Origin of the sequence: Collinsella sp. 4_8_47FAA (assembly GCF_000763055.1) — a bacterium.
Taxonomy (GTDB): domain Bacteria; phylum Actinomycetota; class Coriobacteriia; order Coriobacteriales; family Coriobacteriaceae; genus Collinsella.
In genome coordinates this window covers 337460-395130 of sequence record NZ_KN214135.1, presented here as the reverse complement: position 1 = coordinate 395130, position 57671 = coordinate 337460, and the positions used below count along the sequence as shown (strand labels likewise).

The 57671-nt window shown below is 60.3% G+C and carries 50 protein-coding genes, 7 tRNA genes and 1 riboswitch (1 of these 58 cut by a window edge); of the genes, 48 read left to right on the top strand and 9 right to left on the bottom strand.

The window, feature by feature from the left end; genetic code table 11:
* The 12 genes from groES to HMPREF9463_RS05060 all read left to right on the top strand — a co-directional run.
* Positions 1–247: the 3' portion of a co-chaperone GroES gene (gene groES, locus HMPREF9463_RS05110; protein ID WP_022094351.1), read on the top strand. Its footprint begins 47 nt before the window's first position; the window shows 247 of its 294 coding nt (coding positions 48–294); the start codon falls outside the window, past its left edge; the stop codon is at positions 245–247.
* Positions 248–343: 96 nt separating this feature from the next.
* Positions 344–1981, top strand: coding sequence for a chaperonin GroEL (gene groL / locus HMPREF9463_RS05105; protein WP_022094352.1), 1638 nt, complete (start codon positions 344–346; stop codon positions 1979–1981).
* Between the two features lie 371 nt (positions 1982–2352).
* Positions 2353–2545: riboswitch (FMN riboswitch) on the top strand.
* 5 nt (positions 2546–2550) lie between these two features.
* Entirely contained in the window at positions 2551–3141 is a 591-nt protein-coding gene (locus tag HMPREF9463_RS05100; RefSeq protein WP_035137573.1) for an ECF transporter S component, read from the top strand.
* Positions 3138–5042: an energy-coupling factor transporter ATPase gene (locus HMPREF9463_RS05095; RefSeq protein WP_035137572.1), complete on the top strand. Its 1905-nt coding sequence runs from the start codon at positions 3138–3140 to the stop codon at positions 5040–5042. Before HMPREF9463_RS05100 ends, HMPREF9463_RS05095 begins: the two co-directional genes overlap by 4 nt.
* The gene (locus HMPREF9463_RS05090) at positions 5042–5842 is read left to right on the top strand and encodes an energy-coupling factor transporter transmembrane component T family protein (protein ID WP_035137570.1); all 801 of its coding nucleotides are present in this window, start codon (positions 5042–5044) and stop codon (positions 5840–5842) included. Before HMPREF9463_RS05095 ends, HMPREF9463_RS05090 begins: the two co-directional genes overlap by 1 nt.
* A 30-nt stretch (positions 5843–5872) precedes the next feature.
* On the top strand, positions 5873–6319 hold the full coding sequence (locus HMPREF9463_RS05085; protein WP_035137569.1) for a pyridoxamine 5'-phosphate oxidase family protein: 447 nt from the start codon (positions 5873–5875) through the stop codon (positions 6317–6319).
* 54 nt (positions 6320–6373) lie between these two features.
* Positions 6374–6592, top strand: a complete 219-nt coding sequence (locus tag HMPREF9463_RS11340) for a pyridoxamine 5'-phosphate oxidase family protein (protein WP_232219756.1) — start codon at positions 6374–6376, stop codon at positions 6590–6592.
* A 6-nt stretch (positions 6593–6598) separates the two neighbouring features.
* Positions 6599–6784 (top strand): hypothetical protein, encoded by a 186-nt coding sequence (locus tag HMPREF9463_RS11335; RefSeq protein ID WP_232219755.1) that lies wholly within the window; start codon positions 6599–6601, stop codon positions 6782–6784.
* Positions 6785–7049: 265 nt separating this feature from the next.
* On the top strand, positions 7050–8120 hold the full coding sequence (argC, locus tag HMPREF9463_RS05075; RefSeq protein ID WP_035137568.1) for an N-acetyl-gamma-glutamyl-phosphate reductase: 1071 nt from the start codon (positions 7050–7052) through the stop codon (positions 8118–8120).
* 135 nt (positions 8121–8255) lie between these two features.
* Positions 8256–9524, top strand: a complete 1269-nt coding sequence (argJ, locus tag HMPREF9463_RS05070) for a bifunctional glutamate N-acetyltransferase/amino-acid acetyltransferase ArgJ (protein ID WP_035137566.1) — start codon at positions 8256–8258, stop codon at positions 9522–9524.
* Positions 9525–9605: 81 nt separating this feature from the next.
* Positions 9606–10586, top strand: a complete 981-nt coding sequence (gene argB / locus HMPREF9463_RS05065) for an acetylglutamate kinase (RefSeq protein WP_035137564.1) — start codon at positions 9606–9608, stop codon at positions 10584–10586.
* A 68-nt stretch (positions 10587–10654) separates the two neighbouring features.
* Positions 10655–11938, top strand: coding sequence for an aminotransferase class III-fold pyridoxal phosphate-dependent enzyme (locus tag HMPREF9463_RS05060; RefSeq protein ID WP_035137563.1), 1284 nt, complete (start codon positions 10655–10657; stop codon positions 11936–11938).
* Between the two features lie 139 nt (positions 11939–12077).
* Here HMPREF9463_RS05060 and HMPREF9463_RS05055 read toward each other — a convergent pair.
* The 3 genes from HMPREF9463_RS05055 to HMPREF9463_RS05045 all read right to left on the bottom strand — a co-directional run bounded on the left by HMPREF9463_RS05055 (position 12078) and on the right by HMPREF9463_RS05045 (position 16319).
* Positions 12078–12153, bottom strand: a tRNA-Val gene (locus HMPREF9463_RS05055).
* Between the two features lie 57 nt (positions 12154–12210).
* Positions 12211–14079 (bottom strand): asparagine synthase (glutamine-hydrolyzing), encoded by a 1869-nt coding sequence (gene asnB / locus HMPREF9463_RS05050; RefSeq protein WP_035137562.1) that lies wholly within the window; start codon positions 14077–14079, stop codon positions 12211–12213.
* A gap of 191 nt (positions 14080–14270) precedes the next feature.
* Positions 14271–16319 (bottom strand): ABC transporter permease subunit, encoded by a 2049-nt coding sequence (locus HMPREF9463_RS05045; protein WP_035137560.1) that lies wholly within the window; start codon positions 16317–16319, stop codon positions 14271–14273.
* Positions 16320–16636: 317 nt separating this feature from the next.
* On the opposite strand from HMPREF9463_RS05045, the gene HMPREF9463_RS05040 reads away from it, so the two are divergent.
* The 18 genes from HMPREF9463_RS05040 (at position 16637) to HMPREF9463_RS04955 (ending at position 39150) form a co-directional block, all read left to right on the top strand.
* Entirely contained in the window at positions 16637–18121 is a 1485-nt protein-coding gene (locus HMPREF9463_RS05040) for a Mur ligase family protein (RefSeq protein ID WP_232219754.1), read from the top strand.
* Positions 18122–18154: 33 nt separating this feature from the next.
* Positions 18155–19066, top strand: coding sequence for an HAD family hydrolase (locus HMPREF9463_RS05035; protein WP_035137558.1), 912 nt, complete (start codon positions 18155–18157; stop codon positions 19064–19066).
* A 51-nt stretch (positions 19067–19117) separates the two neighbouring features.
* Positions 19118–20002, top strand: coding sequence for a glutamate racemase (murI, locus tag HMPREF9463_RS05030; protein ID WP_035137557.1), 885 nt, complete (start codon positions 19118–19120; stop codon positions 20000–20002).
* Between the two features lie 55 nt (positions 20003–20057).
* The gene (rph, locus tag HMPREF9463_RS05025) at positions 20058–20783 is read left to right on the top strand and encodes a ribonuclease PH (RefSeq protein WP_035137556.1); all 726 of its coding nucleotides are present in this window, start codon (positions 20058–20060) and stop codon (positions 20781–20783) included.
* Between the two features lie 143 nt (positions 20784–20926).
* Positions 20927–21568, top strand: a complete 642-nt coding sequence (gene rdgB, locus HMPREF9463_RS05020) for an RdgB/HAM1 family non-canonical purine NTP pyrophosphatase (protein ID WP_035137555.1) — start codon at positions 20927–20929, stop codon at positions 21566–21568.
* A 3-nt stretch (positions 21569–21571) separates the two neighbouring features.
* Positions 21572–22018: a D-aminoacyl-tRNA deacylase gene (dtd, locus tag HMPREF9463_RS05015; protein ID WP_035137554.1), complete on the top strand. Its 447-nt coding sequence runs from the start codon at positions 21572–21574 to the stop codon at positions 22016–22018.
* A 130-nt stretch (positions 22019–22148) separates the two neighbouring features.
* Complete coding sequence (locus HMPREF9463_RS05010; protein WP_006234957.1) at positions 22149–22445, top strand: Veg family protein; 297 nt, start codon at positions 22149–22151, stop codon at positions 22443–22445.
* A gap of 2 nt (positions 22446–22447) precedes the next feature.
* A complete protein-coding gene (gene ispE, locus HMPREF9463_RS05005) occupies positions 22448–23344 on the top strand; it encodes a 4-(cytidine 5'-diphospho)-2-C-methyl-D-erythritol kinase (protein WP_052044085.1) in 897 nt (298 codons plus the stop codon).
* Positions 23345–23393: 49 nt separating this feature from the next.
* A tRNA-Pro gene (locus HMPREF9463_RS05000) sits at positions 23394–23470 on the top strand.
* Positions 23471–23582: 112 nt separating this feature from the next.
* Positions 23583–23858 carry a twin-arginine translocase TatA/TatE family subunit gene (tatA, locus tag HMPREF9463_RS04995; RefSeq protein ID WP_022094895.1) on the top strand — a complete coding sequence of 92 codons (276 nt, stop codon included), beginning with the start codon at positions 23583–23585 and terminating at the stop codon, positions 23856–23858.
* Positions 23859–23964: 106 nt separating this feature from the next.
* Positions 23965–24435 carry a transcription elongation factor GreA gene (greA, locus tag HMPREF9463_RS04990; RefSeq protein ID WP_006234960.1) on the top strand — a complete coding sequence of 157 codons (471 nt, stop codon included), beginning with the start codon at positions 23965–23967 and terminating at the stop codon, positions 24433–24435.
* Between the two features lie 79 nt (positions 24436–24514).
* Entirely contained in the window at positions 24515–26479 is a 1965-nt protein-coding gene (gene lysS, locus HMPREF9463_RS04985; RefSeq protein ID WP_035137552.1) for a lysine--tRNA ligase, read from the top strand.
* A gap of 335 nt (positions 26480–26814) precedes the next feature.
* A complete protein-coding gene (locus HMPREF9463_RS04980) occupies positions 26815–28383 on the top strand; it encodes a threonine/serine exporter family protein (protein ID WP_198019925.1) in 1569 nt (522 codons plus the stop codon).
* 317 nt (positions 28384–28700) lie between these two features.
* The gene (locus HMPREF9463_RS04975; protein WP_022094319.1) at positions 28701–29249 is read left to right on the top strand and encodes a hypothetical protein; all 549 of its coding nucleotides are present in this window, start codon (positions 28701–28703) and stop codon (positions 29247–29249) included.
* A 281-nt stretch (positions 29250–29530) separates the two neighbouring features.
* Positions 29531–33970, top strand: coding sequence for an acyl-CoA dehydratase activase (locus HMPREF9463_RS04970; protein ID WP_035137551.1), 4440 nt, complete (start codon positions 29531–29533; stop codon positions 33968–33970).
* On the top strand, positions 33954–34643 hold the full coding sequence (locus HMPREF9463_RS10430; protein WP_052044084.1) for a TetR/AcrR family transcriptional regulator: 690 nt from the start codon (positions 33954–33956) through the stop codon (positions 34641–34643). The genes HMPREF9463_RS04970 and HMPREF9463_RS10430 overlap by 17 nt, the downstream gene beginning before the upstream one ends.
* Positions 34644–34835: 192 nt before the next feature.
* Positions 34836–37478, top strand: a complete 2643-nt coding sequence (locus HMPREF9463_RS04960) for an ATP-dependent Clp protease ATP-binding subunit (protein WP_035137550.1) — start codon at positions 34836–34838, stop codon at positions 37476–37478.
* A 214-nt stretch (positions 37479–37692) separates the two neighbouring features.
* On the top strand, positions 37693–39150 hold the full coding sequence (locus HMPREF9463_RS04955; protein ID WP_035137549.1) for an aminoacyl-histidine dipeptidase: 1458 nt from the start codon (positions 37693–37695) through the stop codon (positions 39148–39150).
* 127 nt (positions 39151–39277) lie between these two features.
* Here the strand turns inward: HMPREF9463_RS04955 and HMPREF9463_RS04950 are convergent, their stop codons facing one another.
* The 3 genes from HMPREF9463_RS04950 to HMPREF9463_RS04940 all read right to left on the bottom strand — a co-directional run bounded on the left by HMPREF9463_RS04950 (position 39278) and on the right by HMPREF9463_RS04940 (position 41713).
* Positions 39278–40582 (bottom strand): type II toxin-antitoxin system HipA family toxin, encoded by a 1305-nt coding sequence (locus HMPREF9463_RS04950; RefSeq protein WP_035137548.1) that lies wholly within the window; start codon positions 40580–40582, stop codon positions 39278–39280.
* A complete protein-coding gene (locus tag HMPREF9463_RS04945; RefSeq protein WP_035137547.1) occupies positions 40583–41014 on the bottom strand; it encodes a helix-turn-helix domain-containing protein in 432 nt (143 codons plus the stop codon).
* A gap of 120 nt (positions 41015–41134) precedes the next feature.
* On the bottom strand, positions 41135–41713 hold the full coding sequence (locus HMPREF9463_RS04940) for a manganese efflux pump MntP (RefSeq protein WP_035137546.1): 579 nt from the start codon (positions 41711–41713) through the stop codon (positions 41135–41137).
* 374 nt (positions 41714–42087) lie between these two features.
* Between HMPREF9463_RS04940 and disA the strand changes: the two genes are divergently transcribed.
* The 6 genes from disA to HMPREF9463_RS04910 all read left to right on the top strand — a co-directional run bounded on the left by disA (position 42088) and on the right by HMPREF9463_RS04910 (position 47592).
* Positions 42088–43128, top strand: a complete 1041-nt coding sequence (gene disA, locus HMPREF9463_RS04935) for a DNA integrity scanning diadenylate cyclase DisA (RefSeq protein ID WP_369796797.1) — start codon at positions 42088–42090, stop codon at positions 43126–43128.
* Positions 43128–43856, top strand: a complete 729-nt coding sequence (gene ispD, locus HMPREF9463_RS04930; RefSeq protein WP_035137545.1) for a 2-C-methyl-D-erythritol 4-phosphate cytidylyltransferase — start codon at positions 43128–43130, stop codon at positions 43854–43856. The genes disA and ispD overlap by 1 nt, the downstream gene beginning before the upstream one ends.
* Positions 43846–44340, top strand: a complete 495-nt coding sequence (gene ispF / locus HMPREF9463_RS04925; RefSeq protein ID WP_006234975.1) for a 2-C-methyl-D-erythritol 2,4-cyclodiphosphate synthase — start codon at positions 43846–43848, stop codon at positions 44338–44340. The genes ispD and ispF overlap by 11 nt, the downstream gene beginning before the upstream one ends.
* Positions 44341–44343: 3 nt before the next feature.
* Positions 44344–45810, top strand: a complete 1467-nt coding sequence (gene cysS / locus HMPREF9463_RS04920) for a cysteine--tRNA ligase (RefSeq protein WP_035137544.1) — start codon at positions 44344–44346, stop codon at positions 45808–45810.
* Positions 45811–45996: 186 nt separating this feature from the next.
* Positions 45997–46911 (top strand): 23S rRNA (guanosine(2251)-2'-O)-methyltransferase RlmB, encoded by a 915-nt coding sequence (gene rlmB / locus HMPREF9463_RS04915; RefSeq protein WP_035137542.1) that lies wholly within the window; start codon positions 45997–45999, stop codon positions 46909–46911.
* A 3-nt stretch (positions 46912–46914) separates the two neighbouring features.
* Positions 46915–47592, top strand: a complete 678-nt coding sequence (locus HMPREF9463_RS04910) for an NYN domain-containing protein (protein WP_035137541.1) — start codon at positions 46915–46917, stop codon at positions 47590–47592.
* A 27-nt stretch (positions 47593–47619) separates the two neighbouring features.
* Here HMPREF9463_RS04910 and HMPREF9463_RS04905 read toward each other — a convergent pair whose 3' ends face one another.
* On the bottom strand, positions 47620–48960 hold the full coding sequence (locus tag HMPREF9463_RS04905) for a DNA-binding protein (RefSeq protein WP_035137539.1): 1341 nt from the start codon (positions 48958–48960) through the stop codon (positions 47620–47622).
* 224 nt (positions 48961–49184) lie between these two features.
* Between HMPREF9463_RS04905 and HMPREF9463_RS04900 the strand changes: the two genes are divergently transcribed.
* From HMPREF9463_RS04900 to rplA, 11 genes are all read left to right on the top strand, one after another.
* Positions 49185–49259, top strand: a tRNA-Thr gene (locus tag HMPREF9463_RS04900).
* Between the two features lie 813 nt (positions 49260–50072).
* Positions 50073–50154: transfer RNA gene (locus HMPREF9463_RS04895), tRNA-Tyr, on the top strand.
* Positions 50155–50164: 10 nt separating this feature from the next.
* Positions 50165–50240: transfer RNA gene (locus HMPREF9463_RS04890), tRNA-Thr, on the top strand.
* Positions 50241–50243: 3 nt separating this feature from the next.
* Positions 50244–50320, top strand: a tRNA-Met gene (locus HMPREF9463_RS04885).
* A 96-nt stretch (positions 50321–50416) separates the two neighbouring features.
* A complete protein-coding gene (gene tuf, locus HMPREF9463_RS04880) occupies positions 50417–51607 on the top strand; it encodes an elongation factor Tu (RefSeq protein WP_035137538.1) in 1191 nt (396 codons plus the stop codon).
* Positions 51608–51886: 279 nt separating this feature from the next.
* The gene (rpmG, locus tag HMPREF9463_RS04875) at positions 51887–52036 is read left to right on the top strand and encodes a 50S ribosomal protein L33 (protein WP_022093895.1); all 150 of its coding nucleotides are present in this window, start codon (positions 51887–51889) and stop codon (positions 52034–52036) included.
* 13 nt (positions 52037–52049) lie between these two features.
* Positions 52050–52125 (top strand) — tRNA-Trp (locus HMPREF9463_RS04870).
* A gap of 76 nt (positions 52126–52201) precedes the next feature.
* Positions 52202–52540, top strand: a complete 339-nt coding sequence (gene secE / locus HMPREF9463_RS04865; protein ID WP_035137537.1) for a preprotein translocase subunit SecE — start codon at positions 52202–52204, stop codon at positions 52538–52540.
* A gap of 3 nt (positions 52541–52543) precedes the next feature.
* Complete coding sequence (nusG, locus tag HMPREF9463_RS04860; RefSeq protein WP_035137536.1) at positions 52544–53080, top strand: transcription termination/antitermination protein NusG; 537 nt, start codon at positions 52544–52546, stop codon at positions 53078–53080.
* 120 nt (positions 53081–53200) lie between these two features.
* Positions 53201–53629: a 50S ribosomal protein L11 gene (gene rplK / locus HMPREF9463_RS04855; protein WP_022093893.1), complete on the top strand. Its 429-nt coding sequence runs from the start codon at positions 53201–53203 to the stop codon at positions 53627–53629.
* 117 nt (positions 53630–53746) lie between these two features.
* On the top strand, positions 53747–54454 hold the full coding sequence (rplA, locus tag HMPREF9463_RS04850; protein ID WP_022093892.1) for a 50S ribosomal protein L1: 708 nt from the start codon (positions 53747–53749) through the stop codon (positions 54452–54454).
* 125 nt (positions 54455–54579) lie between these two features.
* Here rplA and HMPREF9463_RS04845 read toward each other — a convergent pair whose 3' ends face one another.
* Together HMPREF9463_RS04845 and HMPREF9463_RS04840 are read right to left on the bottom strand one after the other, a co-directional pair.
* Positions 54580–55290, bottom strand: a complete 711-nt coding sequence (locus HMPREF9463_RS04845; protein WP_035137534.1) for a metallophosphoesterase family protein — start codon at positions 55288–55290, stop codon at positions 54580–54582.
* Positions 55287–57203: a BMP family ABC transporter substrate-binding protein gene (locus tag HMPREF9463_RS04840; protein ID WP_052044083.1), complete on the bottom strand. Its 1917-nt coding sequence runs from the start codon at positions 57201–57203 to the stop codon at positions 55287–55289. Before HMPREF9463_RS04840 ends, HMPREF9463_RS04845 begins: the two co-directional genes overlap by 4 nt.
* 123 nt (positions 57204–57326) lie before the next feature.
* Between HMPREF9463_RS04840 and HMPREF9463_RS11115 the strand changes: the two genes are divergently transcribed.
* On the top strand, positions 57327–57671 hold a 345-nt coding region (locus HMPREF9463_RS11115), incomplete at its 3' end, for a helix-turn-helix domain-containing protein (RefSeq protein WP_084591783.1).

The window sequence follows — 57671 nt, the reverse complement described above, 5'->3', positions numbered from 1 at the left end:
CGAGGCCGAGCAGAAGACCGCTTCTGGTCTGTACATCGCCAGCAACGCTCAGGAGAAGCCGCAGCGCGGCACCATCGTTGCCGTGGGCGCCGGCAAGGTCAACGACAAGGGTGAGCGCATCCCCATGGACGTCAAGGTTGGCGACGTTGTCATCTACGGTAAGTTCGGTGGCAACGAGGTCAAGGTCGACGGCGAGAAGTATCTGCTGATGCGCGCCGACGACATCTATGCTGTCGTCGAGGCCTAGTCTCGTCAGAATCTCTGATTCGTCTTTGAACGCGCCCGCCGCATAGGACTCGGAAGCGGCGGCGCGAGTCACATTTCTTTTGGAGGATTACCTACCATGGCAAAGAACATTACGTTCAACACCGATGCCCGCGCTAAGCTTGCCAAGGGCGTCAACACTCTGGCCGACGCCGTTACCGTCACCATGGGCCCCAAGGGTCGCTACGTTGCGCTGCAGCGCACGTTCGGTGCCCCGACCATCACCAACGACGGCGTTTCCGTCGCCAAGGAGATCGAGCTCGAGGATAACATCGAGAACATGGGTGCTCAGCTGGTGAAGGAGGTCGCTACCAAGACCAACGACACCGTGGGTGACGGCACCACCACCGCAACCCTGCTCGCTCAGGCCATCGTCAACGACGGTCTGCGCAACGTCGCCGCTGGCGCTAACCCGCTGGCCATCCGTCGCGGCATCGACAAGGCCGTCAACGCCGCCGTCGCCGAGATGAAGAAGCAGGCCAAGCCGGTCGAGACCAAGGAGCAGATCGCTTCCGTCGGTACCATCTCCGCCGGTGACCCCGAGGTCGGCGAGAAGATCGCCGAGGCCATGGAGGTCGTGGGCAAGGACGGCGTCATCACCGTCGAGGATTCCCAGACGTTCGATATCACCATCGACACCGTCGAGGGCATGCAGTTCGACAAGGGCTATGTCTCCGCTTACTTCGTCACGGACAACGACCGCATGGAGGCCGTGATGAAGGATCCGTACATCCTCATCACCGACCAGAAGATCTCCAGCGTCCAGGACATCATGCCCGTTCTCGAGGCTGTCCAGCGCGCTGGCCGTGGCCTGCTCATCATCGCTGAGGACATCGACGGCGAGGCTCTGCCTACCCTGGTCCTCAACAAGATCCGTGGCGCCCTCAACGTCTGCGCCGTCAAGGCCCCGGGCTACGGCGATCGCCGCAAGCGCATCCTCGAGGACATCGCCGTCCTCACCGGTGGCCAGGCTGCCCTGGACGAGCTGGGCGTGAAGGTTGCTGACATCACCGCCGATATGCTCGGTACCGCTAAGTCCGTCACCATCTCCAAGGACAACACCGTCGTCGTCGGCGGCGCTGGCTCCAAGGAGGCCATCGACGCTCGTATCGCTCAGATCAAGGGTGAGATGGAGAACACCACCTCTGACTTCGACCGTGAGAAGCTCCAGGAGCGCCTGGCCAAGCTCTCCGGTGGCGTTGCTGTCATCAAGGTCGGCGCTGCTACCGAGTCTGAGCTCAAGGAGATCAAGCACCGCGTCGAGGACGCCCTGCAGGCAACCCGCGCTGCTGTCGAGGAGGGCATTGTCGCCGGTGGCGGCGTCGCCTTCATGGACGCTGCTCCTGCGCTCGACGCCGTTGAGCTCGACGACCCCGAGGAGAAGATCGGTGTCGACATCGTCAAGAAGGCTCTGACTGCTCCGGTTGCTACCATCGCCAAGAACGCTGGTTTTGAGGGCGCTGTCGTGGTCGACAAGGTTGCCGAGCTGCCCGCCGGCCAGGGTCTCAACTCTGCCAACGGCGAGTGGGGCGACATGATTGAGATGGGCGTCCTCGACCCCGTCAAGGTCAGCCGCGTCACCCTGCAGAACGCTGCTTCTGTCGCCAGCCTGATCCTCATCACCGAGGCTACCGTCTCCGATGTGCCCAAGAACACTCAGCTTGAGGACGCTATCGCTGCTGCTACCGCTGGTCAGCAGGGCGGCGGTATGTACTAAGGCCGACAAGGTCTAGAACTCCCACCGGGAATCCGGGGGCGTGACGGGGGTTTCTCTCCGGAACGTCCTCGGACATGCAAAGAGGCTCCGCATCGCGCTTCGCGCTGCGGAGCCTCTTTGCGTCCTGCGGAAATGTTCCGGAGAGAAACCCCCGTCACGCCCCCGGATTCCCTGCGTTTGCGGCCTTGAGGTCGGCTCGCGGAGAAGGACGTGGTTGATGGGAATACGTGTCCCCCTCGCTGTTTCGCGTTTCGCGCGAAAGGCGCGCTACTTTGGGATGGGTGGGGAACGTGGTTGTTACGGCAACTGGTCTCCGCCATAAATTACCTTTGGCATACTTGCGCGAAAGCCTGCTGGTGCTACACTTGCAATTGCTGTTTCAGGGCGGGGTGAAATTCCCCACTGGCGGTAAATCGGGCGATGTCAAAGGGACACCGTGGCGCAGGTAAAGTGCCTGCGGCCGAGCCGATGAGTCCGCGACCCGTGTGTGCGTTGGTTCGCATGCCGGCTGAACTGGTGAGATACCAGTACCAACGGTTAGAGTCCGGATGAAAGAGGCAGGTGATCTTATGTCTGAACAGTCGCAGCATATCCATTTTGAGAACACGAATAGGTGGAGCACCAAACAGCTCGTTACCATGGCGTTGATGTGCGCCTTGGGAGCACTGTTTATGTATGTGCAGCTGCCCATCCTCCCCTCGGCGCCGTTTTTGACGTATGACCCGTCGCTGGTGCCGGCGATGGTGTGTGGATTTGCGTATGGCCCTGGTGCCGGCACCGCTGTTGCCGCTATGGCGATCGTTATCCATGCGCTTACCACGGGCGACTGGGTCGGCGCGCTTATGAACTTGGTTGCCACGATGGGCTATATTCTGCCCGCGGCTATCGTCTATCAGAAGATGCATACCTATAAGGGTGCCGTGATTGGCCTGGCGCTCGGCGTCATTGCCGCTACGGTGCTGTCTATGGTCGCAAACCTGACCATCGGCGTTTGGTTCTGGTATGGCTCGGCCGATGTGATTTTGCCACTCATGCTTCCTGCTGTTCTGCCGTTCAACCTTATCAAGACCGTGCTTAACTCGGTATTGACGCTTGCAGTGTACAAGGCGGTCTCTAATCTCATCACGCCCAAGAAGGACCAGGTCAAAGGTCGCGCATGATTGAGTGTCGGGGCGTTTCCTTTAGCTATGACGGTGTTGCACCGGCGCTCGATGGCATCGATCTGAACATCGAGGAGGGGGAGTTTTTCTGCATCCTCGGCGGCAATGGGTCGGGCAAGTCGACGTTTGCCAAGCATTTGAACGCGCTGCTGCAGCCCGATGCGGAAACGGTGTGTGTCAACGGCATGGACGCGTCCGATCCCGAGCTGGTCTACGATATCCGCTCGACTGCGGGCATGGTGTTCCAGAATCCCGACGACCAGCTTGTGGCGACGCTTGTCGAGGACGATGTTGCGTTTGGTCCCGAGAACTTAGGGGTCGAATCGGCCCAGATCGCGCAGCGCGTGCGCGAGGCGCTGAAGGCCGTGGGTCTGGTGGGCTTTGAGCGCCACGAGACCCACGCTCTCTCGGGCGGACAAAAGCAGCGCGTGGCGCTTGCCGGCGTGCTCGCCATGGAGCCGCGCGTGCTCATTTTGGACGAGGCGTCCTCGATGCTCGATCCGCGCGGGCGCAAGGGCCTTATGAAGGCCTGTCACGCGCTGCACGAACGCGGCATGACCATCGTGATGATTACGCACTTTATGGAAGAGGCCGCCGAGGCCGATCGAGTCGCGGTGTTTCGGGCGGGGCGCGTTGCCATGTTGGGCACGCCCGATGAAATCTTGACGCAGGCGGACGAACTCGCGCGGCTGAACCTGGATATGCCGGCATCGTGCTGTCTTGGCAGGGCGCTTCGTGCGAAGGGCGTGCCCGTTCACGCGCAGGTGCGCGAGGCGGATATGGTTGCCGAGGTTGCGCAGGCCTATACCGAGCGAAGTGAGGCGGGCACCGCGGGGCAGTCTTCCGCATCCCAGTCGGAAATCGCTGACGGCGCTGTTCCGGCAGACAATGAGGACAACGCGTCAGAGCCCGTCATCGAGATTTCGCACCTTTCGTATAGCTATTCGCTGAGCGCCCGCGAGCGTCGCCGTTGGCACAAGCGTTCAGCCGCCGAGGGCGCATCGAACAAGCAGACCCTCTGGGGCAACGACCCTAGCAGCCCTTGGGCGTTGCGTGATGTGTCGCTAACGGTGTGTCGTGGCGAGTTCCTGGGCCTTGCGGGCCATACCGGTTCGGGTAAATCGACGCTGGTTCAGCATCTCAACGGTCTGATTCGTCCCCAGGAGGGTTCTGTTTATGCGCTGGGGCTCGACCTGGTAAACAAGAAAGATGCCGCCGCGGTTAAGGCAAAGGTCGGCGTGGTGTTTCAGTATCCAGAGCGTCAGCTGTTTGCCGAGACCGTGGCACAGGACGTGGCATTTGGTCCGCATAACCTTGGCTTGTCACAGGCCGAGGTTGCCCGCCGCGTTGCGTCATCGCTCGCGCGCGTAGGCCTCGACCTGGCCACGGTGGGCGACAAGAGCCCCTTTGAACTTTCGGGCGGGCAGCAACGGCGCGTGGCATTCGCCGGCGTGCTCGCCATGGAGCCCGAAGTCCTGGTGCTCGATGAGCCCATGGCGGGACTCGATCCGGCGGCGCGCAGTGATTTCCTGGGGCTCATCGATCGACTTCACCGCGATGGCCTGACCGTCGTCATGGTCTCACACAGTATGGATGACCTTGCCAATTGCTGCGATCGTATTGTCGTGATGAACGAGGGCACGGTGTTTGCCGAGGGTACGCCCGCTCAGGTTTTTGCGTATGCCGATGAGCTCAAGTCGATCGGCTTGGGTGTTCCCGCTGCCCAGCGCATGGCGCTGGCGCTTGCGAGGGCAGACGTGCCGCTACGCTTGGACGGCCTCTATACGGTTGAGTCGTTGGCCGACGAGTTGGCAGATTTGCTGATCGGTTGCTCAGACGGTTCTTCTAACGTTTCGGACGAGGCCGAATCCAAGACGGTCGCGCGAGAGGAGGGCTGCTAATGGAGGCGTTTTCGTTTGGCAGCTACTATCCCGGCGATAGTACAATCCACCGCCTGGACCCGCGAACCAAGTTGCTCTTGGGCTTTGTGTTTCTGATCACGACGCTCACGGTCAGTAGCTTCCGCGGACTGGTCCCGGTCGCAAGCTTCGTTGTCCTGATCTATGCCGTGTCCCGGGTGCCGCTTCGCCGTGTCCTGTCATCGATGGCGCCGCTGCTGGCGATCGTCGTGGTGGTCGCGGTGCTCAACCTGTTTTCCGACCAGAGCGGGCGCATTCTGTGGCAGCTCGGCTTTTTGCAGATAAGCGAGGGCTCGCTGCATTCCGCCGCCTTTATGGCGTGCCGCCTGACCTTGATGATGGCCGGTATGAGCGCTATCACGCTCACCACACCGACGCTCGACCTCACCGCGGGCTTTGAGCGCCTGCTCGCGCCGTTTGCGTGTGTGGGACTTCCTGCGCACGAGCTCGGCATGATCATGGGTATCGCGCTGCGCTTTATGCCGCAGTTTGCCACCGAGATGAAGCAGACGGCCGATGCGCAGGCGAGCCGCGGTGCGCGCGTGACGGGAGGCCCGCTCGGCGGCGTGCGTATGCTCGGCAGTGTGGCGATTCCGCTGTTCACGGGCGTGTTCCGTCATGCCGAAACGCTGTCTGCCGCCATGGATGCCCGTTGCTATCATGGCGAGCAGGGCCGCACACGTCTGCATGCGCTTGCATTTGGCCGCGGCGACGCGTTGGCGGCGGTGGTGACGGCGTTGCTGCTCATCTGCGTCATTGTCATCAATCTTCAACTTGTTTAGGCGCGATTCGAGCGCAGGAAAGGGGTCCCTATGACCGACAACGACCGCACGGCGCAGCTCGAGCGCGCCTGTTCGTATCTTAGGCGTATTCCGGCGTGGTATCTCGCCACGATCGACGTGACGGACGGACATCAGCCGCGCGTGAGGCCGTTCTCGTTTGCCATGGTTGATGATGGCAAGCTGTGGTTTTGCACCTCGCGTGATAAGGATGTGTGGGCCGAGCTCAGCGCGAACCCCAAGTTTGAGGTTTCGGGTTGGAAACCGGGGGAGTGTTGGATTGTGCTGACCGGCGAGGCCGCGCTCGAGGACGACGCGGTCGTGAGCGACCGGGTGCGCCAAGCCGGCTTTAAGCACATGGTGGGCATCGGTGAAGACCACGAGGGCGCCAACGACGGTCGCCTTGCGTTTTTCTCGGTGCGCAATATCGCCGCCCGCTTCTGTGATATCGACGGCAGCGAAGAGCGCCTGGAGCTTTAACCATAGGGTAGCTAAAACAGCCCCGACCCAAAAAGACTAGTGACAGGGGGACATATGGACGGATTGAATACGGTGTTGGAGTATCTGACGTCGGTGCCGGCATGGTATTTGGCGACGAGCGTTGACGGACAGCCGCATGTGCGTCCGTTTTCGTTTGCGCAAATCCAGGACGGCAAGCTGTGGTTTGTAACGGCGCGCACCAAAGACGTGTGGCAAGAGCTGTTGCAAAATCAACGCTTTGAGGCCACGAGTTGGTGGCCGGGCCATGGCTGACTCATCTTGCGCGGGCATGCGGGTCTGGACGACCAGGCCGCTCCGGATATGCGCGAGGCAGGCTGGAAGCATCTGGAGCGCCTAGGCGAGCACTACGAGGGCGCAGGCGATCCCACGCTCGTCTTCTTTAGCGTGGAGGAACCCGAGGCCTTTATCTGCAACCATGACGAATGGGTGTCGATCGAGCTCTAAACGAGTCGCTCAGCAAGCTTCGACAATTCAAATTCTCGCATGTAGCGGGCCCCACATTGCAACGTCATCGTAAGGTGCATTGGGCAATGTGGGGCCCGTATTCATTTGTCAATTCCTTCGAGTGAATGTGTCGGGACTGTTTCAATGCATGAATATGTAAAAGATTTGCGTATATATGCATCTTTTGGTGCTAAAGTTTCAACCCACTTCATAACGACGGCTGCGGGATGCGCATTGGTGCATAACTGCAGACAAGGAGTCTGATATGTCATTAAAGGTTGGAATCGTCGGTGCGGCTGGATATGCCGGTGCCGAGCTCATTCGCCTCGTCCTCGGTCATCCCGAGTTTGAACTTGCTGTCATTACGTCCAACGCCGATGCCGGCCAGCCGTTGTCTGCGGTGTATCCGAGTTTCGCCGGCGTAAGCGATCTTGTCTTCACGACGCATGACGCCCCCGAGCTCAAGAACTGCGATGCGGTCTTTTTGGCCGTGCCGCACACGGCTGCCATGGCACAGGTGCCCGCCCTGCTTGCCGCGGGAGTCTCCTGCATTGACCTCTCGGCCGACTATCGCCTGAGCGATCCGGCCACCTTTGAGGCCTGGTATGCCGCCGAGCACACGAGCCCCGAGCTGCTCAAGACCCGCGCTTTTGGCCTGCCCGAGCTGTTCTGCCAGGACTTGGAGACCGCTGCATCCGACCACGCCGACGGCAAGCCCGTACTGGTTGCCTGCGCCGGTTGCTATCCCACCGCAACGAGCCTTGCTGCCGCGCCTGCCGTGCGTGCGGGCTGGGTGGCCGAGAGCGGCCCCGTGGTCGTTGACGCTATCAGCGGCGTGACAGGTGCCGGTAAGTCCTGTAACGCCCGCACCCATTTTTGCAGCGCAGACGAAAACCTGGAGGCCTATGGCGTGGGCAAGCATCGTCACACGCCCGAAATCGAACAGATCTTGGGCCTAACCGATCGCGTCGTCTTTACCCCGCATCTGGCACCGCTCAAGCGCGGCCTGCTCTCTACGGTGACGCTGCCGCTCGCGCCGCAGGCTCTCGACACACTGACCCTTGAGGACGTTGTCGACCATTACAAGCAGTTCTACGCCGGTCGAACCTTCGTGCGCGTACTCGATGCCGGCCAGCAGCCCAAGACGGCTTCGGTCGTCGGCACCAACGCCGCCCAAATCGGCCTCGCGCTCAACAAGCGTGCGGGCGTTCTGGTGGCTACGGGCGCCATCGACAATCTGTGCAAGGGTGCAGCAGGCCAGGCGGTCCAGTGCGCCAACATCGTCTTTGGTTTTGACGAACGACGAGGCTTGCCCACAGTGGCGTGCCCGGTGTAGCACATTCGATTGTTAGCGATTTGGTAGTCGGGCATCGAGTGGGGCGCCACTCTTAAGCTGGTCTCATGATTGTGGCTGGCATGGCGCACCAACCGATGCCCGCTTTTTTATTTGATATAAGGAGTCGTAGGGACGATGAATACAGAGCAGTTCGATATCAAAATTCGTGCCGTAGAGGGCGGCGTAACGGCGGCAGCCGGCTTTAAGGCGGCGGGCATCCATGCCGGATTCCGCAAGAATCCCGAGCGCCTGGATTACGCGCTCGTCGTGCCCGATAAACCCTGTCCCGGGGCCGGCGTGTTTACGACTAACCGCTTTTGTGCGGCGCCCGTGCAGGTGAGCCGTGCCAACCTGGGCGGTGCCGATAAGGGCTATGGCATCATCGCCGGCGTTTCGGTCAACTCTGGCAATGCCAACGCCGCCACGGGCGAGACCGGTCTTGCCTGCGCGCGCGAGACCTGCAACATCGCCTCGCAGGTCATCGGCTGCGAGCCCCAGCAGATTTTGGTCGCCTCCACGGGCGTAATTGGTCAGATTCTGCCGATCGACACGTTTGAGACGGCGATTCCGGCAGCTTATGAGGCGCTCTCCGCACACGGTGGCGCCGATGCCGCTCGCGCTATCATGACGACCGACACACACTCCAAGGAGTATGCCGTGTGTTACCGCAGCGAGGCCGCGGGGCACGCAGGCAATGCCTATACGGTGGGCGGTATGTGCAAGGGCTCGGGTATGATCATGCCCAACATGGCCACCATGATCGCGGTCATCACTACCGATGCCCCCGTCGAGCCGGCGGCGCTCCACGCCCTGTTGCTCTCCACCGTCAAGCAGACCTTCAACAAGGTAACGGTCGACTCCGACACCTCGACCAACGACACCTGCATCATGCTTGCCTCCGGCGCCGCAGCCGCGGATGCCGAGCCTATTGTCGAGGGCTCTGACGCCTTCGGCGAGCTGGCCTTTGCCGTGCATGAGGTGTGCGAGAGCCTGGCGCGCAACATCGCCGCAGATGGCGAGGGCGCATCCAAGCTCGTGACGGTTAACGTCACCGGTGCCGCGAACGACGAGGAGGCCGATATCGCCGCCCGTGCTGTCGCCAACTCGCCGCTCGTCAAGACCTGCATCGCCGGCCACGACTGCAACTGGGGCCGCGTTGCCATGGCGCTCGGCAAGTGCGGCGTGCAATTTAACCAAGAAGATGTGTCCATCGATATGATGGGTATGCCCGTCTGCCGCGACGGCCTGACCGTTCCCTTTGACGAGGACGAGGCGCTGCGTCGCTTTGAGGCGCCCGAGATTGTGATCTCGGCAGACCTGGGCGCAGGGGACGCGGCGACCACCGTGTGGACTTGCGACCTCACGCACGAGTACATCTCCATTAACGGTGATTACCGTTCCTAGACTCCCGATGCGCCGCGCGTCCCGTTGCAATCGCGGGCAACGAGGTGCGGCGCGATAGCTACACGAAAGACGAGGCAGACTATGAAGTTCGCACGCGATTGCCGCTCGAGCGAATCCAACGAAGTTACCGCGCAGCTGCTGTTCGAGGCGTTGCCGTGGATTAAGAACCTGACCGGTAAGACAGTCGTTATCAAGTACGGCGGTGCCGCCATGGTCGACGAGCAGTTGCGTCGTGACGTGATGAGCGACATCGTCCTGCTCAAGATTATCGGCATGCGCCCTGTTATCGTGCACGGTGGCGGCAAGGCCATCAACGAGGCGCTCAGCCACTACGACATCCCCGTCGAGTTTAAGAACGGCCAGCGCGTGACTACGCCTGCCACCATGGATATCGTGCGCGAGGTACTGGGCGGCAAGGTTAATCAAGAGCTGGTTGCTGCCATCAATCATCATGGCAACTTGGCTGTGGGCGTGTCAGGCAGTGACGCCGGTACGCTCATCGCCGAGCCGCTTGACCCCAAGCTCGGTCGCGTGGGCAAAGTGACGCACGTCAACACCGACTATATCGAGCGCTTGCTCGATAGCGAGTACATCCCTGTTATCGCCACGGTCGCGGCGGGGGAGGACGGCGGCTTCTTCAACATCAACGCCGATACCGCCGCCGGTGCTGTTGCTGCAGCGCTCCATGCGCACAAGGCGATATTCCTTACCGACGTCGACGGCCTATACAAGGACTTTAGCGACAAGGATTCGCTCATCTCCAACCTGACGCTGGACGAGGTTAACGAGATGCTCTACGGCGGCGAGGTCGACAAGGGCATGATTCCCAAGTTGCGAGCGGCTGTCGACGCCCTGACTGCCGGCGTGTTCCGTGCTCACATCATCAACGGCACCACACCGCACTCGCTGCTTCTGGAGCTGCTGACCGATGCCGGTGTCGGTACCGTGATCCACTCCACCGAGACGGCCTACGAGTTCGATACGCACCCGCATCCGCTTTCGACCTTTGCGGCGCGCCTGACCGAGAACCTCGACGAGGTCGAGAAGCTTCAAACGGTCTAGTCGGTTTTAAATCGCCACGCCATTACGCTTACAGTTTGCGCTTCCTGGCGCTTAACGAAAGGTATCCCATGTCACTTGCAGCTCAACAATCACTCGAATCCCATTATGTTATGCACACCTTTGGTCGCTCTCCGGTCGAATTTGTCGAGGGTCACGGTATGAAGCTCATCGGTGACGATGGCCGTGAGTATCTCGATTTTCTTGCAGGTATTGGCGTATGCAGCCTAGGCCACGGCAATGCGGCAGTGCTGTCGGCGCTCGAGACGCAGACCAAAAAGCTCTTGCATGTCTCCAACTATTTCTACATCGAGCAGCGTGGCCAGGTCGCGGCGCTGCTGTCCAAGCTTGCCAACGACGATGTAGATGGTGCGTGCGTGCTGGCCGATGCCATTGCCGCCGGCGATGAGACCACGGCCGCTGCGCTCGGCGCTCCGGCTGCGGGCGAGCAGGTGTGGGAGACGTTCTTTGCCAATTCTGGTGCCGAAGCCAACGAGGGCTCGATGAAGCTCGCACGTCTGTACGCCAAGCGTGCTGGTAACGGCGGCAACACCATCGTATGCATGCGCGGCGGCTTCCATGGTCGCACGCTCGAGACCATTGCCGCCACCATGCAGGATTGGCTACAGGATAGCTTCCGCCCGCTGCCGGGTGGCTTTTTGGCCTGCACGCCCAACGATGTCGACGAACTGCGTTCGATCTTTAAGCAGCTGGGAAGCGAAGTCTGCGCCGTCATGCTCGAGCCGATCCAGGGCGAGAGTGGTGTGCACCCCATGACTGAGGAGTTTATGACGGCGGCACGCGACTTGGCGCACGAGGTGGGCGCCGTTCTTATCGCGGACGAGGTCCAGTGTGGCATCTTCCGCTCCGGCAAGCCGTTTGCATTCCAGACCTATGGCGTGGAGCCCGACATCATGAGCCTTGCCAAGGGGATCGCCGACGGCGTCCCCATGGGTGCCGTGGTGGCAAAGAAGGAGATCGCCGACGTGTTTAAGCCGGGCGACCACGGCTCGACCTTTGGCGGTAGTTGCTTGGCTGTCGCGGCGTGCGCCGCGACGCTCTCCGCGCTTGTGCGCGGCGACTACGCTGAGCATGCCGCCAAGGTGGGTGCTTATATGGAGCAGGCGCTGGCCAAGCTTCCGCACGTTACCGAGGTACGCGGTCGCGGCTTAATGCTCGGCTGCGATCTGGATGACGCTGCGGGCGATGCGCATGATATTGTTGCCCGCGCGCTGGCCGCCGGCGCCGTGATTAACGCTACTGGTGCCCACACGCTGCGTTTCCTGCCGCCGCTTGTCTGCGAAGAAGCCGACGTGGACAGCCTGATCGAGATTTTGTCGGATGTTTTGGCCTAACACAGCGCGCTTCGCTCCTCGCGTGCTGCGCTGGAAAACGCTTCGCGTTTCCTCAGCTCCGCACCCTTGCGGGTTCGAATCCCTCTGCGATGGGCCCAAAAAGGAAAGGCCCCCATCGCTGGGAGCCTTTTCAATCAAGTGGTGGGCGATGAGGGATTCGAACCCCCAGCCTTGTGCGTGTAAAGCACCTGCGCTAACCGTTGCGCCAATCGCCCGCAGGGATTGAGTATAGCGGAAACCCCGTGCTGTTCACCGCTAATTCATAACGAAACTTACGCGGCGACTTCGGCGCCCTTGTCCTCGTCGATAAAGAAGCGCTTGTACCAGATGAGGAACGTCAGCGTGGTATAGATCTTGCGCTGGTTGAGCGCGCGACCCTCAAAGTGATCGTCAAGCAGTTTCATGAGCGCATCGGTGTCAAAGAAATCGGCAGCCCACGGTGCGGTGAAGTATTCCTTTACGTAGTCGTAGTACTTTTGCTCGCGCAGCCAGAACTTGACCGGTACGGGGAAGCCCACCTTCTTGCGCGTTGCCCACTCGTCGGGCAGCGTGCGGTTGGCAGCGTGACGCAGAACGAGCTTGCAGCCTTCTTCGTTAACACGGTAGTTGGCGGGAATGTGCTCGGCAAACTCCATGACCTTCTTGTCCAGGAACGGGACGCGGAGCTCCAGAGAATGCGCCATGCACATCTTGTCGGCCTTGAGCAGAATGTCGCCCGGCAGCCACATGTTCATATCCAGATACTGTTTCTTGGAAAGCTCGCAGCAGTTGGGAACTTGCTTGTAGTACTCGGCGCACATCTCCGCGGCGTTCTTGCCAGTGTCATAAGCGGGCTTGAGCACCTCGTCGACCTCGGAGGGATCGAACACCTTTGCCTGACCCACATACCAGCGCTCGGGAACCTCGGCGCATTTCGTCAGGAAGTTGTGGCCCTTAAAGTAGGGGAGATGCTGAACGAGCGAGCCCAGGGCGCGACGTACGCCGAGCGGCACGCGCTTCTTAAAGGAGCGCATCTCGGGGGTGTCCTCGTACCACTCGTAGCCGGCAAACAGCTCGTCGGCACCCTCGCCCGAAAGGACGACGGTGACCTCCTCGGAAGCCATCTGCGCCAGATAGTACAGCGGCACGCTGGACAGGTTCGATTGCGGCTCGTCCATGTGATACTGGATATCGGGCAGTGCATCGAAGAACTCGTCGGCGGTAATCATCTTACGCACGTTCTTGATGCCCAGCTTGTCGGAAAGCTCGGCAGCGTAGTTGGTCTCGTTGAAGTTCTTGTAATCAAAGCCGACAGAATACGTGGTGTCGGGCATGAGACAGGCGGCAATGTAGCTGGAGTCCACGCCGCCAGAAAGGAACGAGCCCACCTTAACATCGGCGATTCGGTGCGCAGCGACGCTTTCGTGCACGACCTTGTCGCACTCGTCCACGTACTCCTCGAAGGTCTTGGAGTTGTCGTCGGTGAAGTCACAGCTCCAGTAACGCTTGATGTCCATGGTGTTGGTCGTCAGGTCATACGTAAAACAATGCGCCGGGGCAAGCTTGAACACGCCCTTAAAGAAGGTCTCCTCCGTGGCGGGGAATTGCAGCGTCAGGTAGGGGCGCAGCGCGTCGTGGTTGACAGCCTTCTCAAACTTGGGATGGTCCAGGAAGCTCTTGATCTCGGAGCCAAACAGCAGCGAGCCATCGGATGCCTGGTAGTAATAAAACGGCTTGATACCAAAGATGTCACGAGCGCCAAAGAGCTTGTTCTTGTTCTGGTCGTGGATCACGAACGCGTACATGCCGCGTAGGCGGTTGACCAGGTCCTCGCCCCACTCCTCGTAACCGTGTACCAGGACCTCGGTATCGGCGTTGCAGTGGAAGGCGTAGCCGGCTGCCTCCAGCTCGGCGCGAAGCTCCTGGAAGTTGTAGATCTCTCCGTTGAAGACAATCGTGACCTTGCCGTCGTCGCTCGACATGGGCTGAGCTCCAGCTTCGGAAAGATCGAGAATCGAAAGACGACGGAAGCCAAGGGCAACGTTGTCAACGATATGCTGGCCGCCCATATCGGGACCACGGTGGATGATGCGATTCATCATGGCCGTGAGAACCAGCTCACTCTGTTCATCTGTACCGGTAAAACCGACAAAACCGCACATGCAAGATCCTTTCTGCTGACGGCTCAGGTGTACTGCCGCAAGGATTGCGGCAGCTGATGTCAAATAATCTTTACTATCATGCCAATCTTTTGTTTCGTGATAGGGCATAAGCGCCGAGCGAACCGAAAAAACCACGGCCCGATCTTCAGATGAAGCGGCGGGTCGTGGTTGTGAACGCTATGTATGAGCGGTTAGCGCTTGCTGCGCTCGGCGAGACGGTGCTCCACCTTGGTGACGATGTGGATGAGCGGAATCGTCACGACCAGATAGTAAAGTGCGGCGCAAATGTAGGGCGTAATGTTGCCCGTGGTGGCCGTGAGGTTTTTGGAGAACAGCATGAGCTCCATGACGCCAACGCTCGAAAGCAGCGACGTGTCCTTGTACAGCATAACGAACTCGCTGGTCATAGTCGGTATAACGTAACGTACAGCCTGCGGGACCACGATGCGCGACATAACTTGGGACCAAGTCATGCCAAGCGAGTAGGCAGCTTCCGCTTGACCATGCGGTACGCTCTCGATGCCGGCACGGAAAATCTCGGCAAGATAGGCCGAACAGTTGATGGCGAGCACGCCAACGCCGAGCGGCAGATTGGGCACGTTGAGACCGATCATAGGGAACCCAAAGAACGCAATGTAGATCTGCAGGAAGAGCGGGGTTCCGCGCAGGACGTTGATGTATGTCACGGCGATGCCGCGCAGCATACGACTATGACTGATTTTCATAAAGGCAAACAGCAAGCCGATGGGGATGGCGAGCGGAAAACCGATGGCGGTCACGGCAAGTGCTATGCCCCAGCCCTTAAAGAGCGAGGCGATTGAGGTGACGATAATCTGCGGCTTGCAGAACATGCCCAAAAACGGGTTGGAGTTCCATGCGGCAACCCAAGGCTGGGCATCGAGCCAGGCGACGATTTCTTGCACCATGGTGCTCTCCGAGACGCTGATGGTGGGGCTCTCGGGAAGATCTCGCTTGTCGCCGTCGGTGACATAGCTGCCGGTGACGGCATAGGCACCCGCGTTGCTCGGGAATACGACGTCGGGGACGACAACGCGAATCTGCGAGCCGGCAGCGACGGGATCGGCGAACTTGATGACGAGCTTTGAGCCGTCCAGCGAGCACGATGCCTTGGCACCCGTCTGGTTCAGTCCGTCGAGCAGCGTGACCTTAACATCGGTGCTTTCAAATGACCCGCCTTCGGGCAGCTCAAGCTCAATTTGCGAAACGTCGCCCTCGTCGCTACCCGTTGTCGCTTCCCAGGTCAGGCGGGTTGCGATGCCGCCGAGCACGCCGTTGCCGCCGTCTTCGTTTGACTTGGCGGTCGCCGAGGTGACGGCGAGTGAAGCGCCCGTCGCGTCGTCTGGGCTCGAGGCATCCTCGTTATCGGACCCGCTCGTGGGTGCCATGCCAAACCACTTCTCGTACAGTTTGTCATAGGCGCCGGAGCTCTTGATCTTGGCAAGGGCATCGTTGATGGCCTGTGTCAGCTCGGGGTTGTCTTTAGAGACGGCAATGCCAAACTGCTCGCCCGTCGGAACCTCTTTGATGATCTCCATACCGGTAAAGGAGTTCGAAACCATCCACTGCTCAACGGGAAGATCGCATACGACCGCCTGGCACTGACTACTCATGACGGCGGTGAAGGCTGCCGTCCAGTCGTCAAAGTTGACGGTGGTTGCCTGCGGCAGGTTCTCGATTGCCCACTCCTCGGATGTGGTGCCCGACTGCACGGCAATTTTGACGCCCGGTGCGTTGAGGCTGTCGACCGTGTCGTATCCAGTGTTCTTTGCAACTGCGACGCCCTGGTTGGAGTCGATATAGGGATCGGTGAAGTCGACCTCGTCCTTGCGCTCGTCGGTAATCGTGATGTTGCATGCGCCGACATCGGTCTTTACACCCTGTTTGACCATGGGGATAATGCCGTCGAACTTTTGCGCCGGCAAGTAGTTGAGCTCCAGACCGAGCTCGTCCGCGATCATGCCCATGAGTTCATAGGTAAAGCCCTGGTCTTCGCCGGAATCGTTGACGTATTCAAACGGGGGTGTGGCCAAGTCACTTGCGACGGTGAACTTGCCATTCTCGACGAGTGTGTAGGTGCTCGAGGCGTTCTGGGAGGACGAACAGCCGCTCGCGCCGATGGTGGTGGCAAGGGCCACAACGATCGTCGCGAAGGCGCAGACGATGCGCCGGGTCAACTGGATATGTGCCGAGCGGTGGCGACGTTCGAAGTGTCGTTTCATCTGGAATCCTTTGCTTGGGCATGATGAGTCGGCATTGTGGGTCAATGAGGCGCATCAAGACATTTGGATAAAGAATAGCACCCAGATTTCCTTGTTTTTACACGGGGTGGACACTGTTGTCATTTATTGGCCCACAGCACAGTCCATGCAATTTTTTAGAAGGCTGCAGTGCGCGCAAGGTCAGGTGGCATATTAGGATGGTTGATAATACAGAATGTTTCATCGTTTCTGCCGCGGGACGTCTTTTGCCCTTTAAGGCTGAATTTAGCGAGAGAGGTCTTTGTATGTCGAGTCCGACACAAGAGAAGCTAACTCTGATGCGCTATATAGAGTTGCTCGAGGAAGATGACCTTGTTGTTTCCAGACCGAGCGCTTCGTGCGACCAGCGCATTGAGTTTGCGACTGACGACTCGCGCCAGGTGCGTCCGGGCACGTTGTTTGTCTGCAAGGGCCGCGCGTTTAAGCGCGAGTACCTGCTTTCGGCAATCGCCGATGGCGCCGTGGCCTACGTTTCCGAGGTCGATTACGATGTTGATCTTCCCGCGGTGATTGTGAGTGATATTCGTCGCACGCTCGCCGTGGTGGCAGATGCCTTTTATGGGCACCCGTCGGGTAGGGTGAAGGTCTGCGCCTTTACAGGTACCAAGGGCAAGTCGACCTGTAGCTTTTATCTGCGCGGCATTCTCGCCAACGAGGCCAAGCTTACGGGCTGTCATCGACCCGCTCTTAATACGGGCATTGAGTTCGACGACGGCATCGAGACGGGTCCTTCCAAGCTGACGACTCCCGAATCCTTTCTGCTGCAGTCTCGCATCGCACATGCTGCGGAGGCGGGTGCCCCGTGGCTGGTTATGGAGGCATCGAGCCAGGGCCTCAAATACGAGCGCACGGGCAAGATCGCCTTTGAAGTCGGCGCCTTTACCAATATCGGCGAGGATCACATTTCGCCGATTGAGCATCCGACGCTCGAGGATTACTTTGCCAGCAAGCTCAAAATTTTCTCGCAGAGCCGTTTTGCCGTGGTCAATCTCGATATGGATAAGGTCGATCGTGTGCTCGAGGCGGCATCTCGTTGCGAACGTACGGTGACGTTCTCCCTGACCGACGAGCGTGCCGACGTGCTTGCGCTGGCGATTCGCAATGGTGACTGCGGCGTGGTGGCAACGGTGCGCACGCCCCGCTTTACGCGCGACATTGTGATTCCCACGCCGGTTAAGTTCAATGTGTCCAACGCGCTTGCCGCTATTGCCTGCGCCGAGGCCCTGGGCATTTCCGAAGAGGGTATCGTCCACGGCTTTGAGGGCGTCTTCGTTCCCGGCCGTATGGAGCTCTATCCGTCCGTATCGGGCAAAATCTTGGGTATCGTCGATTTTGCACATAACGGCATGAGCCTCGAGACACTCCTGCGCGACTTGCGCGAGAACTATCCCGAGCGCGAGCTGGCGGTTGTATTTGGCGCTACGGGTGGTAAGGGTGTCGATCGACGCACCACGATGGGCATCGCCGCTGGCAAGTATGCCGACCGAATCGTGATTACCGAGGATGACCCCGGCCCCGAGGATGTCGAGGATATTTGCGCCGAGATCGCGCGCAACGTTCAGGCGCAGGGAAATGATAACTGGCAAATCGTGACTGATCGCGTTGCCGCTATCGAGACTGCCGTGCGTGAGACCGTCCGTCCTGCCGTGGTCATCGTGACCGGTAAGGGCGAGGAAGAGCGTATGCTGCGCAAGAACGGACCCGAGCCTTGTGGGCGCGATGGTTCGATTCTCAAGCGCACCCTTGCGGCGTACGACGCCTAAGACCAGAAGCCCCTTCTACGTAATGGAGTGACCATGTCCCACAATACCCTGCCGACCGTCGCTGAGCTTTCGGGCGAGATGCGCGAGCGTCTTGCCAAGGTTAAGTACGTCTTTACCGACCTGGACGCCACGATGCTCGCACCCGGCTCGTGCGTGCTGCGCGACAACGACGGCAACCCCTCGACCAAGCTCGTCGAGGCTGTCGTGGCACTTGCCCGCGCCGGCATGCAGGTGGTTCCCACCTCGGGCCGCAACCGCACCATGATCCACGAGGATGCGCGCGTGCTCGGCCTCAACTCCTACATCGGCGAGATGGGTGGTCTGGTCATGTACGACCTCAAGGCCAACGATTGGGAGTACCTGACCGGCGATATGCCCTACGACCCCGCCTGCGACCTCACGCCGCATCAGGTGATCGAGCAGACCGGCGTGTGCGAGAAGATTCTCGCCCGCTGGCCGCACAAGATCGAGTACCACAACGACATGTCGACCGGCTACAAATACCGTGAGGTCACCGTCGGCATGCGCGGCGATGTGCCCGACGATGAGGTCCAGGCCATCCTGGACGAGGCCGGCTGCGGTCTGATCTGGGCTTGCAACGGCCATCTGACTCACCTGTCCAAGCCGACGACGCTCGAGCTCGATCGCGTCGAGGACGGTCGCGCATTCAACATCAACCCCGCCGGCCTCAACAAGGGCGTTGCCATTGCGCGCTTCTGCGAGCACCTAGGGATCGAGCGCGAGGAGACGTTGGCGCTCGGCGATTCCGAGTCCGACTTCTACATGGCCGATCACGTGGGCACGTTCTGCCTGGTCGAGAATGGCCTGACGAGCGCCGGCGCGCCCGAGTTCCTGGCTGCTTGCGAGAACGCTTTCGTTACGCGCGGCAAAATTGTCGACGGTTGGGCGGCGACGGCAGAGCTGCTGGTCGCGGCGCGTTCGTAGCGCGGCGTCGCTGCACTTGGACATGTCTTTTCGAGAGAGACTGGTGAGGTAATGTCCGATATCGAGAATCCGGCAGGCGACACGCGCCCGATTGGCGTGTTCGATTCTGGTTTGGGCGGTCTGACGGTTGCGCGCGCGATTGCGACGGCGCTGCCGCACGAGTCCGTCTACTACTTTGGCGACACCAAGCGCTGCCCCTACGGCACCCGCACCGAGGATGAGGTGCGCTCGTTTGCGTTGCAGGCGGGTCGTTGGCTTTCGAAGCACGACGTCAAGATTATGGTCATCGCCTGCAACACGGCGACCGCTGCGGCCTTGCGTCTGGCCCAGCAGGTGCTCGACGTTCCCGTGATCGGTGTGATCGCGCCGGGTGCCCGTGCAGCAATCAACAGCACGCGTACGCGTCGCGTGGGCGTGCTCGCCACCAACCTCACCATTCGCTCGGGCGCCTACACGCGCGCCATTCAGGATCTGGATGCCGGCGTCGATGTATACGGCTGTCCTGCCTCGAGCTTTGTCGAGGTTGTCGAACACGAGCTCGCCTCGGGTGCACATCTGCAGGAACAGTGGCTTGAGAACGAGGACATCTTCGATACGCCTGCCGTGCGTGCGCTGGTGGGTGCCACGGTTGAGCCGCTGCGCGACCACGGTATCGATACCGTGGTGCTTGGCTGTACGCATTTCCCGCTGTTGGTGGGACCTATCCGCCATGCACTGGGGCCTGGGGTGCGCGTCGTGAGTTCCGCCGAGGAGACCACGCGCGAGCTGACCGATATCCTCACGCGCCGCGAGCAGCTGGCGGGCGACGCAGCCGAGCCGCAACATCGTTTTGCAACGACGGCCGATAATATTGCCGAGTTTGCGGTGGCGGGCAGCTTTATCTTTGGTCAGCCGCTCAAGAGCATCGAACATATCGATATCGACGAACTGAAATAGATACAAGGTCACCGACCAAAGGCTCACTTTCATCTTTTGCCGAAAGGATATTTCTATGGAGTATATGCAGGTCAACCGCGCCAACGGTCGCGCCGCCAACGAGTTACGCCCCGTTAAGCTCACCCGTGGCGTCATGAAGCACGCCCACGGCTCGTGTTTGGCCGAGTTCGGCGACACGCGCGTGCTGTGCGCCGCCACTATCGAGGAGGGCGTGCCGGGCTGGCGAAAGGGCGCCAAGGCCGGCTGGGTGACTGCGGAATACGCCATGCTGCCGGCGTCGACCGGCAAGCGCTGCAAGCGCGAGCATGCCAACCGCAAGGGCCGCTCCATGGAGATCGAGCGCCTCATCGGTCGCAGCCTGCGTACCGTCGTCAATATGAAGGCACTCGGCGAGTACACCGTTACCGTCGACTGCGACGTGATTCAGGCAGACGGCGGCACGCGAACGGCGAGCATTACCGGCGCCTGGGTGGCACTGCACGACGCCCTTGCCATGTGGGTCGAGGCGGGCAAGATCGAGCGCATCCCGCTTATCGGCCAGGTGGCTGCCATTTCCATGGGCGTTGTCGACGGCAACACCCTGCTCGACTTGGATTATTCCGAGGACAGCCATGCCGAGGTCGACATGAACCTCGTCGCCACCGACGCCGGTGAGATGATCGAGCTCCAGGGCACCGGCGAGCAGGCGCCCTTCGACCGCAAACGCCTCAACGTCCTGCTCGACCTGGGCGACAAGGGTATCGCCGAGCTCATCGAGCTTCAGCGCCAAGTCATCGCCTAACCTGCCAAAAAGGGACAGGTTTATTTTGGCAGGCTTTATCTGCGGAAACGTCTAGACACAAGACTGCCGTTGATTGAGAGGGGAGAGGCGGAGGCCCTCGTTGCCCTCGGCGCGGCATTGATATAGAGACAAGGAGGCCAGTCATGGCACTTGAGAAGATTGACATCGACACCCTCGACCCGGCGGCGACCATCGTCGTGGCAACCGGCAACGCCCATAAGCTCACCGAGATTGAGGCCATTTTGGGCAAGGTCATGCCCGAGGTACGCTTTGTGGCGCTTGGTCAGCTGGGCGATTTTGAGGACCCCGAGGAAAACGGCACGACGTTTTTGGAGAACGCCATCATCAAGGCGCAGGCTGCGGTCGAGGAGACGGGCCTTATGGCCATCGCCGACGATTCCGGCCTGGTCGTCGACGCGCTGGGCGGCGAGCCGGGCGTGTATAGCGCGCGCTATGCGGGCGTTCACGGCGACGATGCCGCCAACAACGCCAAGCTGCTCGTGAATCTGGATGGCGTGGCCGACGAGGATCGCACCGCGCGCTTTATGAGCGTCGTTGTGCTCATCGACACGGATGGTCTGGTTACCTATGGCGAGGGCGCCTGCGAGGGCGTTATCGCGCACGAGGGCCGCGGCGACCATGGTTTTGGCTATGACCCGCTGTTCCTGCCGGTCGACACGCCGGGCAAGACCATGGCCGAGCTGACGGCTGACGAGAAAAACGCCATCAGCCATCGTTTCCACGCGCTCGAGCATCTGTCCGCCAAACTGACGGGCGAGGAGTAGACCGTGCGTGCGGTGGTGCAGCGCGTGCTCAACGCCGGCGTGACGGTCGACGGCGAGTGCGTGGGCCGCATTGGACGCGGCTACCTGGTGCTGCTGGGCGTGGGCCACGGCGATACGCGTGCCGAGGCCGACAAGCTGTGGGGCAAGCTCCGCGGCCTGCGCATCAACGAGGATGAGAACGGCAAGACCAATTTGGCACTGGCCGATGTCGACGGTGAGGTACTCGTGGTATCGCAGTTCACGCTGTTTGCCGACTGCCGCCACGGCCGCCGTCCGTCGTTTACGGATGCCGGCGCGCCCGATGTCGCCAACGAGCTCTACGAGTACTTCTTGACGCTTGTGCGCGAGGACGTCGAGCAAGTAGCACATGGCATCTTCGGCGCCGATATGAAAGTCGATCTTGTCAACGACGGTCCGTTCACCATCGTCTTGGACACCGATAGTCTGTAAGTAGTCAATTTGGGACCGGGCTTTTTAAGCTACTTGCGTATGGCGGCAGCAGGGTGCTATAGTATTAGAGTTTTGTCTATCTTAGGGGTATTATCCCCTTTTTGAATTGCACCTTCTGGAGGCCCTGTTCATGGAAGAGATGGAAGTCAATCACGTCGACGACATCCACGAGAAGCTGACCGATATGGTGGGCGATCGCGTCAAGGTTAAGGCCAACATGGGCCGCACCCGCGTTGTCGAGCGCATGGGCACCATCAAGAGCGTCCACCCCGCCGTCTTTATCGTCGAGGTTGACGAGCGCCGCGGCCGCAAGTCGCGTCAGTCCTACCAGTATATCGATGTCCTCACCGGTCAGGTCGAGCTGTTCGACCCTGAGAGCGGCGAGCATATCTTTACCCCGCTCGGCAATCAGCTCGAGGAGCACTAACGGTGACCGATCGGTCCCTGACTCTTTCCGCGCCGGCAAAGATTAACCTCTACTTGGGGGTTCATACCGAGCGCGATGACCGCGGCTACCACAGGGTCGATTCCCTGATGGCAGCCGTCGGTCTTTCCGATACCGTGACGGTCACGCCGGCACAGGCGCTGGCCGTTCAGACGGTTCCGGCATCAGATTTTCCCATGCAAAAGAATACGGCGTATCGGGCTGCGGTTGCTATGGCCGAGCATTATGGTCGCGAGGCAAACATCTGCGTGACGATTGAGAAGCGCATTCCATTGTGCGCCGGCTTGGGCGGCCCCTCGACGGATGCGGCCGCGGTCATTGTCGCCTTGGCGGAGCTCTGGGGAATTGATCGCACCGACCCCGCGCTCGACGACATCGCGCGCGGCATTGGTGCTGACGTCCCGTTCTTTTTGCATGCGAGCCCTGCGTTCTACGTAGGTGGAGGAGACGTGCTGGCAACTGAGTACCCCGCGCTGCCCGCAACGCCCGTCGTGTTGGTCAAGCCGCGCGAGGCGAGCGTTTCGACAATTGAGGCCTATCGACGTTTTGACGAGGCCCCGGTGCCTGCGGACAAGCCCGGCGCGATAGCTTCTGCCTTGCGTGCTGGTGATGCCGAGACGGCATATGCACTCATCCATAACAACCTGGGTGTCATTTCCGCACAGATGGAGCCGCAGATTCAAACGGTCCTCGACTGGCTGCGTAAACAGGACGGCACCGTTGCTGTAGATGTGTGCGGATCGGGTGCCTGCTCGTTTGCCATTTGCGACACCGCCGACATGGCCGAAAGGCTTGCCGACGCTGCCCAGCAAAACGGCTGGTGGTCCTGCGCGACTGAGCTTATTCCCAACACGGTTCAAATCGACGCGCCAAAGAAATAAAAATTTCTCTAGCACGCGGCGAAAATCTTTGTTACTATAGTCGAGCTAACGGGTTGTGGCTCAGTTTGGTAGAGCACTGCGTTCGGGACGCAGGGGTCGCTGGTTCAAATCCAGTCAACCCGACCAGAGCATGAGGAGGGACCGCTTCTTGCGGTCCCTTTTTTTAGCTAGTGTTGTGATACCGCGATACCCGCGGTATACTCATTCGAGCTTGTCTCGCTGTATTGTGGAGGTCTACATGTTTGGACTGAGGGCTCCTGAGCTCATCATTATTCTCGTCGTTGTCCTGATTATCTTCGGGCCCAAGAACCTGCCGAAGCTCGGCAAGTCCCTCGGCTCTACCGTCAAGAATATCCGTGAGGGTATGGAGGGCGACGATAAGGCCGAGACCAAGCAGGCCGAGGAGGTCGTGGTCGAGCAGTCCGAGGAGGACAAGGAGATCGCTGAGCTCGAGGCCAAGCTCGCTGCTGCCAAGAAGAAGCAGGCAGAGGACAGCGACGCGGACGCAGAGTAGTCCCATCCCTTTGGGGTGAGCACCTGACCGGCTTGCCCGCAGGCTAGCCGGTCTTTTTCGTTTTGTTGACAGTTGATTGTTTGATCAGAGTTGGGGAGATATCCGTATGGACGCAAGCCAGATCGTACTGACCGCTGAGGGCCGCCAGAAGCTCGTCGAGGAGCTCGCTTGGCGTGAGGGCGATTACGCCAAGGAGATCGTCGAGGACATCAAGGAAGCCCGCGCGTTCGGCGACCTTTCGGAGAACTCCGAGTACGACGCCGCTAAGGACAAGCAGGCCCAGAACGCCGCTCGTATTGCCGAGATCCAGGCCATCCTCGCCAACGCTCAGGTTGCTGCCACCACGGGCGACCTGACCGTCTCCATCGGTTCCACCGTTTCGCTGATTGATCCCAACGGCGAGGTCATGGAAGTCACGCTCGTCGGTACCACCGAGACCAACTCGCTCGAGCACAAGATTTCCAACGAGTCTCCGGTCGGTCACGCCATCATCGGTCACGGCGAGGGCGACTCCGTCGAGGTCGTTACGCCTTCCGGCAAGACTCGCGTCTACACCATCGCCAAGATCGCACGCTAGACCACGGTCCCGCGTAAAGGTATGTTTTCGCTCCCTGGGACCGAATCCTGGGGAGCGTTTTAGTTTGAGGAGCTAACTTATGGCAGAGAACCAGAACGCCGCCGATCAGGCATCGACGCTCAACGACGAGCGCGCCACCCGCCTGGCCAAGCGCGCCGCCCTGTTCGAGGCGGGCCAGAACCCCTATCCCGAGCACTCTGAGCTTGAGGACTACGTCGCCGATATCGAGACTAAGTACGCCGAGCTTGCCGATGGCGAGGACACCGAGGACGTCGTGAAGATCGCCGGCCGCGTGGTCGCCAAGCGCGGCCAGGGCAAGATAATGTTCATCGTCGTGCGCGATGCGACTGCCGAGATTCAGCTGTTCTGCCGCATCAACGACATGGACGAGGCTGCCTGGAATACGCTCAAGGCCCTCGACCTGGGCGACATCCTGGGCGTGACCGGCGTGGTCGTGCGCACCCAGCGCGGCCAGCTTTCCGTTGCCCCTAAGAGCGCGACCCTGCTTTCCAAGGCCGTTCGTCCACTGCCCGAGAAGTTCCACGGTCTTTCCGACAAGGAGACCCGCTATCGCCAGCGCTATGTCGACCTGATCGCCAACGACGACGTTCGCGAGACCTTCCGTAAGCGTTCGCAGATTCTCTCTACCTTCCGTCGCTTTATGGAGTCCGACGGTTACATGGAGGTCGAGACCCCCATCCTGCAGACCATCCAGGGCGGCGCTACCGCCAAGCCGTTCATTACCCACTTCAACGCGCTCGATCAGGAGTGCTACCTGCGTATTGCCACCGAGCTCCATCTCAAGCGCTGCATCGTCGGTGGTTTTGAGCGCGTGTTCGAGATCGGCCGCATCTTCCGTAACGAGGGCATGGACCTTACCCACAACCCCGAGTTCACCACGATGGAGGCCTACCGTGCCTTCTCAGACCTCGAGGGCATGAAGGCGCTCGCCCAGGGTGTCATTAAGGCGGCTAACAAGGCCATCGGCAACCCCGAGGTCATCGAGTACCAGGGCCAGACCATCGACCTTTCTGGTGAGTGGGCCAGCCGTCCCATGACCGACATCGTCTCCGACGTGCTCGGCAAGCAGGTCACCATCGACACGCCGGTCGAGGAGCTTGCTGCCGCCGCGCGCGAGAAGGGCCTGGAGATCAAGCCCGAGTGGACTGCTGGCAAGATCATCGCCGAGATTTACGATGAGCTGGGCGAGGACACCATCGTCAACCCGACGTTCGTGTGCGATTACCCCATCGAGGTCAGCCCGCTTGCCAAGCGCTTTGAGGACGACCCGCGCCTGACGCACCGCTTTGAGCTGGTTATTGCCGGTCACGAGTACGCCAACGCGTTCTCCGAGCTCAACGACCCGGTCGACCAGGCCGAGCGCTTTGCCGCTCAGATGGCCGAGAAGGCCGGCGGTGACGACGAGGCCATGGAGTACGACGAGGACTACGTGCGCGCCCTCGAGTACGGTATGCCTCCCGCGGGCGGCATTGGCATTGGTATCGACCGCGTGGTCATGCTGCTTACCAACCAGGCTTCTATCCGCGACGTGCTGCTGTTCCCGCACATGAAGCCCGAGAAGGGTTTCCAGTCCGGTGCCGCTGCCGCCAAGGCTGCCGAGGCCGGCAACGCCGCGAGCCCGTTCGTTAAGTCGCTTAAGCCCACGCTCGATTACTCCAAGATCGCCGTTGAGCCGCTGTTTGAGGAGTTCGTCGACTTTGATACCTTCTCCAAGAGCGACTTCCGCGCTGTGAAGGTCAAGGCATGCGAGGCCGTCAAGAAGTCCAAGAAGCTGCTGAACTTTACGCTCGACGACGGTACCGGTACCGACCGCACCATCCTCTCCGGTATTCACGCTTATTACGAGCCCGAGGACCTGGTCGGCAAGACCTTGCTCGCCATCACCAACCTGCCTCCGCGCAAGATGATGGGCATCCCCAGCTGCGGCATGCTCATCAGTGCCATCCACGAGGAGGATGGTGAGGAGCGCCTCAACCTGATCCAGCTCGACGCCTCCATCCCCGCCGGCGCAAAGATGTACTAGGGGGTTACGCGGTTCTACGAACCGCGTAACCAGTTGACGCTGCGCGCCGCCCAGGGCGACAATTTGTCATTCAAAAGGCAAGGCATGACCAGAAGGTCTATGCCTTGCCTTTTTCATGCCAACTTGTTCGCCCTGGACGTCGCTCGCTGTCCGTCCTCTACCTGCGGCGTTGACTTGATTGATACTTAGAACATCGATGTAGTCATTAGGGACGCTCTTAAACGACTATCCAACGGCTATTGCGCGCATGGCTCGCATGACAGCCGTCTCTTTTATGTTTCCTTTAGCCGTCGCTGTCTAGGATGGGGGTTAGTCGATAGGAAGGGAGCACCGGGATGGACGACGCGAGCGAGCGCGCAATCGAAGAGGACATGCTCGATCAGTTCAACTACTTTGATGATGAGGACGAGGAGCTGATCGACCGTCGCGAGCCAGCGCCGCTTGATTCCTTTGATCTGGTCGATGAAGAGCCCGACGAGGACGAGGGCGAATCGGCGGAGCCCTCACAGCCTTCGCGCCTTAACTCGCTGCTTTCGAGAGCCCCCATGCACCACGGCGTTCGTGCCGGCGCGCTCCATATGAAAACTGACTGGCACCAGATCGTGACGGCAGGCGATGAGCTTGCCGTCGATGCGCCGCTCACCGATAAATCATCCATCATCTGCCGCACCGGCATGCTTATGCTGGCAAGCGGAACGGGTGCCTGGCGCGTGCGCGATACCATGAATCGTGTTGCCGCCGTACTCGGTGTCACCATCCACGTTGACTTAAGTCTTCTGTCGTTTGAGTGCACCTGCATCGAAGATGGTCACTGCTTTAATGAGGTCGTCAGCTTGCCCACAACGGGCGTCAATACCCATCGCATTTGGATGATGGAGAGTTTCCTCAAGGAAATCGAGACCTATGGTCGTCGCTTCACGGTGCACGAGTATCACGAGATGCTCAAGACCGTTGAGAGTTCAAAACCTGATTACGCGCCTTGGCAACAGGGCCTTGCGGCGGCCTGCGCCTGTGGCGCCTTCGTTTTTTTGCTCGGCGGCGGCCCTATCGAGATGGCCTGCGCGTTCGTGGGCGCGGGTGTCGGCAACTTTGCCCGCTCCCATATTCTCAAGCAAGGCCTTGGTCAGTTCAGCGCGCTGACGACCGGCGTTGCGCTCGCTTGCGTTTCGTATCTGCTGGCATTGCTCGGCCTTGGCCAGGTCATACCGGGGGCAATGTCGCACCAAGAAGGCTATATCGGCGCCATGCTCTTTGTGATTCCCGGCTTTCCACTCATTACGGCAGGCCTCGACATCGCTAAGCTCGACATGCGAAGCGGTATCGAGCGCCTTTCATATGCCGTATCGATTATTGTGATGGCGACCCTCGTAGGTTGGATGGTTGCCGAGTGTGTTGGCCTGGCGCCGGACGACTTTGCCCCACTGGGCCTTTCGCCGCTTGCCCTTACGCTCCTGCGCGTGGTGATGAGCTTCGTTGGCGTATTCGGCTTCTCGGTGATGTTCAACAGCCCGGTAAAGATGGCCGCGGCAGCTGGGTTGATCGGCGCCGTGTCCAATACCCTGCGTCTGACCCTTGTCGATGCGCCGACGATGATTCCCTTCCTGGGCCTCAGCACGGGAATGCCTCCCGAGGCAGCAGCGTTTATCGGCGCGCTGGTATCGGGTCTGCTGGCAAGCTTGGCCGAAGTCAAGCTCACCTACCCGCGTATCGCTCTCACGGTGCCTTCGATTGTCATTATGGTGCCGGGTTTGTATCTGTATCGCTCGATGTATTACATGTGCACCTTCGACACGGTCAATATGCTCGGTTGGTTTGTGCGTGCAGTGCTCATCGTGGCGTTTTTGCCCGTTGGTCTGGGTGTGGCACGTACACTCACCGACCCTCGCTGGCGCCACACCAGCTAATTGGTGCAAAGGGGACAGGTTACTTTGCACCCCCAATGAGTTGCGGTGAAATAGGGACTGAATTGCTGCTTAAAGGGTCAAAACAGTCCGTATTCCACCGCAACTTATGGGGTCGAGGGGGATTATTGGTGCCCTGCATCTCCATAAACTCAACGCTTACGAAGCGCGCGCCGTTCGTGTTAGGGTAGTTCCACCACATAAGTAGTCGCAGACGCACGTACCACGGGCGGGCGAGATGAAGTTCCAACAGCTCCATCTTGCCCGCCCGTTTTTCTTGCGTGGCGCCGCGGTACAACACAGAGAGGAATCTGCCCTTTATGCCTATCAACAAACGAGAGAGCCTGCTGTTCACCTTTATCATGTGCTTTTGCATGGTGCTCTGGATGAGCATCTACAACGTTGCCCTGCAGCACGGGGCCATCAACGGCGAGGTCGTTGCCACTGCGTGGCTCGGCTTCCCCGTTGCCTACATTTTTGCCATGTGCTGCGACTGGTTCGTCGCCAGCCCGCTCGCCAAGGGTTTCGCCTTTAAGTACTTGGTCACGCCGGGCAAGAGCTCGCCACTTGCCATGACGCTCGCCGTCAGCTCCTGCATGGTCGTTCCCATGGTCATCATCATGTCGCTGTACGGTGCCTGTGAGGGTCTGACGCACATGCCCGGCGGCATCCTTGCGAACCTGTATTCCGTGCCCGCGATCTGGATGATCAACATCCCGCATAATTTTGTGATGGCGCTGCCGTGGAACCTTTTGGTAGCCGGTCCGATTTCCCGCTTCGTCTTCCGTCGCGCCTTCCCTGTGGGGACGGTTTTCGAGGAGGAGCATGCCGAGCTCTTGGAGCAGGCTATGGCTCCTGAGTGCGAGTAGCTCGCTTAGGGATCTGCTGAGCGCGGGCGACTTGCTTGGTTGGAGCCCTAAGCGTGGATAGCTCTCTCGGCGACATCGCGGGCGTGAGCGGTGCGCATGACCGGAGGGCCCGTGCTGCTCCGTTGCCCGACGTGCTAGCGCGCAGAACAATCTGTTGGTGCATTCGGCGGCTGCTGAAGCGTTTCGGCAGCCGCTTTTTATACGGAGTTTAAATACAACAGTCTGTTGTATTACGTAGAGTGATATATCTCTAGCGGGAAAAATGCGAGAGACGGAGCATTATGGCGTTGCTAGTAGGACTGGACGTAGGGTCGACGACGACCAAAGTTTACGCGATGCACGAGGATATGACCGAGGCGTGGTGGGGATATCGCCGCCACGGGGCGTGTCAGACAGCGAGCGTGCGCGCCATGCTCGGCGAGCTCGCCGAGCGCTTTCCCCATGAGTCACTGCGCGTTGCGGTGACCGGCTCGGGTGCGCGCGATATCGCGACCGCGCTGGGCGCCTCGTACGTTCAGGAGGTGGTCGCCAACGCGCTCGCGATCAGCAGGTTCTATCCGCAGACGCGCTGCGCCATCGAGCTGGGCGGCCAAGACGCCAAGATGATCTTCTTCCGCACCAACGATAAGGGAGACATCGAGGTTGCCGACATGCGCATGAACGGCTCGTGCGCAGGCGGTACCGGTGCATTTATCGACGAGATGGCAAAGCTCATGGGGGTCGGCACCGAATCGGGCGAGTTCGAGCAGCTCGCAAGCCGGGGAACGACCGTCCACGAGGTCTCGGGCCGCTGCGGCGTGTACGCAAAGACTGATATCCAGCCGCTGCTCAACGAGGGCATTCCTACCACCGACCTGGCGCTTTCGGCGCTTCACGCGGTCGCCCGCCAAACGATCGGCGGTCTGGCCCAGGGTATCGACATCGAGCCGCCGGTAATCTTCGAGGGCGGTACGCTCGCCTACAACCCCACGCTGGTCCGCGTGTTCCGGGAGCAACTGAATCTATCGGACGATCAGGTTATCGTCCCGCGCGATCCGCAGATCATGGTCGCGCGCGGTGCCGCCCTGTCGCTGACCGACATGTTCGCATCGTCCCAACCGATCGACCTTCCCGACGCTTTTGTCCGGCTGGATAAGCTCGAGACGGTCGCGCCCGCAAGCGGGGAGGGACGTCTTGCCCAGCCCTTTTTTGCCACACCTGCCGAGCAGGCGGATTTTATGGCACGCCATGGCAAAGAGACGCCGGCAAAGGGTCCGGATGCGTATGCGCCCGGAGAGACGGTGCGTGTGGCGCTCGGTATCGATTCGGGGAGCACGACGACCAAGTTCGCCCTGGTCGATGAGGCGGGTGAGCTTGTCGATTCGTTCTACGCGTCTAATAACGGCAGACCGCTCGACGTCGCCCAACAGGGTCTTGTCAGCTTGAAGAACCGCTGGGAGACAGCGGGAGTCACGCTTGCGATCGATGCCGTGGGCACCACGGGATACGGCGAGGAGCTTTTCGCGCGCGCGTTCCACGCCGACTACCATACGGTCGAGACGGTCGCGCACGCCCGCGCCGCGTGCGCATGCGTTCCCGATGCGACCTTCGTGCTCGACATCGGCGGACAGGATATGAAGGCCATCTGGCTCAACCACGGCGTGCTGACCGATATCGTCGTCAACGAGGCGTGCTCTGCGGGCTGCGGCTCGTTCCTCGAGGGTTTTGCCAAAAACCTCGGAATAGCCGTTGAGGATATCGCGACCGAGGCATTTTCGTCCAAAGCCCCCGCCGTTCTCGGCAGCCGCTGCACGGTGTTCATGAACAGCAGCGTCGTTTCCGAGCAGCGGCGCGGTAAGGGTCCGGGCGACATCATGGCCGGTCTCTGCCGTTCGATTATCGAGAACGTGTTCACCAAGGTCATTCGCGTTTCAAATCTCAACCGTCTGGGCGACAAAGTCGTCGTCCAGGGCGGCACGTTCCGAAACGACGCGGTGCTGCGCGCATTCGAGCAGTATCTGGGCAAACCCGTCACGCGTGCGCCCCACCCGGGGCTGATGGGCGCTATCGGTATCGCCCTGCTCGCGCGCGAGGAATGCCGCAAGGGCGACGCCGGCACGTCGTTTATCGGGCTCGATGCCGTGGAGCGCTTCGAGCATCGCGAGTTCGGCGGCGTTACCTGCCGTCGGTGCAACAACCGCTGCCAGCGCGCGGTCGTGGCATTTGGCGACGGCTCGCTTTACGTCACGGGCAATCGCTGCCCGCGCGGCGGCGCCATCTCATGGGATGAGCTCGTGCGCGAGGTTCCCGCGGCGGAGGAGCTGCGTCCGCAGGGTGCTTGCGAGGCACAGGCACCCGGCACGGGGCGCGACCGGACCGCGGCTGCCCCCAATCTCTTTGTCGACCGCGAGAAGCTGCTGTTCGAGTCGTACCCCACGGTTCCCGTCAGCGGGGGGCGCGATGTCACGATCGGCATTCCCCGTGTGCTCGAGTTCTGGGACACCATGCCGTTCTGGTCGACGTTCTTCAGCACGCTCGGCTTTAAGGTGCGCGTCTCGGGACGCAGCACCAAGGCGATGTACGAGCGCGGTCTGGCGCACGTCACATCCGACACCGTGTGCTTCCCGGCCAAGCTCGTCCACGGGCACATCCGCAATCTCGTCGACGCCGGCGTCGACCGCATCTTCATGCCCATCATTACGACGGTGCCCACCGAAAACACCGCCTCTACCAGCGAGTGGATGTGCGCCGTCGTAAAGGGATACCCCTACGTGATGCGCAATTCCGATAACCCGGAGGAGCGTTTCGGCGTTCCGTTCGATACGCCGCTGTTCCACTGGTACGACGAGGGCGACCGAAACCGCCAGCTCAAGGCGTGGTGCAAGGAGACCTTCGATATCGATGCCGACCTGGTTGCCAAGGCGACCGAGCAGGCGGACCGCGCGCGGGAGACGTTTGAGAACCAGCTGCAGCTGCGCGGCAGGCAGGTGCTCGAGAACGTGCGCGAGGACGGCGGCTACGCGGTGGTGATCGCTTCGCGCCCGTACCACAACGACCCGCTGGTCAACCACGGGCTGCCCAAGCTCTTCTCTGAGCGCGGCATCCCCGTGCTGACGCCCGATGCGGTGCCGGGGGTCTGCAACGTCGATCTTTCCAACAGCCGCATCGACATCGTGAACAACTACCATGCGCGCATGCTGTCGTGCGCGGTCATCGTCGCATCGACGCCCGAGCTCGAGCTCGTGCAGATGGGCAGCTTCGGCTGCGGCCACGATGCATATCTCACCGACGAGATCGCGCGCATGATGGGCGAGATGGGCTCCAAGGTTCCGATGATGATCAAGCTCGATGAGAGCGACGTCGCCGGTCCCATGGGCATTCGCGTGCGTTCGTTTATCGAGTCGGTCAACCGTCGTCGCGCGGAGGAGCGTGCCGAGGGCGCCCGGGTGCACGCGGTCCATCCGCTCGACGACCCGTATAAGGTCAAGTACACCAAGCGCGACCGGCACGACAAGATCGCGCTGGTCCCCAACACCTCCCATGCGTTCTGCAGGCTCATGACCGCGGCGATGCGCAATCAGGGCGTGCGCGCCGAGGCCCTTGATATCGGGCGCGAGGATGCCATCCGCCTGGGCAAACGCTATGTGCACAACGACATCTGCTTCCCCGCGCAAATCGTGATCGGCGAGGCGCTCGCGGCACTCGAGAGCGGTAAGTACGACCCGCACGACGTCGCCGTGGTGACTGGCAAGTATATCGGCGACTGCCGCCTGACGCACTACATGCCCCTGCTGCGCCGCGCGCTCGACGACGCGGGATACGACTATGTCCCGGTGCTCACCAACGACGACGTCGATGCTCACAATGCGCATCCGGGCTTCAAGCTCGGCCTTGGCCCGAGCATCCAGATCGCCTACGGTCTTCCCATGATCGATGCCCTCGAGGCCATGCTTAGGCGCATCCGTCCCTACGAGCTCGAGAAGGGCGCGGCGGACGCTGCGTTCGACCGCGCGCTCGATGAGGTTATCGAGGGCATGGAGCGCTCCGGGCTGAGAGGCCAGGCGACGGGCTTCAAACGCGCGCTTGCGATCATGGACGCCGTTCCGTACGACCGCTCGAACCCGCATCCGACCGTTCTCATCGTGGGCGAGTACCTGCTCAATTTCCATCTCGGCGCCAACCACGAGATCGAGCGCTACCTCGAGGACAACGGGCTCGAGGTCATCGAGGCGCGCATGACCGACGTGATCCGCAAGACCTATTTCTACAAGCATGCGCAGTCGCGCGAGTTCCACGTCGACCTGTCGCTGCCCGAAAAGGCCTGGTACGCCACGGCGGACAACCTGTTCGAGCTCGCGCACGACCGTTGCGACCGCCTGGGCGCGGCGAGCCCGCTCTACGAGCCGCCGACGCGCATGCCCGAGCTCGTGCGCGCGAGCGATAAGATCCTGCACCATACGTTCGATGCGGGCGAGGGCGTGCTGATTCCGGCGGAGATCCTCGAGCACGCCAAGCGCGGCTGCCGCAACTTCGTGATCCTGCAGCCGTTCGGGTGTCTGCCCAACCATGTCGTGGGGCGCGGGCTCATCCATGCGCTCAAGGAGCAGTATCCCACGGCGCAGTTCCTGCCGCTCGACTACGATCCCGACGTGAGCTTCGCCAACGTGGAGAACCGTCTTCAGATGCTCATCATGAACGCCAAGGCGCAGGGGTGCGGTGAGGCGCATGGCGAGACCGCGTAAGGACGCCGATGCGCCCGATGCACGCACCCGTATCATCGAGGCGTTTTGGGAGCTCATCGAGAACAACAGCATCTTCGAGCTGTCGGTTGGCGAGGTGACCCGCGCCGCCCAGTGCAATCGCGGAACGTTTTACTACTATTTTCACGATTTCGATGAACTCGTCGCCATCGCCATAGCCCAGCTGCTGCAGGATAACGAGCTCATCACCGATGCCCTCTGGCATTTTTCGAGCGAGGGCGACCTTTCGGCGTTCGACCGGCGCGACGTCCGCTGCCTGCTGTGGCGCATCGTCATCACCATGAGGGCGGGTGCCGCCGAGCAGGTTGTGCAGGGCATCCATACGATCATCATCGACCGCGTGAGAGAGATCGTCCACCCCGACGGAGAAGAGCTCAAGGCAGATTCGAGCTTTGCGGTGGGCTTTCTGGTCTCGGGCATCATGGGCTTTGTGATGGCGGTCGGCTTTGCCCGGGAGGGCGGCGAGGAAATAGACCTCGAGCAGCTGGGGGACAGCGCGTGCGCGTACCTGAGGGCGGTCGCCATGCAGACGGTGGAAACGGTCGCGCAAGTCGAGGGCGTCGATACATCCGAGCTGCTCGAACGCGTCTCCAAGGAGGCCGATGCCTATCGCGCATCGCGTGCGACGAGTCCCGACGTGGTGAAAGACGCCTAGGGTTTCTCTTGCGGGGCGCCTGTCGCGCATCGCGCGGTGAGTCCCGCGATGCGGTCATAACCTGCATTCATGTGAGCCGGGTTTATAGATATTCCTCCAGCTGTTAACATAGACAACCTGTGGGTAAAGAGACAAAAGCGCCGCCGACGGGCGGGCGTTTTGATTTCGATGAACTCATGTAAGGAAACGAGCATGTTAGATAGATTTACCGATCGAGCGCGCAAGGTCATGTCGATGGCCAAACAGGAGGCGCTCGATCTGCACTCAAATAAGGTGGGCACCGAGCACCTGCTGCTCGCACTCGCCAAGGAGGACGAGGGCATCGCTGCCGAGGCACTGCGCTCGCTCGATATCTCCTACGATGACATCATGGATACTCTCAAAGAGGTCCAGACCACGGTCCCCGAGCCCAGCGAGGAGACCGAGGCGGCCAAGCTCGCCTTTACGCCGCTCGTCATCAGCGTGATGGAGCGTTCATTCCGCGTGGCGCGCGAGAACAACCAGACCTACGTGTCGACCGAGCACCTGCTCATCGGTATCGTCGAAGAGGGCAACGGCATGGCCATGGACATCCTCATGCGCCTGGGTGTGTCGTCCGCCTCCATCAAAAAGGCTATCGAGAAACTCACCGCCAAGGACCAGGACAAGAAGCGTCCGCTCGCCGGCGCCGGTGCTGGTCGTCCCGGTGCGGGCCTGCCGTTCTTTAGCGGCTCGGATGCCTCTCAGCAAAAGGGGAGCGGCACCGACACGCTCAAGCAGTTCGCCACCAACCTCACTCAAAAGGCGCGCGACGGCGAGCTCGATCCCGTGATTGGCCGCGAAAAGGAAGTCCAGCGCATGATGGAGATCCTTTCGCGCCGCACCAAGAACAACCCGCTTATCCTGGGCGATCCCGGCGTGGGCAAAACGGCCATCGTCGAGGGCCTGGCGCAGCAGATCGCTGCCGGCAACGTGCCCGAGAACCTCATGAACCAGAACATCTGGACGCTCGACCTGCCGGGCCTTGTCGCGGGTGCCAAGTATCGCGGTGAGTTTGAGGAGCGCCTCAAGAACGTGATCCAGGAGGCGACCGAAGCCGACGACGTTATCTTGTTTATCGACGAGATGCACACCATCATCGGTGCCGGCTCTGCCGAGGGCTCCATCGACGCGAGCTCCATGCTCAAGCCCGTTCTCGCACGCGGTGCTTTCCAGATCATCGGTGCCACCACGGCCGAGGAGTTCCGCAAGTACCTCACCAAGGACCCGGCCTTCGAGCGTCGCTTCCAGACCATCGATGTCGAGGAGCCGAGCGTCGAGGACACGGTCAAGATCCTGACCGCGCTCAAGCCGCGCTACGAGGAGCACCACCATGTGCGCTATACGCAGGGTGCTATCGAGGCCGCCGCGAACCTCTCCAACCGCTACATCCAGGATCGCTTCCTGCCCGATAAGGCCATCGACCTCATTGACGAGGCCGGCGCCCGCGCCCGCATCGCCGCCAACCGCGCGCCCGAGCCGGTGCGCGAGGCCGAGCATCGCGTGGAGGAGCTTAAGGCCGCCGCGCAGGAGGCCACCGAGAGCGACGACATGAACAAGGCCGCCGAGATCACCGAGCAGCAAAAGGCTGCCGAGATTGAGCTCGCCGAGGCCAAGGCTGCCTGGACGGCCGAGCTCGACGCCAGCCCGCTCACCATCGATGTCTCCCAGATTGCCGACATCGTGTCCGTGACCTCGGGCGTGCCGGTGTCCTCGCTCACCGAGAGCGAGAGCCGCCGCCTGCTGCAGGCCGAAAGCGTGCTCAAGACGCGCATCATCGGTCAGGACGAGGCCGTCGAGGCCGTTGCCAAGGCCGTGCGCCGCAGCCGCTCGCCGCTCAAGGACCCGCGTCGCCCCGGCGGCAGCTTTATCTTCCTGGGCCCCACCGGCACGGGCAAAACCGAGCTCGCCAAGACGCTCGCCGAGTATCTCTTTGGCAGCAAGGACGCGCTCATTAGCTTCGATATGTCGGAGTTTGGCAGTGAGTTCGAGGTCTCCAAGCTCATCGGTAGCCCCCCGGGCTATGTGGGCCACGACGAGGGCGGCCAGCTCACCAAGGCTGTTCGCCGTCACCCGTACTCGGTCGTGCTGTTCGACGAGATCGAGAAGGCGCACCCCGACATCTTCAATATCCTGCTGCAGGTGCTGGAGGAGGGTCGTCTGACCGATAGCCAGGGCAAGACGGTTGACTTCCGCAACACCGTGATCATCATGACGTCAAACGTGGGCGCCCGCGAGATCGCGCAGGATGCGAGCGTTGGCTTTGGCACCACCGGCGAGCAGGGTCTCACGTCGAGCGAGATCAAGGGCCGCGCGATGGGCGAGCTCAAGCGCCTGTTCCGCCCCGAGTTGCTCAACCGTATCGACGACATTGTGGTGTTCCAGAAGCTCTCGGGCGAGAACCTGACCAAGATCGCGCACCTGCTGGTGGACGACCTGCGCCAGCGCCTGATCGCAAACGGCATGAACATCAAGCTCACCGATGCGGCCTACGACAAGATCGTGGCCGAGGGCACTGACCTCACCAATGGCGCGCGTCCGCTGCGCCGCGCCATCCAAAAGCTCATCGAGGACCCGCTGTCCGAGGAGCTGCTGGCCGGCGAGTGGGGCGAGGGCGATACCGTCCTGTGCGACGTGGCCGATGGCAAGTTCGTCTTTAGCCATGGCACAGGCGAGATTCCAGCGCCGCGTCCGGCAGGTGCGCTCGGGGGCGATACCGCTCCGGCAGCGCCGCACACCGGAAACGCCGCGCCTGTGAGCAGTGGCGTGAGCTCGGGCCCCGGCGGCATGATGCAAGCCGGTTCCGGCGCGCTGTAGGGCGTGGCGACAATTTGATCTGTGCAATCGAGGCGTTCCGGCAAGGGCGCCTCGATTTGTAGAGCTGCGGTAACTGTGACCGTTACGCTATGCGGTCCACCGTTAGCCGATGATGCGAGGGCGCTCGGCGTTTTCGACTGGTTTATGCACGCAAAGTCTGGGAATATACAAGTCGCATGTCTTACTGTCTAACCAGTTGCGCCAAGGAGGCACCATGGACTACAAGATTACCGGCTACGAGCCCGCCCAGCTGTTCCATTTCTTTGAGGAGGTCAGCGCGATCCCCCGCGGGTCTGGCAACGAGAAGGGCATCAGCGATTTTCTGGTCGCGTTTGCCAAGGAGCGCGGCCTCGATGTGTACCAGGACGAGGTCTACAACGTCATCATTCGCAAGCCCGCATCTGCCGGTGCCGAGAATGCCCCGACCGTGATGCTGCAGGGCCACATCGATATGGTGTGCGACAAGTTGGGCTCCGTTGAGCACGACTTTACGACTGATGGTATCGACCTGGTCGTCAAGGACGGCGTCCTCACCGCTAACGGCACCACTCTGGGCGCCGACAACGGTATTGCCGTCGCTCTGATGCTCACTGTTCTCGATGACGATTCGATCATTCACCCCGCCCTCGAGTGCGTGTTCACCACCGACGAGGAGACTGGCCTGGTCGGCGCCGAGACGCTCGACAAGTCCCAGATTAGCGCCCGCACCATGATTAACCTCGACTCCGAGGAAGAGGGCGTTGCCACCGTCAGCTGTGCCGGCGGCGTCGTCGTTACCTACACCTGCCCGATCGTGCGCGAGCACAAGACCGGTAGCACCCTCACGCTCGACATCTCCGGCCTGCTGGGCGGTCACTCCGGCAGCGATATCCACCTGGAGCGCGGCAATGGTAACCTCATCATGGCCCGCATCATCGACCGCCTGATGGTCGCCGGCGAGCCCGCCATCGTTAGCTTTAACGGCGGCACCAAGGACAACGCCATTAACCGTGAGTGCAAGGCTGTTCTGGTCTACGTCGACCACGCTGCCGCCGAGGCCGCGGCCCAGATCGCAAGGGGCATCATCGCCGACGTCACCGCCGAGCTTGAGGTCTTCGACCCCGGCTTTACCTGCACCGTCGAGATTGCCGACGACGCCGAGGTCGAGGCCATGGACCAGAAGTCCGCGCTTGCCCTCATCCGCGCCCTGCGTCTTGCCCCCAACGGTGTGATCCGCCGCAACGTCGCCACCGACGGCTCCGTCGAGGTTTCCTCCAACATCGGTGTGGTTGCCACCTCTGACGACGAGGTCAAGATCATGCTGTCCCCGCGCTCCTCGATCACCTCGCTGCAGAACGAGTTCAAGGACCGTCTGCAGACGCTGGCCGATCTCCTGGGCTTCGACGCCAAGTTTGAGTTTGAGTATCCCGGCTGGAGCTATGCCGAGCATTCGCCGGTCCGCGAAGTCTTTGTCGAGAGCTATCGAGAGCTCTTTGGCTCCGAGCTGCGCATCGAGTCCATTCACGCCGGCCTTGAGTGCGGCCTGTTTGCCGAGGCCCTGCACGGCCTGGACGCCATCGCCGTGGGCCCGACGCTCTCCGATGTCCACACCCCGGACGAGAGCATGGAGCTCGCTTCTGCCGAGCGCTTCTACGAGCTGCTCATCGACGTCCTCAAGCGCCTCGCTGCGTAAAGGTTGCGCTAGCAGCAGTTCGAGCTACGTGCTAGCGGATTGCAAATGACATTACGAGAGGGGACATCCGAGCTTTTGCGACGGGTGCCCCCTCTCTTTTGTTTGATAATTGCGAAATTACGGCCACCTAGTCCATTTCTGCCCTGATGAGGTCGAGGGTGCGCTGGCAGTTTTCGCGGACGGGGCCGAGCATATGCTCGCGCAGGTCCGCCATGCCGGGCAGGTCGGCGTATTCGTCCATGACCTCTTCCATGCAAATGGGTACCTCGTAGGCGAGGTCCATCATGGTCGCAAAACAAAACTTCTCGGTCAGCCCGGCATCGGTGAGCGCCGCTTCCAGCGCGGGGTCGTCCATGCCGTGATATCGGCGGATGGCGCCTGGACCGATGCGCCCCACACGATTTTCGCCGCCAACGCTCATGGCAAGGCGCGCTTTTCGCCGCATACGTTCGTATGCTAAGCCCGATGCGACATCGTACATGGGTGCGAGCGCCGCGTTTGTGCCTTTGCCTAGGATGAGCGAGTAGTTTTTAGCGTGTGCGTCAGGCGCTCCGATAATGGCGTTATAGAACAACATATAGGTAAAAAGCACAAGATTCATGTGGTGGGGGACTGTGTTAATCAGTCGTTCTTGGATGTCTCGTGTAGTTGGTCCTCCGTCGGCGGTGTATTTCTGGGTTGGCAATACACCGAGTGCCTGGCAAAAGTCCTCCTGATGCAGCCTTTCGATATTTCCGCTGCTATTGACCATTCTGTCGTACCGTTCAACGACGAGCGCAGCTTCGTCTTCAAATGTGCAATAGGAGACGTTGGCAGTTGGAATGCCAACACGCCGAGCTGTTTTCATGCAGACGAATTCGTTTAAGGCCTGATGTTTGAACCCAACGACACCATTTTTGAAGATATGGGTAGTGGGGGATGACCCTAGACATTCGCACCATTGTCCATCATGCCAAGCTAGTGCAAATTTGCCTTGGTTGCCGCCCAGGGACCAGCTTTCGTTGGAGCCCATCCATGTCTCTCTTTCGTCATCGCGAATTGCTTTGAGCTTGTGAGCGATTTGAGAATTGGTAAGCGGGCGGTATGCTGAGACCCTGCCGTGGGCGGCATCTAATTGATCGGCTCGACAAAACTGAACGGCCCCCGCGCAGTCAAGACCGATATGGCACAAGAGGGCGACGGGGTTGTTGGATGCAACGTCATGCTCGGCGGCAATAGCGCGACGCTGCTCTTGGCTGTCGGGCAAAAGGCCAAATAGGAACGGACGGACGATGTTATGGCCATATGTGCGATTGGAAAGCGGCATTGTTAACGATAGCGGTGCTCCGCGATAGGTTGGGGCGTATACAAAGCTGCAGAGTCCATGCTCGTCTTGCCGGAGAGTGCCGGCGATTTCGCCACAAATGAGGGTCGCAAGCTCCATTTCTGCCATTTATTTCACAACCTTACAGCCAAAGGAGAGGTCTGAAGTGCCGGAAAGGCCTTGCTCGGCTGCGATTTGGGCCAGCAAGGCACCATAGAAAGCTGGCGTTCCTTGTCGAGCGGGTCGTCTGCCTACGCTTGGCTTTGGCAGGGCATTCGAGTTCGCGATAGGGAGGTCCGCTATCGTCATCGGATGTTCGGAGGGCGATGCGATGGAGTCGTTATCGCTTTGCGCAAAGAGACCTATGCCGAGTGCGTTAAAGACGGTCAACAGCTTGTCGAGCCGAATGCCCGTGGCATCTCCCAGCTCGAGCGATGCGAGCAGGCGCTCCGAAACACCGGCCTTATTAGCGAGGGCGGCACGGGTGAGACCCTGAGCCTCGCGTGCCTGGCGCACGTAGATGCCAGCTTGGCGCGGTGTGGTGATGGGAAGGGTATCCACGGCGATCTCCTAACGTGCAGACTTTTGCATCATAGTATGACATGCAAAAGTCTGCATGAAAAGGCCTCATGCAAAACTCTGCATGAGGCCTCATCCGGACGTTTAGTTTTGAAGGGTGTTTTACAGCGCCAAAATCCCCAGATGCTCCAGCAAAATCTTGAGGCCGATGAGGACGAGCACGACGCCACCCACGATGGTGGCGGGCTTTTCGTAGCGCGCGCCAAAGGTGTGGCCGATCGCTACGCCGGCAACGGAGAAGACAAAGGTCGTGATGCCAATGAGCGACACGGCGGGAACGATATCGACCGAGAGCGCGGCAAACGAGATGCCCACGGCAAGCGCGTCAATCGAGGTGGCGATGGCAAGGATTAGATATTCGCCCAGGTCGATCTTTTCGGCATCCTTGCCGTCGCCTTCGTTCTCGTCCTCAGTAAAGGCTTCCCACAGCATCTTGCCGCCGATAAAGGCGAGCAGGATAAAGGCGATCCAATGGTCGATGGGTCCGATGATGCTCATGAATTGACTGCCGAGCGCCCATCCGATTACGGGCATGCCGGCCTGGAAGCCGCCAAAGAACAGGCCGAGCACTACGGCGACCTTAAGGTTGATCTTCTTCATGCCAAGGCCCTTGCAGATGGATACGGCAAAGGCGTCCATCGAAAGGCCGATAGCGAGCAATACGAGCTCTGCGAGTCCCATAGTCTGGCTCCCTCTCTGCGGGCGGGCCCGCGTGTACCTCTTGGGGGAGTAACAAAAAAGACCCGTGGCGTACGCGTTGTGCGCACAGCCACGAGTCTCGTTCATTAAGGCAAGCCAGACCGCATCGGCCAGTATGTTGACTTGCCGCGCCACCGGAGGCGAACCCGGTCACGCGACTACTCCCTCATTTATGCGAATCCCGATGCTACCACATAAGCAGCTCATTTGGATTGGGGCTCTCAGCTGTGTTCGCTCATTCTGTAAGCATCGGATTTTGCGGGCGTTACAGGGGCAAACCGTGAGAAACTTATTGACGTTTATGGAGCGTATACGATGGGAGCGATGCCTTGGATAAGAACGAGCTGCAAAAGCGTATGGAACAGGCCATTCGCCTGACGGCACCTGGCCAGCCGATCCGCACCGCCCTCGACATGATCATTGCCGGTCACCTGGGTGCCCTTATCTGCGTCGGCGACACCGAAAACGTGCTCGCTGCCGGTAACGACGGCTTCCCGCTCAACATTTCGTTTACCTCGAACCGCCTGTTCGAGCTTTCCAAGATGGACGGTGCCATCGTTATCGATGGCGACCTCACCCAGATCCTGCGCGCCAACTTCCACCTCAATCCCGATCCCTCGCTTGCCACGAGTGAGACGGGCATGCGTCACCGTACTGCCGCTCGCATGTCGGTGCTCACCGACGCCATCGTGATCTCGGTTTCGGCTCGTCGCGCCGTCGTTAACGTGTACGTTCACGGCAAGAGCTACGAGATCCAGCCCGTCACCACCATCATGAGCTCGGTCAACCAGCTCGTCGCCACGCTCCAGACTACCCGTCAGTCGCTCGACCGCTCCCTGCTGCGCCTGACGGCCCTCGAGCTCGACGACTACGTCACGCTCGCCGACATTACCGGTATTTTCTCGAGCTTCGAGATCATGCAGCAGGCAAAGACCGAGCTTAAGGATTGCATTGTCAAGCTGGGCAACCAGGGCAAGCTCGTGCAGATGCAGCTCGAGCAGCTCGCGGGCTCCAGCATGGATACCGAATACGACTTGATGATCCGCGACTACGCAAGCGATTCCTCCGAGGCAAACGCCGAGAAGATCCGCGCCGAGCTGAGCCGCATGACGCCTAAGGACCTGTCCGACCCGCAGCACGTGGCGGCAGTTCTGGGTTACGACGACCTGGACGAGGACTCCGTCATGACGCCGCTGGGCCTGCGCACGCTTTCGCGCGTGTCCGTCGTGCGCGACGGCGTGGCCGAGAAGATCGTCGACGAGTACGGCTCGCTGCAGGAGCTCATGGACGACATCAGCGAGGATCCGGAGCGCTTGGGCGACTTTGGCGTCAACAACCCTGCCATTCTTGCGGACTCGCTGTACCGCATGAAGGGCACCAAACAGGGGAACGCATAATGGCGCCCGTATGCGCCGTGGTCGTTGCCGGCGGCAGCGGCCAGCGCTTTGGAAATCCCGGCGGCAAGCAGCTCGTTAATGTGGCGGGCCGTCCGCTCATGAGCTGGTCCATCCGCGCGTTCGATCGTAGCGATAAGGTCGGCCATATCGTCGTGGTTTGCCCTGCCGAGCGCCGTGCCGAGATGCGCCGCCTGGCCATCGACCCGTTTGACTATGACACGCCCATCAGCTTTGCCGATGCCGGCGATACCCGTCAGGATTCCACCCGTGCCGGCGTGCATGCGGTTCCGGCGGGTTTCGAATATGTCGCCATCCACGACGGCGCTCGTCCGCTCATTACGACCGAGGCCATCGACCACGCTATCGACGTGCTCGTGAGCGACCGTGCCCTCGACGGTGTCGTGTGCGGTCAGCCCGCGATCGACACGCTCAAGATCGTTGACGGCGATAATATCGTCGAGACGCCGCCGCGTGAGCTCTACTGGGCAGCGCAGACGCCGCAGATCTTTAGCGTCGATGCTATGAAGCGCGCCCACGCTGCAGCCATTGCCGAGGGCTTTATCGGTACCGATGATTCGTCGCTGGTCGAGCGCATGGGTGGGCGCGTCCGCTGCGTCCAGAGCCCACGCGATAACCTTAAGGTGACGGTGCCCGAGGACCTGCGTCCCGTAACCGCGATTCTGCTTGGCCGCATGGCCGAGGGAGAGGACCTTCCCCATGTTCAGTAACCTGCGCATTGGCCATGGCTACGACGTTCACCGTCTGGTGGAGGGGCGTCGATGTATCATCGGCGGTGTCGACATTCCCTACGAGCGCGGCCTGCTGGGCCACTCGGATGCCGATGTGCTCGCGCACGCCTTGGCCGACGCTATTCTGGGCGCCTGCCGCGGGGGAGACATCGGCAAGCTATTCCCCGATACCGACCCCGCCTATGAGGGTGCCGATTCGATGGTGCTGCTCGCTCGCGTGATGGACTATGCGCGCGAGCTGGGCTTCGAGTTTGTCGATGCCGATTGCACCATTGCCTGTCAGCAACCCAAGATCACCCCGCACCGCGATGCCATGCGCGCCAACCTTGCCCATGCCCTGGGCGTTGACGTCGAAAACGTGGGCGTCGCCGCCACTACGACCGAAAAGCTCGGTTGGGAAGGCCAGGGCGAGGGAATCGGCGCCTGGGCCGTCTGCCTGCTACAGAAAACCGTTAAGGAGTAACGAATGCGTATCTATAACAGCGCTACCCATAAAAAGGAAGAGTTCCAGCCCATCGAGTCCGGCAAGGTCCGCATGTACGTGTGCGGCCCCACGGTCTACGACAACATCCACATCGGCAATGCCCGCACGTTCATCAGCTTTGACGTGATTCGTCGCTGGCTCATCGCGAGCGGCTACGAGGTCACGTTCGCCCAGAACCTCACCGATGTCGACGACAAGATCATCAAGCGCGCCAACGAGCAGGGCCGTACGGCTGCCGAGGTCGCGACGGAGTTCTCCGACAAGTTCATCGGCGTCATGCGCGCCGCCAACGTGCTCGATCCCGATGTGCGTCCCCGCGCCACCAAGGAGATCGGCCCCATGATCGCCATGATCAAGACGCTTATCGAGCAGGGCCACGCTTACGCAGCCGATAACGGCGACGTGTACTTTGCCGTGCGCAGCGATCCCAACTATGGTCAGGTCTCGGGCCGCAACATCGACGACCTTATGGTTGGCGCGCGCATCGAGGAGAACGAGGACAAGAACGACCCGCTCGACTTTGCCCTGTGGAAGGCCGCCAAGCCCGGCGAGCCCAGCTGGCCGAGCCCCTGGGGCGAGGGGCGTCCCGGTTGGCACACCGAGTGCGCCGCCATGGTGCACCGCTACCTGGGCACCCCGATTGACATCCACGGCGGTGGCTCCGACCTTGCCTTCCCGCATCATGAGAACGAGTGCGCCCAGGCCACCTGCGCCTGGCACCAGGGCTTCTCCAACACCTGGATGCACACGGGCATGCTGCTGGTAGACGGCGAGAAGATGTCCAAGTCGCTCGGCAACTTCTTTACGCTGGCCGAGGTCCTCGAGCAGCACTCCGCTGCCGCCCTGCGCCTGCTGATGCTGCAGACGAGCTATCGCTCACCTCTCGACTTTTCTTGGGAGCGCCTGGAGGGTGCCGAGAACTCGCTCACGCGTATCGCCGGTACGGTCGAGAACCTGCGTTGGGCCGCGAACCATGCGACGGCCGATGCCGATGCGGCTGCCGCCGAGGCGTTTGCCGCCAAGGCCGCCGAGACCCGCGCCGCCTTTAAGGAGTGCATGGACGACGACTTTAACACCGCCGGTGCCATGGGTGCCGTCTTTGGCTTTGTGACCGAGTGCAACCAGTACCTGGAGCAGGCGGGCGATGCTGCCGACAAGGCCGCCGCGCTTGCCGCCGCCGACACGCTGGCCGAGCTGCTCGATACGTTTGGCGTTGAGCTCCCCGAGCCCAAGGTAGAGCTGCCGCTGGGTCTGCTAGGCGTTGCCGCCGGCCTGGTCGCCTACACGGGCGACGACGTGGACGAGGCTGCTGCCAAGATTCTCGAGGCCCGCGCCGAGGCCCGTGCCGCCAAGAACTGGGATCTGGCCGACGCCATCCGCGACCAGCTCAAGGACCTGGGCCTCACCATTGAGGATACCGCCGCCGGCACCCGTATCAAATCTCTCTAATCCCCGCGGGTTTCCCAAGCACCCGACCTTGCCGTTCAAACCGTCGCTCGCGTACTCAAGTACGCGTCGCTCCTCTTTCACGGCAATCTCGGGCACTTGGAAAACCCGTACCGACCGCTTGAGCTATTCGTCTTAAGCGGTCGCTTCTTTTGTCCTGTTTGAAAAGTATTTAAAGGAGGCCGCTTTATGGCCGACAATCGCAAGCGTGCATCGCGTGGAGGCAAGCAGGCTGCTTCTGGCTCGCGTCCGATTCGCCGCAATGATCGCTCTGCCGCTTCCAAGGGCCAGCGCGATCGCACCCAGGCCGCACGTCCGCAGCGCGATCGCAACCGCGACGTTGTCCAGGCTCCCAAGGGCGAGTTTATCGAAGGTCGTCGTGCTGCCGCCGAGGCGCTGCGCACTGGTTTTCCCATCAAGTGCGCACTCATCGCCGAGGGCGGGGAGCGCGATGCTGCCTTGTCGCGCCTGGTCGACGACCTCAACGCCGCGGGCGTCCGCATTAAGTATGTGCCGCGCGCGCAGCTCGATGCGCTGTCGAGCCATGGCGCTCACCAGGGCATTGCGCTCGAGGTTGGCAACTTCCCCTATGCCGATGTCGCCGATATTCTCGACCGCGCAGGCGAGGGCCCGGCACTTGTCGTGGTGCTCGACCACGTGACTGACGACGGCAACTTTGGCGCCATCGTGCGCTCCGCCGAGGTTGTGGGCGCGGCCGGCGTCATCATCGCCAACAAGCGTGCCGCCGGCGTGACCGTGGGCAGCTACAAGACTTCTGCCGGCGCCGTCATGCATCTGCCCATCGCACAGGTTCCCAATATCGCCCGTGCGCTCGATGACCTCAAGGCCGCTGGCTTTTGGGTGGGTGGCGCCTCCGAGCACGCCGAGGGCAGCTGCTGGGACGCTCCCTTCGAGGGCCGCGTTGCGCTCGTCATGGGCTCCGAGGGCGACGGCATCTCGCGCCTGGTGCTCGAGAAGTGCGACTTTTTGACCAAGCTTCCCCAGCGCGGCATGACCGAGAGCCTCAATGTTGCCCAGGCGACCACGGCGCTGTGCTTTGAATGGCTGCGCCGCAATGCCGGCGAGCTCATGGGGGAGGAGTAGCGCATGTCCAAGAAGAACCGCGCCAAGTCCAAGGCCAAGCGCTTTGGCGAGGGCTCGGCCAAGCCGATTGTTTCGGCCGCGACCTATGGCGTGGGCGGCAATGCGTTTGCGCAGGCCATCGCCGACCCAGTCTCGACGGTGCACTCCAATAAGCCCGAGCTGCTGGTGGTCGACGGTTACAACGTGATCCACTGCACGCCGCGCTACGAAAAGCTCGTGTACGACCATTCCGACGATCCGTATTCCAGTGACGTCCACGATATGGCGCGCACCGCGCTCATCAACGACGTGGCGGCGTTTGCCCAGGGCCGCTACGAGGCCGTAGTCGTGTTCGACGGCGCGGGCAATATCTCCAGCGAGCGCCCCAACCTGCCGGCCCGCGGCGTGCGTATCGAGTTCTCACCGACGGGCGTCTCTGCCGATACCGTGGTGCAGAAGCTCTGCATCGAGGCGCGCGAGGAAGGCCGCGCGTGCTCCGTGGTATCGAGTGACGGCACAATACAGGCCGTCGTCATGGGCAAGGGCGTCACGCGCATCTCGAGCCGTATGCTGGTGGACGAGATCAAACAGATCGATAACGACGTTCACGAGGCAGAGGAAGCTCCGCAGATCAAGATGACTCTGGGCAGCCGCCTGAGCCCCGATACCCTGGCCAAGCTCAAGGCGTTGCGCGGACGGTAGGGGAGTTGGCGGGGCAATGCTGCCTTGCTAACTCCATTCAGCGATGTCGATCATTCTTTCGAGGCGCCACGTTAGCGCCTCTTTTAGATAAGGTAGTCTCGCTGCTAGAGCATCGTTTTTAGACAGAATCTCGATTGCCTCGTCAACGAAGCCTTCGAGTTTGTCGCAGTCAAACCAGCCCATGTCCTCGACGAGCAACATTTGTTTGGCGGGGCTTGAATGAAATTGTGCGCTGGTAAAACTGTGCTCTCCCGCCCTAAGCTCCTCTAGTGATATGTTGCACCAGAGCGATGAGCCCGAATCGAAGATGGGGGCAGGTCTGCAAGCTTGCGTGTTTACGTTTCGCACGAGGCCGAAGTTGCGCCAATGACGATCGTAGTTGGCAATGATGTCGTCACATACGATCATGCGGTCAAGGGCATCCTTGACGCCTGTCACCCCGAGCTCCTCGCAGTTTGCTACATATCGCTCGTAGTCGGTTAGCCGTTCATCTGCGTTTGCGTGCTGGTTTACATAGAACGCAGGGACATACTCTTCTTCATCAGTTAAGAAGACATCGCATGTGCTCAGGGCGGAAGTGCCCGTGCCCTCGAGCGAGTAAGGCACATAATCGCAGGCGTTTAGGATGCGACGGTGGAGCGCGGTCGCCACCAGCTCGTTATAAGGTTCCTGGTCCAGGTGCGCTCCTGCCTTATGCAGAATTCGACGTTCGCCCTCGCACGTCCAGTACTTTTGAAGATTGCCGTCCGAGGTGTTATCGGGCTTTGCGGCAGCCGCTTTTCCCTCTGGGGCAAAGGGTGCAATGGACAGCGAGACGTCATCAAAGGCGTTATTGAAGAAGTTGATATCCTCCCAGGTGAGACCGGAACCTTGGGGCCTAATCCAATACTGGTCGGATAAGGAGAGGCCGAGATTTCGCTGGACGAGTTCATCGGGAACATCGACTGCGGCTTCTGCAAGCAGGGAGGCTAGCCCAATGCGTGCGAGCGGGATACCGCGGCCGCGCCACCAGATGCGGAAGGAGTCTAGCGATATGGGGCTATTAGGGCCAAATACTCCAATAGGGGCGTGGGCGTAATCGATGTCGGCACCGATGTGGGTAAAGTCTTTTCGCGATGTACTGTAGACCAGCTGAGCGACTTCGTACGTGCGGTTCATGAGGGTGAACGCGATCTCGCTCTTACCGTGGCCGCGGCGGGGACGTCCCCCCGTTTTGGTCACAGAGCGGAGTCGCGTGTCGACGCTGTCTTTGTCGATGAGCCATACACCAGAAGCCTTGCGGGCCTCAAGTGCTCCGTTTTTTATGAGATCCTGCACCCTGCGCGGAGTGATGCCGAGCAGCTCGGCAGCTTCTTTGGTAGTAAGCATCGCGAAACCCTTCGCCAGAACGAATAGTTTTATATATAGCAATTGTAATTAAAACTATTCGTTCTGGCGAATGGTTTTAAGATTGAGGGCGCACTGACAGAAATGAACGGGCCTGGTACGCGTTGTTGCTGGATTTTGCATATTTGTATAACGCCGTGCGGCCTGTTGCGCCCCGTCCGCAATTCCTTTATTCTTAACTCGCTTCGCGTGAAAGCGCCAAGTGTGCCAGTGTGGCGCAACGGTAGCGCAACTGATTTGTAATCAGTGGGTTGCAGGTTCGATTCCTGTCACTGGCTCCATGAGAGTTTCGGGCTCTGTTTCCTTGTGGGACAGGGCCCGTTTCTATTTATGTCGATAAGTCAGCGTGTTTGGCGCCAACCAAGCTTCAGGTTTGTCTCGATCCGTAACACGAGTGGGCTGAAGACCCTCCTTATAGTTACAGATCGAAACATTGCCAAGGGAAGGCCGATAACATCTCGATCCGTAACACGAAGAGGCTGAAAACCGTTCTTACTGTTACAGAATGAGACGTAAGCGGGGGTTTCTGCGAAACATCTCGATCTGTAACAGATAGGGGAGGAATAACCCTCTTACTGTTACAGGTCGAGACATAGGCCGGGGCGAGGTTGGTCATCGTCATCGAGCGTGGATTATCGGACACACGAGCGTGGAAAATCTTCCGCCTAGTGAATGAGCGTGGATAATCTGCCACTTTGGATTCGATGGCACGGCAAAGTGGGAGATTATCCACGCTCGATTTCAAACGGAAGAAAATCCACGCTCGATTTTGCCTGGGAAGAGCAATCTTCTGTCTGGGCAGCCCCGATCTCGACCTATATATAGGTGCAAATAAGCTGGTATCGAAGTTCGATACTGAAGGTGTACTCCACTACAGCAAAGTGTTACCTTGGGAAACGTCACCTCAGTATCCAAAACCACTGTCCTTCATATCCAAACTCAATAAAACCGCAGGTCACGGCTATATAGATACGCCCGGCACCGTGTATCTAGAGGTTTTCATTGACAGCCCCCAAGGTGGCATCGTATTATCTTCTTCGTTCGCGGGGGCGGCGGTCCAAAAGACCAAAGGACCTGCGGATACTTGAACGTTTGGGAGTTTGCCCGAGTGGTTAATGGGGACGGGCTGTAAACCCGTTGGCTCTGCCTACATAGGTTCGAATCCTATAGCTCCCACCCGTCAAGTGCCTGTATAGCTCAGTCGGTAGAGCACTTCGTTGGTAACGAAGAGGTCACCAGTTCAAGTCTGGTTGCAGGCTCCATCCGGCGGTGTAGCTCAGTTGGTTAGAGCACACGGTTCATACCCGTGGCGTCACTGGTTCGAATCCAGTCACCGCTACCATAGGTAACACGGTGGCTTCTCAATAGTATGTTGAGAGGCCACTATGGTATAAAGGCAAAGTCCCGTCCGGGGACGACCTGTTAAGAGGAGGGCTTTATGGCCAAAGAGAAGTTTGAGCGCACTAAGCCGCATGTTAACATCGGCACCATTGGTCACGTCGACCACGGCAAGACCACGCTGACCGCTGCCATCACCAAGGTTCTCTCCGAGACCGAGGGCTGCAAGGCTGACTTCACTGCGTTCGAGAACATCGACAAGGCTCCCGAGGAGCGCGAGCGCGGCATTACGATCTCCGTCTCCCACGTCGAGTACGAGACCGCTGCCCGTCACTACGCTCACGTTGACTGCCCGGGCCACGCTGACTACGTCAAGAACATGATCTCCGGTGCTGCTCAGATGGACGGCGCTATCCTGGTCATCGCCGCTACCGACGGCCCCATGGCTCAGACCCGCGAGCACATCCTGCTCGCCCGTCAGGTCGGCGTTCCCTACATCGTCGTCTTCCTGAACAAGTGCGACATGGTCGACGATGACGAGCTCATCGACCTCGTCGAGATGGAGACCCGTGAGCTCCTCTCCGAGTACGATTTCCCCGGCGACGACATCCCCGTCATCCGTGGTTCCGCTCTGGGCGCTCTCGAGGGCGACGCCAAGTGGATGGACGCCATCCGCGAGCTCATGAAGGCTGTCGACGAGTACATCCCGACGCCTGCTCGTAACAACGACCTCCCGTTCCTGATGGCCGTTGAGGACGTTATGACCATCTCCGGCCGTGGTACCGTTGCTACCGGCCGTGTCGAGCGCGGTGAGCTCAAGCTCAACGAGCCCGTCGAGATCGTCGGCATCAAGGATACCCAGAACACCGTCGTTACCGGTATCGAGATGTTCCGTAAGTCCATGGACTTCTGCGAGGCTGGCGACAACGTCGGTCTGCTGCTCCGCGGCATCAAGCGCGAGGACATCGAGCGCGGCCAGGTTCTCTGCAAGCCCGGTTCGGTTACCCCGCACACCAAGTTCACCGGTGAGATCTACGTTCTGACCAAGGAGGAGGGCGGCCGTCACACCCCGTTCTTCGATGGTTATCGTCCTCAGTTCTACTTCCGTACCACCGACGTTACCGGTACGGTCAAGCTCCCCGAGGGCACCGAGATGGCTATGCCTGGTGACCACATCACCATCGAGGGCGACCTCATCCACCCGATCGCCATGGAGGAGGGCCTGCGCTTCGCTATCCGCGAGGGTGGCCACACCGTCGGTTCGGGCATCGTCTCCACGATCATTGAGTAAATTAGCTCTTTGATATAGCTGACTTAGAGAACCCGGCACTTATATGGGTGCCGGGTTCTTTTCTGCAATGGATATTGAGCCGTTGCTGGTGTCGAGAGGATCGATAATGGTCCTGGAAGCACCGTCGATTAGCTCTCGATGGTTTCATTGATGTGTTCCAAATATGAATGGATCCACCGAGAACCAATTGACTCGAGGTTTTCATTGACAGCACTTGCGTGGAGCTGATAAAGTAACAACTCGTGCCCGTACGGGGCGGAAATGAAAGGTTCAGGATACATGCGTACTCTAGTTACTCTTGCGTGCACTGAGTGCAAGCGCCGCAACTATACGACCACCAAGAACAAGTCGACCATGCCTGATCGTATGGAGATCAAGAAGTATTGCCCCTGGTGCCGTCACCACACGCTGCACAAAGAGACTCGTTAGTCTCTAGTCACATACGCCAGTAGTTCAATTGGTAGAGCATCGGTCTCCAAAACCGAGTGTTGAGGGTTCGAGTCCTTCCTGGCGTGCCAGTCATTATTCCGTAAGCTCCCACTTGGGGGCTTACGGTTTACTCATGTATAAGCGCATTGCGCGGAGGTAACCCAAATGGCCAACAAGAAGAACAAGAAGAAGGCTCAGCAGCCGGCACCTGCCAACAAAGCTGCCGCCAACTCCAAGGTTGAGGCCAAGAAGGCCGTTGCCAAGAAGAACGAGAAGGCTGCGAAGTCCAAGAAGAATGAGAAGCCTGGTTTCTTCGCCCGCACCAAGAAGTATTTCGCTTCGGTCAAGTCCGAGATGAAGCGTGTCACGTGGCCCGATAAGAAGGAGCTCGTGAACTACTCGGTTGTCGTTTGCGCTTCTCTGATCGTCGTCGGCGTCGTCATCGCTCTGCTCGATGCTGGCTTTGGCGAGGCTCTTGCTCTGTTCTCTGGATTGAGGGGCTAAACCATGTCTAAGCGTTGGTACGTCGTTCACACTTACTCTGGATACGAGAACCGCGTTAAGTCCGATCTCGAGCATCGCATCGAGACTATGGGCATGCAGGACCGTATCTTTGATATCGAGATTCCTATGGAGCGCGTCACCGAGATTAAAGAGGGTGGCAAGCGTGAGACCAAGGATTCCAAGATCTTCCCGGGTTATGTCCTGGTCCGCATGGAGATGGATGACGATGCTTGGACGTGTCTCCGCAACACGCCCGGCGTCACCGGTTTCCTGGGCGGCAACGGTAAGCCCGCACCGCTTTCCCGCGATGAGTACAATAAGATGACTCGTCGTCCCGGTAAGGGCGATTCGCCCAAGCGCACCTCGGTTGATATTCAGGTCGGCACGTCCGTCCGCGTCACCGATGGCCCGCTTACCGACTTTGATGGTAAGGTCTCCGAGGTTAACACCGAGGCTGGCAAGCTCAAGGTCACGCTGATGATCTTTGGCCGCGAGACGCCGGTCGAGCTCGACTTTAACCAGGTCGCTGTCATCGCTTAAGTTTTCGTCCGTTCGCGCGAGCGTGCTTCTTCTGTGACTGCTCATCTCAGGAGTGCTTCTAACACGTGCGTGCTTACGATATAGCAAGTACTTCACACTCGTGATTCGAAAGGAATAACCATGGCTGAGAAGAAGGTTGCCAACGTCATTAAGCTCCAGATTCCTGCTGGTGCAGCTAACCCCGCTCCTCCCGTCGGCCCCGCCCTGGGCGCTGCTGGCGTGAACATCATGCAGTTCTGCCAGGCCTTTAACGCCGAGACGCAGGACAAGAAGGGCGACATCATCCCCGTTGAGATCTCTGTCTACGAGGATAAGTCCTTCTCCTTCATCACCAAGACCCCGCCGGCGGCTCACCTCATCAAGAAGGAGCTGAACCTCAAGTCTGGTTCCGCTAAGCCCCAGGCCGACAAGGTTGGCCAGCTCTCCCAGGAGCAGCTCACCAAGATCGCCGAGATCAAGATGCCAGACCTCAATGCCAACGACATTGACGCCGCCAAGAAGATCATCGCCGGTACCGCCCGTTCCATGGGCGTCACCATCGCTGAGTAGCGATTTCTTATGGTAACGACGGGTGCTCCGACCGGGGCGCCCGCTAAATGTGTGCAATAGGGCACACGATACGATGTGGGAGGGCTCACGCCCGTTTAACCACAGGAGGTAATGCACATGGCTAAGCATGGTAAGAGCTATAACGCCGCTGCCGAGAAGATCGACCGCGCCACGCTCTACACCCCCCTTCAGGCTGCCAAGCTCATCAAGGAGCTCGACACCGCCAAGTTCGACGAGACCGTCGAGGCCCACTTCCGTCTGGGCATCGATACTCGTAAGGCTGACCAGAACATCCGTGGTTCCATCTCCCTGCCCCACGGCACCGGCAAGACCGTTCGTGTTGCCGTCTTCGCCGAGGGCGAGAAGGCCCGCGAGGCCGAGGCTGCCGGCGCCGACATCATCGGTTCCGACGAGCTCGTCGCCCAGATTCAGAAGGGCGAGATCAACTTCGACGCCGCTATCGCTACGCCGAACATGATGGCCAAGGTTGGCCGCATCGGTAAGATTCTTGGTCCCCGTGGCCTCATGCCGAACCCCAAGCTCGGCACCGTGACCATGGACGTCGCCAAGATGGTCTCCGAGCTCAAGGCTGGCCGCGTTGAGTACCGCGCCGACCGCTACGGCATCTGCCACGTGCCCCTGGGCAAGAAGTCCTTCTCTGAGCAGCAGCTCGTCGAGAACTACGCTGCCCTGTACACCGAGATTCTGCGCGTCAAGCCCTCTTCTGCTAAGGGCAAGTACGTCAAGTCCATCTCCGTGTCTTCCACCATGGGCCCTGGCGTCAAGGTCGATCCCGCTGTCCAGCGTGACTTCCTGGCTGAGTAACTGCTAGTTACTGCCTGAGTACAGCAAGCATTGCTAAAGAAACCCGGTTCTGCCTTGTGCAGGACCGGGTTTCTTGCTATCGCGTCAAAAGCACCACAAAGGGGACAGTGTCCTCTTTGTGGTGGTTACCAGAGTGTTCTGGCCGTTGAGGGCTCGATGGCTTCGTGGCGTTTGAGCTCGCGGCGCATGGTTTGTGAGTTGAGCCAAGCTGCTTGCCAGCCGCGGATGGGGTAGTGCGTCTGGTCGAGCTCAAACTGCGTATAGCCGCAGGCGTTGATGATCGTCGTTCCACACACATGCTGACGCTCGCGCTGAAAATCGCAACCGTAGCTTTGGTGCACATGCCCGTGCACCATGTAGTCGGGATTCCAGGATTCGAGTGCTGTGTTAAAGCACTCGAATCCTCGATGCGGCAGATCGTCCAGATCACCCATACCGGCGGCGGGTGCATGGGTAAGCAGAATGTCGCACCCGCCGACCATCCTAACCTTACGCGACAGCTTACGCATGCGCTTGGACATCTCGCGTTCGGTGTACATGTTGGCGCCGTCGCGATAACGCATGGACCCGCCAAGGCCCGCAATGCGAATCCCTCGGTACGTGTACACGCTGTCCTCTACGCAGATACATCCACCCGGTGCATGACGTGCGTAGCGGTCATCGTGATTTCCGCGCACGTAGATGAGCGGTTTGTTGATGACCGTAACCAAAAACTCAAGATAGTCCGGGTCCAGATCGCCGGCGGACAAAATCAGGTCGACTCCCTCAAAGCGTTCCTTGCGAAAGCACTCCCAAAGGCATCGTTCTTCGGTATCGGCTATGGCAAGGATTTTCATAGGGCAGGGACTTTCGGCTCATCGTCGAGCTGCGGAATGGTGCCCACCACGTTGTCGGCCAGCCAATTCATCTCGACAATCTGCGTGCTCGGCAGCGGGGGAAAGCCCTCGATTTGCACCACGCCGTCTTGGCTGTGGAGTTCGCCGCCAAATGGATTGATGGAGCCCTCGACGATGCCATTGCGGAGCAGCTGAACAAGCTTGCGCGTCTGATAAGGCAGGCCCGGAGCGTAGCGAATGTCGATAACGCCCGAGCTCATACCATACCAGTAGTTGACGGCGCGAACCTGGCTATCGTCACTGGTCTCATCCCAGGTGCCATGCAGCAGGCTTCGCACGATAAGCTCGTAGTATCGACCCCAGTTCCATACCGGCATGGCGATGCCGGTGACTTTGCCATCGACCAGGCGGTGGAGTCCGTAGGCCGTAGGGTCTTCGAGCGACTTGGACATGTCAGCGCCGGTCATAACACTCACGCCTTCGCGGCACATGGCCTCGGCAAGGCCGCCGGCGGGCACATCGCCCCAAGTGAGGATTACCTGCGCGCGAGGGTCGAGCAACGAGGCGCCGATGGCAAAGGCGTTGATCTCGCTAAGCGCGCCCGACGCAAAGACCGACGCGTGGTAGCCAATGCGATGGTTGTCCGCCATGCTAGCCGCAAGGGCGCCCAGGAGGAACTTGGCCTCGTACATCTTGCCAAAGTACGAACGGACGCTTTGGTGGGGAAGGCCGATAGAGCAGTTGAGGAACCGAACCTGGGGATACTCAACGGCGGCCCTGAGCGTATATTCCATCAGGCGGTGTGAAGTCGAGAAGATGACGTTCGCCCCTTGCTTGACGGCGGTCTCCACGGCGGCGTAGAACACGTCCGGATCGTGACAGTCCTCGAACGCCTCGGTGCGCACGATGCCGCCAAAGTGCTCGTCGAGATACTGACGCCCTTGGTCGTGCAGACTGTCCCAGCTCGACGATGCACAGGGGAATTCATGGATAAAGGCGATGCGCAGAGGGTTGGCCGCCGAGTAGACGGTCTTGCCCATAAAGAAGTTGAACACGCCGGAGGTGGACTTGGAGGGTGACTCCCCCTCATCGACGCTCGGTGCTTCGACAAGATCGACCTTGTCCTCGTCATTTTTGCCGGCAATGACCAACTCGCGCCAAATCTTGCACAGGCGGTTTACGACGATGTCCGTCGGCGTGTCCAGCAGACGGTCCTGGTTGTACACATTGAGGTAGACGAGCATTGCGTCGGCGGGTGTAATGTCCAGATGGTCGCCGCCGGCGCGAAGGTAGGCGCGCTTAAAGAGCAAGAAGGTGTGGCGCAGGTAGTCGACCTTTTTCTGCGGCCATTTTTCGATAAGGTTCTGACCGAGCATCTTGGCGAGCGTTTCGTAGCTTCCCTCACGCGAGAACTCGATCTCGTATAGGGGGCAGACGCGCCAAAACGCGCAGAACTCGCCGTACAGGCGGCATTCGATGGAATCCCATTTGCCGGGGTAGAGACGGGTGACCTTGGCCGAAACCGTCGGGGCGTCCAGGAATTTGAGGACGCTGACGCGCTTGTTGCCCTCCTGGACGTAGAACCGATGCATGAACTCGGTGACGATGATGGGGTCGCGATAGCCCTCGGTCACCTGGATGTCGTAGAGGTTGGACCACTTGCGGGCGAACTCGGTGTTAAACGGCAGCAGGGGCATAAAGTTACACGAAAAAGCAGACTGACGGCCTTTGGTGACCGTGCCGACGACCATTTCGAGCGGAATGTCCCTCAGGCCGACGCTCTCTCGCTGACCTAAGGGGAGCTGGGCAACGAGGCCGTCGAGGTCCGTAAGGTACGGGTGCTCGCTTTGGCTGATGGCGCGACGACGTCCCTGCTCGCCGCGCTTGCGTGCTTGACGATAGGCCTCTTCCATGGTGTCTACTCCCTTAGTCGTTTAAACAACGATATGAACCATGGTACCACGATGCGAAACCACCACAAAGGTGCCTGTGAACTGCCTCCCATTTCTTGGACATCGGGAAATGGGAGGTTTTCCATGAGTATAGACCTCAGGGTGAAGCACGACCTGGAGTCCAGGAGGCGGGCCGTCGAGCTCTTCGACGCCGGCGTCGGCTGCAAGCCGGCGGCCGAGGCCCTGTCCGTCCCCCGCGAGACCGTGAGAGAATGGCAGTGGGTATACCGGGCGTTCGGAAGCGAGGCGCTGCTGTCCATGGGCGGGAAACAATCCAGGTACACATTCGAGCAGAGGGTCGCCGCGGCGTCGGCCGTGGTCGACGGCGGGATGGCGAAGGCCGACGCTATGGCCGAGTTCGGGATCAGGTCGAAGTCCCCGCTGGAGCGCTGGTGCAGGCTCTACCGCGAGGGCGGCGGCCGAGGGCGC

Coding starts and splice junctions, on each gene's coding strand:
- groL (WP_022094352.1), top strand. CDS start 344: ATGGCAAAGAACATTACGTTCAACACCGATGCCCGCGCTAAGCTTGCC.
- HMPREF9463_RS05100 (WP_035137573.1), top strand. CDS start 2,551: ATGTCTGAACAGTCGCAGCATATCCATTTTGAGAACACGAATAGGTGG.
- HMPREF9463_RS05095 (WP_035137572.1), top strand. CDS start 3,138: ATGATTGAGTGTCGGGGCGTTTCCTTTAGCTATGACGGTGTTGCACCG.
- HMPREF9463_RS05090 (WP_035137570.1), top strand. CDS start 5,042: ATGGAGGCGTTTTCGTTTGGCAGCTACTATCCCGGCGATAGTACAATC.
- HMPREF9463_RS05085 (WP_035137569.1), top strand. CDS start 5,873: ATGACCGACAACGACCGCACGGCGCAGCTCGAGCGCGCCTGTTCGTAT.
- HMPREF9463_RS11340 (WP_232219756.1), top strand. CDS start 6,374: ATGGACGGATTGAATACGGTGTTGGAGTATCTGACGTCGGTGCCGGCA.
- argC (WP_035137568.1), top strand. CDS start 7,050: ATGTCATTAAAGGTTGGAATCGTCGGTGCGGCTGGATATGCCGGTGCC.
- argJ (WP_035137566.1), top strand. CDS start 8,256: ATGAATACAGAGCAGTTCGATATCAAAATTCGTGCCGTAGAGGGCGGC.
- argB (WP_035137564.1), top strand. CDS start 9,606: ATGAAGTTCGCACGCGATTGCCGCTCGAGCGAATCCAACGAAGTTACC.
- HMPREF9463_RS05060 (WP_035137563.1), top strand. CDS start 10,655: ATGTCACTTGCAGCTCAACAATCACTCGAATCCCATTATGTTATGCAC.
- asnB (WP_035137562.1), bottom strand. CDS start 14,079: ATGTGCGGTTTTGTCGGTTTTACCGGTACAGATGAACAGAGTGAGCTG.
- HMPREF9463_RS05045 (WP_035137560.1), bottom strand. CDS start 16,319: ATGAAACGACACTTCGAACGTCGCCACCGCTCGGCACATATCCAGTTG.
- HMPREF9463_RS05040 (WP_232219754.1), top strand. CDS start 16,637: ATGCGCTATATAGAGTTGCTCGAGGAAGATGACCTTGTTGTTTCCAGA.
- HMPREF9463_RS05035 (WP_035137558.1), top strand. CDS start 18,155: ATGTCCCACAATACCCTGCCGACCGTCGCTGAGCTTTCGGGCGAGATG.
- murI (WP_035137557.1), top strand. CDS start 19,118: ATGTCCGATATCGAGAATCCGGCAGGCGACACGCGCCCGATTGGCGTG.
- rph (WP_035137556.1), top strand. CDS start 20,058: ATGGAGTATATGCAGGTCAACCGCGCCAACGGTCGCGCCGCCAACGAG.
- rdgB (WP_035137555.1), top strand. CDS start 20,927: ATGGCACTTGAGAAGATTGACATCGACACCCTCGACCCGGCGGCGACC.
- HMPREF9463_RS05010 (WP_006234957.1), top strand. CDS start 22,149: ATGGAAGAGATGGAAGTCAATCACGTCGACGACATCCACGAGAAGCTG.
- tatA (WP_022094895.1), top strand. CDS start 23,583: ATGTTTGGACTGAGGGCTCCTGAGCTCATCATTATTCTCGTCGTTGTC.
- greA (WP_006234960.1), top strand. CDS start 23,965: ATGGACGCAAGCCAGATCGTACTGACCGCTGAGGGCCGCCAGAAGCTC.
- lysS (WP_035137552.1), top strand. CDS start 24,515: ATGGCAGAGAACCAGAACGCCGCCGATCAGGCATCGACGCTCAACGAC.
- HMPREF9463_RS04980 (WP_198019925.1), top strand. CDS start 26,815: ATGGACGACGCGAGCGAGCGCGCAATCGAAGAGGACATGCTCGATCAG.
- HMPREF9463_RS04975 (WP_022094319.1), top strand. CDS start 28,701: ATGCCTATCAACAAACGAGAGAGCCTGCTGTTCACCTTTATCATGTGC.
- HMPREF9463_RS04970 (WP_035137551.1), top strand. CDS start 29,531: ATGGCGTTGCTAGTAGGACTGGACGTAGGGTCGACGACGACCAAAGTT.
- HMPREF9463_RS10430 (WP_052044084.1), top strand. CDS start 33,954: ATGGCGAGACCGCGTAAGGACGCCGATGCGCCCGATGCACGCACCCGT.
- HMPREF9463_RS04960 (WP_035137550.1), top strand. CDS start 34,836: ATGTTAGATAGATTTACCGATCGAGCGCGCAAGGTCATGTCGATGGCC.
- HMPREF9463_RS04955 (WP_035137549.1), top strand. CDS start 37,693: ATGGACTACAAGATTACCGGCTACGAGCCCGCCCAGCTGTTCCATTTC.
- HMPREF9463_RS04950 (WP_035137548.1), bottom strand. CDS start 40,582: ATGGCAGAAATGGAGCTTGCGACCCTCATTTGTGGCGAAATCGCCGGC.
- HMPREF9463_RS04940 (WP_035137546.1), bottom strand. CDS start 41,713: ATGGGACTCGCAGAGCTCGTATTGCTCGCTATCGGCCTTTCGATGGAC.
- disA (WP_369796797.1), top strand. CDS start 42,088: ATGGAACAGGCCATTCGCCTGACGGCACCTGGCCAGCCGATCCGCACC.
- ispD (WP_035137545.1), top strand. CDS start 43,128: ATGGCGCCCGTATGCGCCGTGGTCGTTGCCGGCGGCAGCGGCCAGCGC.
- ispF (WP_006234975.1), top strand. CDS start 43,846: ATGTTCAGTAACCTGCGCATTGGCCATGGCTACGACGTTCACCGTCTG.
- cysS (WP_035137544.1), top strand. CDS start 44,344: ATGCGTATCTATAACAGCGCTACCCATAAAAAGGAAGAGTTCCAGCCC.
- rlmB (WP_035137542.1), top strand. CDS start 45,997: ATGGCCGACAATCGCAAGCGTGCATCGCGTGGAGGCAAGCAGGCTGCT.
- HMPREF9463_RS04910 (WP_035137541.1), top strand. CDS start 46,915: ATGTCCAAGAAGAACCGCGCCAAGTCCAAGGCCAAGCGCTTTGGCGAG.
- HMPREF9463_RS04905 (WP_035137539.1), bottom strand. CDS start 48,960: ATGCTTACTACCAAAGAAGCTGCCGAGCTGCTCGGCATCACTCCGCGC.
- tuf (WP_035137538.1), top strand. CDS start 50,417: ATGGCCAAAGAGAAGTTTGAGCGCACTAAGCCGCATGTTAACATCGGC.
- rpmG (WP_022093895.1), top strand. CDS start 51,887: ATGCGTACTCTAGTTACTCTTGCGTGCACTGAGTGCAAGCGCCGCAAC.
- secE (WP_035137537.1), top strand. CDS start 52,202: ATGGCCAACAAGAAGAACAAGAAGAAGGCTCAGCAGCCGGCACCTGCC.
- nusG (WP_035137536.1), top strand. CDS start 52,544: ATGTCTAAGCGTTGGTACGTCGTTCACACTTACTCTGGATACGAGAAC.
- rplK (WP_022093893.1), top strand. CDS start 53,201: ATGGCTGAGAAGAAGGTTGCCAACGTCATTAAGCTCCAGATTCCTGCT.
- rplA (WP_022093892.1), top strand. CDS start 53,747: ATGGCTAAGCATGGTAAGAGCTATAACGCCGCTGCCGAGAAGATCGAC.
- HMPREF9463_RS04845 (WP_035137534.1), bottom strand. CDS start 55,290: ATGAAAATCCTTGCCATAGCCGATACCGAAGAACGATGCCTTTGGGAG.
- HMPREF9463_RS04840 (WP_052044083.1), bottom strand. CDS start 57,203: ATGGAAGAGGCCTATCGTCAAGCACGCAAGCGCGGCGAGCAGGGACGT.